The sequence below is a fragment of the Pseudonocardia sulfidoxydans NBRC 16205 genome (assembly GCF_007989085.1).
In the GTDB taxonomy this organism is placed as follows: Bacteria; Actinomycetota; Actinomycetes; order Mycobacteriales; family Pseudonocardiaceae; genus Pseudonocardia; species Pseudonocardia sulfidoxydans.
The window spans coordinates 1-57,671 of the sequence record NZ_BJVJ01000011.1 but is presented as its reverse complement, the minus strand read 5'-3'; the positions used below and the strand labels follow the sequence as shown (position 1 = coordinate 57,671).

The 57,671-nt window shown below is 72.2% G+C and carries 52 protein-coding genes (1 of these 52 running past the window's edge); 31 read left to right on the top strand and 21 right to left on the bottom strand.

Translation table 11 applies throughout. From position 1 onward, the window contains the following. On the bottom strand, positions 1–4,445 hold the 5' portion of the coding sequence (gene gltB, locus PSU4_RS08160) for a glutamate synthase large subunit (protein ID WP_147104396.1). It extends 124 nt beyond the left edge of the window; only the first 4,445 of its 4,569 coding nucleotides appear in the window; it begins with the start codon at positions 4,443–4,445; its stop codon lies off the left edge, out of view. A 499-nt stretch (positions 4,446–4,944) separates the two neighbouring features. On the opposite strand from gltB, the gene PSU4_RS08155 reads away from it, so the two are divergent. After that, positions 4,945–5,691: a (2Fe-2S)-binding protein gene (locus tag PSU4_RS08155; protein ID WP_147104540.1), complete on the top strand. Its 747-nt coding sequence runs from the start codon at positions 4,945–4,947 to the stop codon at positions 5,689–5,691. On the opposite strand, the gene PSU4_RS08150 is transcribed toward PSU4_RS08155, so the two are convergent. The 3 genes from PSU4_RS08150 to PSU4_RS08140 are packed head-to-tail and all read right to left on the bottom strand — an operon-like array spanning position 5,678 to position 7,397. Next, on the bottom strand, positions 5,678–6,067 hold the full coding sequence (locus PSU4_RS08150) for an Asp23/Gls24 family envelope stress response protein (RefSeq protein ID WP_147104393.1): 390 nt from the start codon (positions 6,065–6,067) through the stop codon (positions 5,678–5,680). The two genes, PSU4_RS08155 and PSU4_RS08150, sit on opposite strands and share 14 nt — an antisense overlap. Then, positions 6,064–6,732, bottom strand: a complete 669-nt coding sequence (locus PSU4_RS08145; RefSeq protein WP_246115000.1) for an Asp23/Gls24 family envelope stress response protein — start codon at positions 6,730–6,732, stop codon at positions 6,064–6,066. The genes PSU4_RS08150 and PSU4_RS08145 overlap by 4 nt, the downstream gene beginning before the upstream one ends. Further along, positions 6,723–7,397: an RNA polymerase sigma factor gene (locus PSU4_RS08140; protein WP_246114999.1), complete on the bottom strand. Its 675-nt coding sequence runs from the start codon at positions 7,395–7,397 to the stop codon at positions 6,723–6,725. The genes PSU4_RS08145 and PSU4_RS08140 overlap by 10 nt, the downstream gene beginning before the upstream one ends. A 215-nt stretch (positions 7,398–7,612) precedes the next feature. On the opposite strand from PSU4_RS08140, the gene PSU4_RS08135 reads away from it, so the two are divergent. The 6 genes from PSU4_RS08135 (at position 7,613) to clpX (ending at position 12,992) form a co-directional block, all read left to right on the top strand. After that, positions 7,613–7,786 carry a CsbD family protein gene (locus PSU4_RS08135; RefSeq protein WP_147104390.1) on the top strand — a complete coding sequence of 58 codons (174 nt, stop codon included), beginning with the start codon at positions 7,613–7,615 and terminating at the stop codon, positions 7,784–7,786. A 154-nt stretch (positions 7,787–7,940) separates the two neighbouring features. Then, positions 7,941–8,285: a hypothetical protein gene (locus tag PSU4_RS08130; protein WP_246114998.1), complete on the top strand. Its 345-nt coding sequence runs from the start codon at positions 7,941–7,943 to the stop codon at positions 8,283–8,285. A gap of 271 nt (positions 8,286–8,556) precedes the next feature. Next, positions 8,557–10,041 (top strand): trigger factor, encoded by a 1,485-nt coding sequence (tig, locus tag PSU4_RS08125; protein WP_147104387.1) that lies wholly within the window; start codon positions 8,557–8,559, stop codon positions 10,039–10,041. Between the two features lie 255 nt (positions 10,042–10,296). Then, a complete protein-coding gene (locus tag PSU4_RS08120) occupies positions 10,297–10,908 on the top strand; it encodes an ATP-dependent Clp protease proteolytic subunit (protein ID WP_147104530.1) in 612 nt (203 codons plus the stop codon). Between the two features lie 11 nt (positions 10,909–10,919). Then, positions 10,920–11,534, top strand: coding sequence for an ATP-dependent Clp protease proteolytic subunit (locus PSU4_RS08115; RefSeq protein ID WP_186816815.1), 615 nt, complete (start codon positions 10,920–10,922; stop codon positions 11,532–11,534). 177 nt (positions 11,535–11,711) lie between these two features. After that, a complete protein-coding gene (gene clpX, locus PSU4_RS08110) occupies positions 11,712–12,992 on the top strand; it encodes an ATP-dependent Clp protease ATP-binding subunit ClpX (protein ID WP_147104382.1) in 1,281 nt (426 codons plus the stop codon). A gap of 269 nt (positions 12,993–13,261) precedes the next feature. Here the strand turns inward: clpX and PSU4_RS08105 are convergent, their stop codons facing one another. After that, positions 13,262–14,431: a CaiB/BaiF CoA transferase family protein gene (locus tag PSU4_RS08105; RefSeq protein ID WP_147104379.1), complete on the bottom strand. Its 1,170-nt coding sequence runs from the start codon at positions 14,429–14,431 to the stop codon at positions 13,262–13,264. Between the two features lie 122 nt (positions 14,432–14,553). On the opposite strand from PSU4_RS08105, the gene PSU4_RS08100 reads away from it, so the two are divergent. The 3 genes from PSU4_RS08100 to PSU4_RS08095 all read left to right on the top strand — a co-directional run bounded on the left by PSU4_RS08100 (position 14,554) and on the right by PSU4_RS08095 (position 16,600). Next, positions 14,554–16,041 (top strand): OFA family MFS transporter, encoded by a 1,488-nt coding sequence (locus tag PSU4_RS08100; protein ID WP_246114997.1) that lies wholly within the window; start codon positions 14,554–14,556, stop codon positions 16,039–16,041. After that, positions 16,038–16,172: an MFS transporter small subunit gene (locus tag PSU4_RS32740; RefSeq protein ID WP_281290664.1), complete on the top strand. Its 135-nt coding sequence runs from the start codon at positions 16,038–16,040 to the stop codon at positions 16,170–16,172. The genes PSU4_RS08100 and PSU4_RS32740 overlap by 4 nt, the downstream gene beginning before the upstream one ends. A gap of 119 nt (positions 16,173–16,291) precedes the next feature. After that, positions 16,292–16,600 (top strand): DUF6457 domain-containing protein, encoded by a 309-nt coding sequence (locus tag PSU4_RS08095; RefSeq protein ID WP_147104374.1) that lies wholly within the window; start codon positions 16,292–16,294, stop codon positions 16,598–16,600. Positions 16,601–16,610: 10 nt separating this feature from the next. On the opposite strand, the gene PSU4_RS08090 is transcribed toward PSU4_RS08095, so the two are convergent. After that, positions 16,611–17,036 (bottom strand): PPOX class F420-dependent oxidoreductase, encoded by a 426-nt coding sequence (locus PSU4_RS08090; protein ID WP_147104371.1) that lies wholly within the window; start codon positions 17,034–17,036, stop codon positions 16,611–16,613. Positions 17,037–17,075: 39 nt separating this feature from the next. Between PSU4_RS08090 and PSU4_RS08085 the strand changes: the two genes are divergently transcribed. Genes PSU4_RS08085 through PSU4_RS08070 form a run of 4 tightly spaced genes read left to right on the top strand, consistent with a single transcriptional unit; the run spans position 17,076 to position 22,323 of the window. Further along, a complete protein-coding gene (locus PSU4_RS08085; RefSeq protein ID WP_147104368.1) occupies positions 17,076–17,774 on the top strand; it encodes a hypothetical protein in 699 nt (232 codons plus the stop codon). A 42-nt stretch (positions 17,775–17,816) separates the two neighbouring features. Further along, on the top strand, positions 17,817–20,441 hold the full coding sequence (locus PSU4_RS08080; protein WP_147104365.1) for a valine--tRNA ligase: 2,625 nt from the start codon (positions 17,817–17,819) through the stop codon (positions 20,439–20,441). Then, positions 20,438–21,937, top strand: a complete 1,500-nt coding sequence (locus tag PSU4_RS08075) for a bifunctional folylpolyglutamate synthase/dihydrofolate synthase (RefSeq protein WP_147104362.1) — start codon at positions 20,438–20,440, stop codon at positions 21,935–21,937. The genes PSU4_RS08080 and PSU4_RS08075 overlap by 4 nt, the downstream gene beginning before the upstream one ends. Beyond that, positions 21,934–22,323 carry a DUF4233 domain-containing protein gene (locus tag PSU4_RS08070; protein WP_147104360.1) on the top strand — a complete coding sequence of 130 codons (390 nt, stop codon included), beginning with the start codon at positions 21,934–21,936 and terminating at the stop codon, positions 22,321–22,323. Before PSU4_RS08075 ends, PSU4_RS08070 begins: the two co-directional genes overlap by 4 nt. Before the next feature lie 7 nt (positions 22,324–22,330). Here the strand turns inward: PSU4_RS08070 and PSU4_RS08065 are convergent, their stop codons facing one another. Beyond that, on the bottom strand, positions 22,331–23,284 hold the full coding sequence (locus PSU4_RS08065; RefSeq protein ID WP_147104357.1) for a lysyl oxidase family protein: 954 nt from the start codon (positions 23,282–23,284) through the stop codon (positions 22,331–22,333). A 114-nt stretch (positions 23,285–23,398) separates the two neighbouring features. Here PSU4_RS08065 and ndk point away from each other — a divergent pair, with 114 nt between their 5' ends. From ndk to PSU4_RS08040, 5 genes are all read left to right on the top strand, one after another. Beyond that, positions 23,399–23,809, top strand: coding sequence for a nucleoside-diphosphate kinase (gene ndk / locus PSU4_RS08060; RefSeq protein ID WP_147104355.1), 411 nt, complete (start codon positions 23,399–23,401; stop codon positions 23,807–23,809). Beyond that, positions 23,791–24,321, top strand: coding sequence for a GNAT family N-acetyltransferase (locus PSU4_RS08055; RefSeq protein WP_147104351.1), 531 nt, complete (start codon positions 23,791–23,793; stop codon positions 24,319–24,321). The genes ndk and PSU4_RS08055 overlap by 19 nt, the downstream gene beginning before the upstream one ends. A gap of 649 nt (positions 24,322–24,970) precedes the next feature. Further along, positions 24,971–25,894, top strand: coding sequence for an ABC transporter ATP-binding protein (locus PSU4_RS08050; RefSeq protein WP_147104347.1), 924 nt, complete (start codon positions 24,971–24,973; stop codon positions 25,892–25,894). A gap of 14 nt (positions 25,895–25,908) precedes the next feature. Next, a complete protein-coding gene (locus PSU4_RS08045; protein WP_147104344.1) occupies positions 25,909–26,727 on the top strand; it encodes an ABC transporter permease in 819 nt (272 codons plus the stop codon). After that, the gene (locus PSU4_RS08040; RefSeq protein WP_147104341.1) at positions 26,724–27,539 is read left to right on the top strand and encodes an ABC transporter permease; all 816 of its coding nucleotides are present in this window, start codon (positions 26,724–26,726) and stop codon (positions 27,537–27,539) included. Before PSU4_RS08045 ends, PSU4_RS08040 begins: the two co-directional genes overlap by 4 nt. Before the next feature lie 130 nt (positions 27,540–27,669). On the opposite strand, the gene PSU4_RS08035 is transcribed toward PSU4_RS08040, so the two are convergent. From PSU4_RS08035 to PSU4_RS08000, 8 genes are all read right to left on the bottom strand, one after another. Further along, positions 27,670–28,320, bottom strand: coding sequence for a TetR/AcrR family transcriptional regulator (locus PSU4_RS08035; RefSeq protein WP_147104339.1), 651 nt, complete (start codon positions 28,318–28,320; stop codon positions 27,670–27,672). A 128-nt stretch (positions 28,321–28,448) separates the two neighbouring features. Continuing rightward, positions 28,449–29,282 carry a mycofactocin-coupled SDR family oxidoreductase gene (locus PSU4_RS08030; RefSeq protein ID WP_147104336.1) on the bottom strand — a complete coding sequence of 278 codons (834 nt, stop codon included), beginning with the start codon at positions 29,280–29,282 and terminating at the stop codon, positions 28,449–28,451. Then, positions 29,282–30,853, bottom strand: coding sequence for a class I adenylate-forming enzyme family protein (locus PSU4_RS08025; RefSeq protein WP_147104331.1), 1,572 nt, complete (start codon positions 30,851–30,853; stop codon positions 29,282–29,284). The genes PSU4_RS08030 and PSU4_RS08025 overlap by 1 nt, the downstream gene beginning before the upstream one ends. A gap of 1 nt (position 30,854) precedes the next feature. Then, positions 30,855–31,265, bottom strand: a complete 411-nt coding sequence (locus PSU4_RS08020) for a nuclear transport factor 2 family protein (RefSeq protein ID WP_147104328.1) — start codon at positions 31,263–31,265, stop codon at positions 30,855–30,857. 11 nt (positions 31,266–31,276) lie between these two features. Further along, positions 31,277–32,491, bottom strand: a complete 1,215-nt coding sequence (locus tag PSU4_RS08015; protein WP_222596200.1) for a cytochrome P450 — start codon at positions 32,489–32,491, stop codon at positions 31,277–31,279. Between the two features lie 97 nt (positions 32,492–32,588). Continuing rightward, entirely contained in the window at positions 32,589–32,960 is a 372-nt protein-coding gene (locus PSU4_RS08010) for a nuclear transport factor 2 family protein (RefSeq protein ID WP_147104325.1), read from the bottom strand. 40 nt (positions 32,961–33,000) lie between these two features. Beyond that, positions 33,001–34,113 carry an LLM class flavin-dependent oxidoreductase gene (locus PSU4_RS08005; protein ID WP_147104322.1) on the bottom strand — a complete coding sequence of 371 codons (1,113 nt, stop codon included), beginning with the start codon at positions 34,111–34,113 and terminating at the stop codon, positions 33,001–33,003. Next, positions 34,113–35,498: a phytoene desaturase family protein gene (locus tag PSU4_RS08000; protein WP_186816805.1), complete on the bottom strand. Its 1,386-nt coding sequence runs from the start codon at positions 35,496–35,498 to the stop codon at positions 34,113–34,115. The genes PSU4_RS08005 and PSU4_RS08000 overlap by 1 nt, the downstream gene beginning before the upstream one ends. An 80-nt stretch (positions 35,499–35,578) precedes the next feature. Between PSU4_RS08000 and PSU4_RS07995 the strand changes: the two genes are divergently transcribed. After that, positions 35,579–36,679, top strand: coding sequence for an NAD-dependent epimerase/dehydratase family protein (locus PSU4_RS07995; protein WP_147104315.1), 1,101 nt, complete (start codon positions 35,579–35,581; stop codon positions 36,677–36,679). A 250-nt stretch (positions 36,680–36,929) separates the two neighbouring features. On the opposite strand, the gene PSU4_RS07990 is transcribed toward PSU4_RS07995, so the two are convergent. From PSU4_RS07990 to PSU4_RS07965, 6 genes are read right to left on the bottom strand one after another with little or no spacing between them, the layout of a single operon-like run. Beyond that, positions 36,930–38,819: an oxidoreductase gene (locus PSU4_RS07990; RefSeq protein WP_186816804.1), complete on the bottom strand. Its 1,890-nt coding sequence runs from the start codon at positions 38,817–38,819 to the stop codon at positions 36,930–36,932. Beyond that, positions 38,816–39,010, bottom strand: coding sequence for a ferredoxin (locus PSU4_RS07985; RefSeq protein ID WP_147104309.1), 195 nt, complete (start codon positions 39,008–39,010; stop codon positions 38,816–38,818). Before PSU4_RS07985 ends, PSU4_RS07990 begins: the two co-directional genes overlap by 4 nt. Further along, positions 39,007–40,206 carry a cytochrome P450 gene (locus PSU4_RS07980; protein WP_147104307.1) on the bottom strand — a complete coding sequence of 400 codons (1,200 nt, stop codon included), beginning with the start codon at positions 40,204–40,206 and terminating at the stop codon, positions 39,007–39,009. The genes PSU4_RS07985 and PSU4_RS07980 overlap by 4 nt, the downstream gene beginning before the upstream one ends. Next, complete coding sequence (locus PSU4_RS07975; RefSeq protein WP_147104304.1) at positions 40,203–40,973, bottom strand: ester cyclase; 771 nt, start codon at positions 40,971–40,973, stop codon at positions 40,203–40,205. The genes PSU4_RS07980 and PSU4_RS07975 overlap by 4 nt, the downstream gene beginning before the upstream one ends. Further along, positions 40,973–41,737: an enoyl-CoA hydratase/isomerase family protein gene (locus PSU4_RS07970; RefSeq protein WP_186816803.1), complete on the bottom strand. Its 765-nt coding sequence runs from the start codon at positions 41,735–41,737 to the stop codon at positions 40,973–40,975. The genes PSU4_RS07975 and PSU4_RS07970 overlap by 1 nt, the downstream gene beginning before the upstream one ends. Further along, complete coding sequence (locus PSU4_RS07965; RefSeq protein ID WP_147104298.1) at positions 41,734–43,269, bottom strand: acyl-CoA carboxylase subunit beta; 1,536 nt, start codon at positions 43,267–43,269, stop codon at positions 41,734–41,736. Before PSU4_RS07965 ends, PSU4_RS07970 begins: the two co-directional genes overlap by 4 nt. 101 nt (positions 43,270–43,370) lie before the next feature. Between PSU4_RS07965 and PSU4_RS07960 the strand changes: the two genes are divergently transcribed. The 11 genes from PSU4_RS07960 to proB all read left to right on the top strand — a co-directional run bounded on the left by PSU4_RS07960 (position 43,371) and on the right by proB (position 57,468). Beyond that, positions 43,371–45,092: an acetyl/propionyl/methylcrotonyl-CoA carboxylase subunit alpha gene (locus PSU4_RS07960; protein WP_147104295.1), complete on the top strand. Its 1,722-nt coding sequence runs from the start codon at positions 43,371–43,373 to the stop codon at positions 45,090–45,092. A 74-nt stretch (positions 45,093–45,166) separates the two neighbouring features. Continuing rightward, positions 45,167–45,958 (top strand): TspO/MBR family protein, encoded by a 792-nt coding sequence (locus PSU4_RS07955; RefSeq protein WP_147104292.1) that lies wholly within the window; start codon positions 45,167–45,169, stop codon positions 45,956–45,958. 105 nt (positions 45,959–46,063) lie between these two features. Further along, a complete protein-coding gene (gene dapA / locus PSU4_RS07950; RefSeq protein ID WP_147104289.1) occupies positions 46,064–46,942 on the top strand; it encodes a 4-hydroxy-tetrahydrodipicolinate synthase in 879 nt (292 codons plus the stop codon). A 92-nt stretch (positions 46,943–47,034) separates the two neighbouring features. Beyond that, positions 47,035–48,990 carry a TIGR03960 family B12-binding radical SAM protein gene (locus PSU4_RS07945; protein WP_147104286.1) on the top strand — a complete coding sequence of 652 codons (1,956 nt, stop codon included), beginning with the start codon at positions 47,035–47,037 and terminating at the stop codon, positions 48,988–48,990. Further along, a complete protein-coding gene (locus PSU4_RS07940; RefSeq protein ID WP_147104283.1) occupies positions 48,983–49,534 on the top strand; it encodes a GNAT family N-acetyltransferase in 552 nt (183 codons plus the stop codon). Before PSU4_RS07945 ends, PSU4_RS07940 begins: the two co-directional genes overlap by 8 nt. Before the next feature lie 28 nt (positions 49,535–49,562). After that, complete coding sequence (locus PSU4_RS07935; RefSeq protein WP_186816802.1) at positions 49,563–50,348, top strand: TIGR03936 family radical SAM-associated protein; 786 nt, start codon at positions 49,563–49,565, stop codon at positions 50,346–50,348. Positions 50,349–50,514: 166 nt separating this feature from the next. Next, a complete protein-coding gene (locus PSU4_RS07930) occupies positions 50,515–53,937 on the top strand; it encodes a translation initiation factor IF-2 N-terminal domain-containing protein (RefSeq protein ID WP_147104281.1) in 3,423 nt (1,140 codons plus the stop codon). A 153-nt stretch (positions 53,938–54,090) separates the two neighbouring features. Continuing rightward, a complete protein-coding gene (gene rplU, locus PSU4_RS07925) occupies positions 54,091–54,399 on the top strand; it encodes a 50S ribosomal protein L21 (protein ID WP_147104278.1) in 309 nt (102 codons plus the stop codon). A 12-nt stretch (positions 54,400–54,411) separates the two neighbouring features. Beyond that, complete coding sequence (gene rpmA / locus PSU4_RS07920) at positions 54,412–54,669, top strand: 50S ribosomal protein L27 (RefSeq protein WP_147104275.1); 258 nt, start codon at positions 54,412–54,414, stop codon at positions 54,667–54,669. 85 nt (positions 54,670–54,754) lie between these two features. Next, entirely contained in the window at positions 54,755–56,335 is a 1,581-nt protein-coding gene (gene obgE / locus PSU4_RS07915) for a GTPase ObgE (protein ID WP_147104272.1), read from the top strand. Then, positions 56,332–57,468 (top strand): glutamate 5-kinase, encoded by a 1,137-nt coding sequence (gene proB, locus PSU4_RS07910; RefSeq protein ID WP_147104269.1) that lies wholly within the window; start codon positions 56,332–56,334, stop codon positions 57,466–57,468. The genes obgE and proB overlap by 4 nt, the downstream gene beginning before the upstream one ends. The last annotated feature ends 203 nt before the right edge of the window (positions 57,469–57,671 follow it).

The window sequence follows — 57,671 nt, the reverse complement described above, 5'->3', positions numbered from 1 at the left end:
ACGTCCCAGTCGGTGAGCAGGGCGCGCGCCACGGCCGAGTCGGTCTCGGCGTGGTGGCGCTCGACGATGTCGCGCAGGAACTCGCGGTCGGCCTCGTCGAGCGGGTCGATGTCGACCATCTCCGGGTTGACCCGGTGCTGCGGCAGGTCGAGCACGTAGGCGACACCGCCCGACATGCCGGCCGCGAAGTTGCGGCCGACCCGGCCGAGTACGACGGCCTTGCCGCCCGTCATGTACTCGCAGCCGTGGTCGCCCACGCCCTCGACGACGGCCGTCGCGCCCGAGTTCCGGACACAGAACCGCTCGCCGACGATGCCGCGCACGAAGATCTCACCCGACGTCGCCCCGTAGAGGATGACGTTGCCCGCGATCACGTTCTCCTCGGCGGTGAACGGCGCCGTCGGGTCGGGACGCAGCGTGAGCCGGCCGCCCGAGAGGCCCTTGCCGAAGAAGTCGTTCGTGTCGCCGACGAGGCGCATCGTGATGCCCCGGGGCACGAACGCGCCGAACGACTGCCCGGCTGACCCCGTGAACGTGATGTCGATGGTGTCGTCGGGCAGGCCCTCGCCGCCCCACCGCTTGGTGAGCTCGTAGCCGAGCATGGTGCCGACGGTGCGGTTGACGTTGCGGACCGGCAGGTCGAGCCGGACCTTGTCGCCGGAGGCGAGCGCGCCCTCGGCGAGCTGGATCACCGTGTTGTCGAGCGCCTTCTCCAGGCCGTGGTCCTGGCCGCGGGTGCGGTGGCGCGAGCTGCCGGCCGGGGGCTTGGGCATGTAGAAGATCGGCCGCAGGTCGAGGCCCTGGGTCTTCCAGTGCCGCACCGCGTCGTCGGTGTCGAGCATCTCCGCGTGCCCGACGGCCTCCTCCAGGGTCCGGAAGCCGAGCGCGGCCAGGTACTCCCGCACCTCCTCGGCGATGAACCGCATGAAGTTGACGACGTACTCGGCCTTGCCGTCGAAGCGCTCCCGCAGGACGGGGTTCTGCGTCGCGACGCCGACCGGACACGTGTCGAGGTGACAGACGCGCATCATGATGCAGCCCGACACCACCAGCGGGGCCGTCGCGAAGCCGAACTCCTCGGCGCCCAGCAGGGCGGCGATGACGACGTCACGACCGGTCTTCATCTGACCGTCGGCCTGCACGACGATGCGGTCGCGCAGGTTGTTGGCGATCAGCGTCTGCTGGGTCTCGGCGAGGCCGAGCTCCCAGGGGCCACCCGCGTGCTTGATCGACGACAGCGGCGACGCACCCGTACCGCCGTCGTGGCCCGAGATGAGCACGACGTCGGAGTGCGCCTTGGCCACGCCCGCCGCGACCGTGCCGACACCGACCTGGCTGACCAGCTTCACGTGGATGCGGGCCCTGGGGTTGGCGTTCTTCAGGTCGTGGATGAGCTGCTTGATGTCCTCGATCGAGTAGATGTCGTGGTGCGGCGGCGGCGAGATCAGGCCGACGCCAGGCGTCGAGTACCGCGTCTTCGCGATCCACGGGTAGACCTTGCTGCCGGGCAGCTGGCCACCCTCGCCGGGCTTGGCGCCCTGCGCGATCTTGATCTGGATGTCGTCGGAGTTGACCAGGTACTCGCTGGTCACGCCGAAGCGGCCGGAGGCCACCTGCTTCACCGCGCTGCGCCGGCTGTCGCCGTTGGCGTCGGGGGTGAAGCGGTCGGTGTCCTCGCCGCCCTCGCCGGTGTTCGACTTGCCGCCGAGGCGGTTCATCGCGATGGCGAGCGTCTGGTGCATCTCCTGGGAGATGGAGCCGTAGGAGATCGCGCCGGTGGCGAACCGCGTGACGATCGACTCGACCGGCTCGACCTCGTCGATCGGCACCGGCGGGCGGACGCCCTCCTTGAGCTTGAACAGCCCGCGCAGCGTCATGAGACGACCTGCCTGGTCGTCGACCGCGCGGGTGTACTCCTTGAAGACGTCGTAGCGGCCCTGCCGGGTCGAGTGCTGCAGCTTGAACACGGTCTGCGGGTTGAACAGGTGCAGCTCGCCCTCGCGGCGCCACTGGTACTCGCCGCCGGACTCCAGGGTGCGGTGGGTGGCCCGCACGTCGTCGCGCGGGAAGGCCTTGCGGTGCATCCGCAGTACCTCTTCGGCGAGGACGTCGAACCCGACGCCGCCCAGCCGCGACGTGGTCCCCGTGAAGCACGAGTCGATGACCTCGTGGCCCAGCCCGATCGACTCGAAGATCTGCGCGCCCGTGTACGACGCCACCGTCGAGACACCGATCTTGGACATCGTCTTGCGGACGCCCTTGCCCAGCGCCTTGACCAGGTTCTTCGCCGCGGTCTTGGCGTCGACGCCCGGGATGTCGCCCCGGTCGGCCAGGTCCTCGACCGTGGCCATCGCCAGGTACGGGTTGACCGCGGCGGCGCCGTAGCCGATGAGCAGCGCGATGTGGTGGACCTCGCGGGCGTCGGCCGCCTCCACGACCAGGCCGACGCGGGTACGGGTGCGCTCGCGGACCAGGTGGTGGTGCACCGCGCCGGTGAGCAGCAGCGACGGGATCGGCGCGTGCGTGGCGTCGACACCGCGCTGGGACAGCACGATGAGGTGCGCGCCGTCGGCGATGGCCTGCGAGACCTCGGCCTTGATCTCCTCGAGACGTTCGACGAGACCGTCGCCGCCCTTGGCCGCCTCGAACAGGCCGCGCACGGTGTGCGAGGCGAAGCCCGGGTACTCGCCGTCGTCGTTGATGTGGACGATGCGGGCCAGGTCGTCGTTGCCCAGCACGGGGAACGGCAGCACGATCGTGCGGCAGCTCGCCGGGCCGGCCTGCAGCAGGTTCTGCTCGGGACCGAGCTGGCTCTGCAGCGAGGTGACGAGCTCCTCGCGGATCGCGTCGAGCGGCGGGTTGGTGACCTGCGCGAACAGCTGGATGAAGTAGTCGTACAGCTGGCGCGGGCGCTCCGAGATGCCGGCGATGGGCGCGTCGTTGCCCATGGAGCCGATCGGCTCCGCACCGGTCATGGCCATCGGCCGGAGCAGGACCGTGAGCTCCTCCTCGGTGTAGCCGAAGGTCTGCTGACGGTGCTGCAGCGCCGAGTGCGCGATCTGCTCGCGCTCGCGGTCGGGCAGCTCCTCGAGCCGGATCAGGCCCGAGTGCAGCCACTCCTCGTACGGGTGCTCGGCGGCCAGCTCGCCCTTGATCTCGTCGTCGTCGACGATCTTGCCCGCGGCCGTGTCGACCAGGAACATGCGGCCCGGCTCGAGCCGGCCCTTGCGCACGACCTGCGACGCCGGCACGTCGAGCACGCCGACCTCCGAGGCCAGCACGACGAGCCCGTCCTCGGTGACCCAGTAGCGCGCGGGGCGCAGACCGTTGCGGTCGAGCACGGCGCCGATGACGGTGCCGTCGGTGAACGCGACGAGCGCCGGGCCGTCCCACGGCTCCATCAGCGTCGAGTGGTACTCGTAGAACGCCCGCCGTGCCGGATCCATCTCGGTGTGGTTCTCCCACGCCTCGGGGATCATCATCAGCACGGCGTGCGGCAGGCTGCGCCCGCCGAGGTGCAGCAGTTCCAGCACCTCGTCGAACGTCGCGGAGTCCGACGCGTCCGGGGTGACGACGGGCGTCAGCCGCTCCATGTCGCCGGGCAGCACGTCGGAGGCCAGCAGCGCCTCGCGCGCGGCCATCCAGTTGCGGTTGCCGCGCAGCGTGTTGATCTCGCCGTTGTGGGCGACGTAGCGGTACGGGTGCGCCAGCGGCCACGCGGGGAACGTGTTCGTGGAGAACCGCGAGTGCACGACGGCCAGGGCCGAGGTGACCCGCTCGTCGGACAGGTCGGGGTAGAACGCCTCGACCTGCGGCTCGGCCAGCATGCCCTTGTAGACGATGGTGCGCGGCGACAGGCTGGGGAAGTAGACACCCACGGTGTGCTCGACGCGCTTGCGCAGGCAGAACGTGCGGCGCTCCAGCTCGATGCCGGTGGGCGCCTCGGCCGCGGCGGGCTCGGAGCCGGCCACGAACAGCTGGCGGAAGCCCGGCATCGACGCGCGCGCGGACGGGCCGATGTCGGCGCCGTCGGGGTCGGTCGGCAGCTCGCGCCAGCCCAGGACCCGCAGGTTCTCCTCGGCGGCGAGCGCGTCGATGCGCGCGACGGCCTCGTCGGCCTTCGCCGGGTCGGCCGGCAGGAACGCGGTGCCGACGGCGTAGGCGCCGGGCTGCGGCAGGTCGAAGTCCACGACGGCCCGGAAGAACTCGTCAGGGACCTGGATCAGGATGCCCGCACCGTCACCGGTGTTCGTCTCCGCGCCACGTGCGCCACGGTGCTCCAACCGCAGGAGGGCCGTGAGACCCTTGCGGACGATGCCGTGGTCACGGCGGCCCTTGAGATCGGCGACGAGTGCGACACCGCACGCGTCGTGCTCGTGGTCGGGGGAGTAGAGCCCTCCCGACCTGCCCTCAGGGCCTCCGGTCTGCTCGCTGATCGCAGCCAACAGCTCCTCCTGTCGTCTCGGTGCACCCCGACGTTCGCATCGGGACGACGTGGACCTAATGGTTCCGAACAGAGTATCCGACACGCCCGCCTGGACGCGGGTGCTCGTCCGTTCAGGTGCACCAATCGGGAACTCGAATGCCAAACCCGTCGTTACACGGACGCGCGGCGGCAGGACGACCTCTCACGAACCGGGGTCGTCTGCGCACCACGAACGCGACCGCGCACAACTCCGGGTGCGGTCATCCGCGCAAAGCGTCGCACGCGGCCCCCGGATTCCGCTACTCACGCGGTGAGTGAGCAGGATGACTCCCGGCCCGACCTGCGAGAACCGCCCTGTTCCGAGGCCTGCCCGCCCGCGCGGAACCCAGTCGCGACCTGCGGAACACCGTGCCGAGAACAAGATCGTCACTCGTTCGGCCCAGTGGTGGTGACGGTCCGCGAACACGCCGGGTGGGCCGCCCGCCCCGGGGCCCACGGCCGTGCGTGACACTGTCGCCATGGGAGAGCGCGTCGACGTCCGGGCGGCACTCGCCGACGTCGCGGGGTTCAACGACTTCTTCCTCGTCGACACCAACCCGGCGGAGGCGGTCGACCCCACCTGGCGCCCGCTGGCCGAGCTCTGGACCGACCCCGCACCGATGGGTGCGCGGATCGCGCACGTCGGACGCGTCCTCGGCGGCGACGCCGGGCCCGTCGACGACCGCATCGCCGCCTCGATCACCATGCAGGGGATGGCTGCCCGGGTCCTGTCCGCACCGCTGGCCGTCGCGATCCTGCACGACGTCGTTCCCGCCCTGACCGCCGCCGACGTGCACTGGCGCGTCTCCGCCACCGGGCCGTGGCCGCTGTGGGTCGACGACCCGGGGGTGTTCGCGGGCCCCGGCCCGGACGTCGCCACCCTGGGGGCCCGGCTCGCCGGGTTCCTCGTCGACGAGCACCTCGCCCCGCTCGTCGACGCCGTCTGCGCCCACGTCCGCGTCTCACCGCGCACCCTGTGGGGAAACGCCGCCTCGTCGGTCGCCGCGGGGAAACGGCTGGTCGCGACCGGTCGCCCGCACGCCGCGCAGCGGGCCGCGGACATCGCCGCGGCGGTACTCGACCACCCCGCCCTCGCCGCCGCGGGGGAGCGGCTCGCGCCCGTCCGCCCCGACACGGGCTGGACCTTCCGGCGACGGTCCTGCTGCCTCTACTACAAGGCACCCGGCGGTGGGACCTGCGGCGACTGCGTCCTCACCGCGCGCTGACGTCGGCGTCGGTCGACGTGCTCGCGGGCCGGTCGATCAGCACGTCGACGACCGTCACCCGCACCAGCGTGTCGAGCCCGGTGTAGGCGCGGACCGCGTCCGCGACCTCCCGCTGCACCGCCACCACGAGGTCACGGCAGTTGAACCCCAGCCGCGTCACGACCGACAGCGACACCTCCGCCTGCCCGCCGTCGACGCGCGCAGCCACCACCGGTGCCCGTCGCGTCCCCAGCACCTGGCCGGCCAGCCCGAGCAGGGTCCCGGCGAGGTCGGTGCGCAGCGCGACGACGCCCGGCACCGCCGCGGCCGTCTCCGCCGCGACCCGCGCGACCAGCGCGTCCCCGGCGCGGAACGTCGTCTCCGGGTGGTCGCTCACCGTGCCGGGCCCGGTTCGTCGAGAAACACGTCGACCACCTCGATGTCCACCCGCGCCACGGGCACCCCCAGCGCCTGCTCGCCCGCCGCCAGCACCATCTGCCGCACCCGCGCGGTCGTCGAGGACAGGTCGACCCCGAACCGGGCCGTCACCGTCATCGCCACCTCGGCCGGACCGGGCCTGCCGTCGGACGACGACGGTCGCGCGATCCGGCAGCTGCGCGCCCGCATCCCGGCCATGGCGTCGACGACACCGCGCAGCACCGCGGCCGCCGCCGCCGCGTCGAGCGCCGCCGGGCCGTGGGGGGAGTCGAGCGGGATCAGGTCCCGCGGCCGCAGCTCCGCCAGCACCGCGCCGACGACCCTGTCGACGACCGTCGCCGGCGGCACCAGCGGCTCCTGCGCGAGCCTGCCAACCATCGCCTCCAGCCCGCGCGCGTCGGCCGCCGCAGCACCGCAGTGCGGGCAGTCGCGCTCGTGCTCGTCGAGCGTCCCGGCCTCGGTGTGGTCCCAGACCTCGGCGGCGTCGCGCCCACAGGCGAGGGGCTCGACCGGAACGTGAGCCTCGACCGCGCCGGGCGTGCGGGTGTAAGGGGTCCTGGTGTCAGGGGTCCCGGTGTCGGGGGTCCCGGTGTCGGGGGTCCCGGTGTCGGGGGTCAGCGCCACGGCCGCATCACCTCCGCCAGGGCCTTGCGTGCGCGGTGGATGCGCCCGCGCACCGTCGTCTCACGCGCACCCGTGATCTCGGCGATCTCCGCGTAGCCGAGGCCCTCCAGCTCACGCAGGACGAAGCACACCCGCTGGTCGTGGGGCAGACCCGTCAGCGCCGCGGCCAGCGCCGTCATCCCCGCGTCGAGCTCGGCCTGTCGTTCCGGCGACGCCGACCTCGCGCCGACGACGTCGCCCGCCTCGGTCGGGTCGGCGACCGGCACCGCGGGCCTCGTCCGGCGCAGCAGGCCCAGACAGCGGTTGGTCACGATGCGGTACAGCCACGTCGAGAACGACGCCTCCCCCCGGAACGACCCGATCCGGCGCCACGCGTCGAGCAGCCCGTCCTGCAGCGCGTCCTCCGCGTCGGCACGGTTGCCCAGCACCCGCACCGCCAGCCGGTACAACGCCACCTGATGGCGACGGGCCAGCGTCTCGAACGCGCGCACGTCGCCCTCCTGGGCGCGCACGACCAGGGTCTGCTCGTCGAGGTCGTCCGGGGTGGCGACGACAGGTCGCGCGGGCTCCGCCGCCGAGTCGGGCTGCGGCGCCGCGCGCGTGGGGTTCCGCCGAGCCGCTCCCGGCGCGGGGTGCAGCTCTCCGGCATCGTGCAACGCCGTCACCGCTCCCCCCGGATCTCGAACTGGTGGGCCGTACCCCGACGTGCTCCCCGTCGACCCACATCGTGCCTGCTGTGACCGGGCTCACCATACTGTGGCCGGAAATGCGGCGCGCCATCCACCGTGTAGCGCGAGGGGCCGTCGGGTATCCGGTCGTCGAGGGAACCGCAGCCGCCGGGACGACCCCCGGCGCCGGGACCCACCGCGAGGAGGTCGAGATGGGTCTGGACGACAAGATCGACAACAAGGCGCAGGAGATGGCCGGCAAGGCCAAGGAGGGCGCCGGCAAGGCGACCGACGACAGGAGCCTCGAGGCCGAGGGCAAGAAGGACCAGGTCGCCGGCAGCCTCAAGCAGGCCGGCGAGAAGGTCAAGGACGCCTTCAAGAAGTAGGTTGCAACACCTGCGCGGGGCCCCGGACGGCGACGTCCGGGGCCCCGGCGTTTGCCTGGCGGGCCCAGAACCCTGTGAGCGGCGATAGTCGCTAGAGCGACTATCGCCGCTCACGAGTCGTGCCACGACCCGGCGCGGCGCTACCGTTGTGGACGTGACCACGCCCGACGGCCCTCCGCAGCAGTCCGGCACGTCGGCGCCGCGGGGGACCGCGGAGGCCGTCGCCTCCGCCGTGCTCGCCCACCCCGAGGTCGACCGGCTCGACGGCGGTCCGTTCGGCGCGGTCGCGTCGTACCTGCCCGGCCGGCGGCTGCTGGGCGTCCGCGTCGGCGGACCGGGGGAGCCCACCCGGGTCGCGGTCGTCGTCCGGTTCGGCACGCCGTTGCCCGCCCTCGCCGGGGCCCTCGCCGAGCGCGTCCGCACGGTGCTCGGGCCCGTCGCCGTCGACGTCACGTTCGCCGACGTGGTACTGCCCGTCGGTGCCGCGGGACCCGGCTGAACGCCCACCGGGCACCGGCTCGACGCGCCGTCACGGTGACGTACGGCGCACCTCGCGGCGGTCCGGCATCAGGGTCTGTGACGGCTCGCCTAGACTCGGCCGGACCAATGACGCCGTCGCGCCGGCGTCACGACCGCCTCAGCGCGGTCGGAACCACTCCGCGCATCGTGTGACCAGCCCGGACGCCGCCAGCTCGGCAGGGGCCGGACGGTCCGCACGGCGCGGCGCGCGAACCGCCACATCGCCGGCCGCCAGTCCGAGGAGTACCACCGTGAAGAGCACCGTCGAGCACCTCAGCCCGACGCGCGTCCGTATCAATGTCGAGGTGCCGTTCGACGAGCTCAAGCCCGACTTCGACCGCGCGTACAAGAAGATCGCCCAGCAGGTCCGCATCCCCGGCTTTCGCCAGGGCAAGGCGCCGGCCCGCATCCTCGAGGCCCGCCTGGGCCGCGGTGTCGTCCTCGACGAGGTCGTCAACGGCGCGATCCCCGGCAAGTACAGCGAGGCCGTGACGGCGTCGGAGAAGGTCACCCCGATCGGGCAGCCCGAGATCGAGGTCACCGAGATCGCCGACGGCGAGAAGCTGACATTCACCGCCGAGGTCGACGTGCGGCCCGAGATCACGCTGCCCGACCTCGACGGCGTCACCGTCGCGGTCGACGACGTGTCGGTCACCGACGAGCAGGTCACCGAGCAGCTCGACTCGCTGCGCGCCCGCTTCGGCACCCTCACCGGTGTCGAGCGCGCCGCCGCGAACGACGACTTCGTCCAGATCGACCTCGCCGCGTCGGTCGACGGCAAGGAGATCGAGGAGGCCGCGACCACTGGGTTCTCCTACCAGGTCGGCCAGGGCGGCCTGATCGACGGCATCGACGAGGCCATCACCGGCCTGTCCGCCGGCGAGTCGAAGACCTTCACCTCGACGCTCGTCGCCGGCGAGTACGCCGACAAGGACGCCGAGGTCACCGTCACCGTCACCGCCGTCAAGGAGCGCAGCCTCCCCGACGCCGACGACGAGTTCGCCCAGCTCGCCAGCGAGTTCGACACGCTCGACGAGCTGACCACCGACCTCAAGGAGCGGCTGGGCCGCGTCCGGCGCATGGAGCAGGTCACGCAGGCCCGCGACAAGGTGCTCGACGCGATCGTCGACGCCACCGAGGTGCCGCTGCCGGAGTCGGTCGTCAACGCCGAGGTCGAGTCGACCCTGCACGACGCCGTCCACGCGTTCGACCACGACGAGGACAAGTTCGCGGAGTTCCTGAAGACGCAGGACAAGACCCGCGAGGAGTTCGACGCGGAGGCCCGTGCCGAAGCCGAGAAGTCGGTCAAGGTCCGGCTGATCCTCGACGCGCTGGCCGACGCGGAGGAGGTCTCGGTCAGCGACCAGGAGCTCACCGAGCGGATCGTCTACCAGGCCCAGCAGTACGGGATGTCGCCCGACGAGTTCGTCCAGCGCATCCAGCAGTCGGGCCAGCTCGGCGCGATCTACTCCGACGTGCGGCGCAGCAAGGCGCTGATCGTCGCCGTGCGGGCCGCCACCGTCACCGACGAGGCGGGCGCCGCGGTCGACCTCTCCGATCTCCTCGGCCCGGCCGACGACGAGGCCCCCGAGGTCGTCGAGGGCGACGTGGTCTCCGACGAGGCCGCGTCCGCCGACGCCGACGCCGCCTCCGACGAAGCTGCCTCCGACGAGGCCGGCGACGCGCCGGGCTCCGACGACGCCGACGCCGCCAAGGGTGCGTCCACCAGCGCCTGACCGTCCCGCTGTGGGCGCCGGGTGCGCCCACAGCGAACAACCCGTCCGAACGCGGACGCCGGTCCCGGCGTCCGCGTAGGGTCGGCGACACGGATCACCCCGGACGCCACGGGGCGGGCCGGGTACGCGAGCCGGGTACGGACAGAAGGCAGGAATGACGTGAGTGAGCCAGCAGGCTCAACATCGGACTACCGTCGAGGAGGGCTCGTGAGCCAGCAGGACAGCGGCCCGCGTTCCGCGGGCCTGCCGCCGGAGATGCGCCGCGGCGCGCCGACGTCGATGACGTTGTCGGACTCCGTGTACGAGCGGCTTCTCCAGCAGCGGATCATCGTCCTCGGCCAGCAGGTCGACGACGACATCGCCAACCGGATCGCGGCACAGATGCTGTTGCTGTCGGCGGAGGACCCCACCGCCGACATCGCGCTGTACATCAACTCGCCCGGCGGTTCGGTGACCGCGGGCATGGCCATCTTCGACACGATGGAGTTCATCGAGTGCGACGTGGCCACCTATGCGATGGGGCTGGCTGCCTCGATGGGCCAGTTCCTCCTGTCGGCGGGCACGCGCGGCAAGCGCTTCGCCCTGCCGCACTGCCAGATCCTCATGCACCAGCCGTCGGCGGGTGTCGGTGGTACCGAGTCCGACATCGCGATCCAGGCGGAGCTGTTCCGCCGGCACAAGCGTGAGATGGCGGAGCTGATCGCGGGCCACACCGGCCAGACGGTCGAGAAGATCACGGCCGACTTCGACCGCGACCGTTGGTTCTCCGCGCAGGAGGCGCTCGAGTACGGGTTCGTCGACCACGTGATCTCGCGTGCCGGGCAGCTGCCCGACGCAGCGTCGAACGGGAACGGGAGTGCCCAGTGAGCAACTTCCAGATGCCGCAGTCGCGGTACGTGCTGCCCTCGTTCGTCGAGCGCACGAGCTACGGGGTCAAGGAGTCCAACCCGTACAACAAGCTGTTCGAGGAGCGCATCATCTTCCTCGGCGTGCAGATCGACGACGCGTCGGCCAACGACGTCATGGCGCAGCTGCTGTGCCTGGAGTCCGCGGACCCCGACCGTGAGATCAGCATGTACATCAACTCGCCCGGCGGCTCGTTCACGTCGCTCATGGCGATCTACGACACGATGCAGTTCATCCGGCCCGACATCCAGACCGTCTGCCTCGGGCAGGCGGCGTCGGCCGCCGCGGTGCTGCTCGCCGCCGGGACCCCGGGCCGGCGCCTCGCGGTGCAGAACGCCCGGATCCTGATCCACCAGCCGGCCACCGAGGGCTTCTACGGCCAGGTGTCCGACCTGGAGATCCAGGCCGCGGAGATCACCCGGATGCGGCGGCTGCTCGAGACCACCCTCGCCAAGCACAGCGGCCGCACGGCCGAGCAGGTGCACGAGGACATCGAGCGCGACCGCATCCTCACCGCCGACGAGGCCAAGGACTACGGCATCGTCGACGAGATCATCCAGAGCCGGAAGCTGTCGGCCGTCGGCTGACGTGGTCGTCCGGTCCGGCGGGCCGGCGGCAGGGGCCTCGGGGCCTCGGATTCGACCGTCTGCCGAGCCGTTTCCCGAACAGGGCGTTTCGACGCTCCCCGGGAAGCGTGCTCGGCAGGTACCGTCACGAGCGGGCGCACCGCGTCGGTGTGCCGGATGGGACTGGGGTCTGCACTCATGGCACGCATCGGTGACGGCGGTGACCTCCTCAAGTGCTCTTTCTGCGGGAAGAGTCAGAAGCAGGTCAAGAAGCTGATCGCGGGTCCTGGCGTCTACATCTGCGACGAGTGCATCGATCTCTGCAACGAGATCATCGAGGAGGAGCTGGCCGAGGCCGGTGAGGTCAAGCTCGACGAGCTGCCCAAGCCCGCCGAGATCCACGACTTCCTCGACCAGTACGTCGTGGGCCAGTCCGCCACCAAGCGGACGTTGTCCGTCGCGGTCTACAACCACTACAAGCGCATCCAGGCGGGCGACAAGGCACGCGGAGCCGACGGCGACGGCGTCGAGCTCGCGAAGTCGAACATCCTGATGCTCGGTCCCACGGGCTGCGGCAAGACCTACCTCGCGCAGACGTTGGCCAAGCTGCTCAACGTCCCCTTCGCCATCGCCGACGCCACCGCGCTGACCGAGGCCGGCTATGTCGGCGAGGACGTCGAGAACATCCTGCTGAAGCTCATCCAGGCGGCGGACTACGACGTCAAGCGCGCCGAGACGGGCATCATCTACATCGACGAGGTCGACAAGATCGCCCGCAAGTCGGAGAACCCGTCGATCACGCGCGACGTCTCCGGCGAGGGTGTGCAGCAGGCGCTGCTGAAGATCCTCGAGGGCACCACCGCGAGCGTCCCGCCGCAGGGTGGCCGCAAGCACCCGCACCAGGAGTTCATCCAGATCGACACGACGAACGTGCTGTTCATCGTGGCCGGTGCCTTCGCGGGCCTGGAGAAGATCATCGGTGACCGGGTGGGTCGTCGCGGGCTGGGCTTCGGCGCGGAGATCCGCTCCAAGTCCGACCTCGAGTCGTCGGAGAGCTTCGCCGACACGATGCCCGAGGACCTCATCAAGTTCGGGCTGATCCCGGAGTTCATCGGCCGGCTCCCGGTCGTGGCGTCGGTGACCTCGCTCGACAAGGACGCCCTGGTCAAGATCCTGACCGAGCCCCGCAACGCGTTGGTGAAGCAGTACCGCAAGCTGTTCGAGATGGACGGCGTGGAACTGGAGTTCACCGACGACGCGCTCGAGGCCGTCGCCGACCAGGCGATCCTGCGCGGGACCGGTGCCCGCGGCCTGCGCGCGATCATGGAGGAGGTGCTGCAGTCGGTCATGTACGACATCCCGAGCCGCGACGACGTCGCGAAGGTCGTGGTGACGGAGGAGACCGTCCGCAGCAACGTCAACCCGACGATCGTGCCCCGGCAGCCTCCGCGCCGGGAGCGCCGCGACCGCTCGGCCTGACACTCAGCGCTTCACGCAACGCCGGTCCCCGGGTCAGGGGGCCGGCGTTCTGCGTTGCCGGGGCGAGCAACCCCCGCGCAACCTCACTGCTGATTTCCGGGCCGCGGACAGCAGTGCGGTTGCGCGCGAATGATCGGCGGCAACCTCACTGCTGATTTCCGGGCCGCGGACAGCAGTGCGGTTGCGCGCGAACGATCGGCCGCAACCTCACTGTTGTCGACGGGCCGTTTCGTGGCAGTGCGGTTGCGCGCGGTCGTCCCGCGCGCGGGTCAGGGAAGCAGCGTGGCGAGGTCGTCGCCGGTGTAGCCGAGCTCGGTGAGGACCTCGCGGGTGTGGGCGCCGAGGGCGGGGACGGCGCCGTCGGGGGCGGGCCAGGCCGAGGAGTCGACGGGCGGCACCGCCATCGGCACCGTCGGCCCGCCCGGCACGGCGACGTCACGCCAGCGGTTGCGGGCGATGAGCTGGGGGTGGTCGGGCAGGTCCGCGACCAGCCCGACCCGGGTCCAGGCGATGTCGGCTTCGTCGAGCAGCTCGCCTGCACGCTCGGCGCTGATCGTCGCCAGCCTGCGGTCGATCTCGTGGTGCAGCGCGTCCCTGTTGGCGACGCGGTCGCGCACCGCCGTGAAGCGGGCGTCGGTGGCCAGGGTGGCGTCGCCGAGGACGACGGCGCACAGCCGCGCCCACTCGCGTTCGTTCTGGACGGCGAGGTGGACGGAGACGCCGTCGCCGCAGGGGAAGGGCCCGTAGGGCGCGATCGAGGGGTGGTGGCCGCCGGTGCGCGGGGGCGGGGTGCCGGTGCCGAGCGCGTAGAGCATCGGCTGGTGCATCCACTCGGTGAGCGCCTCGAGCAGCGAGATGCGCAGGGTGGCGCCCTCGCCGGTGCGCATCCGGTGCAGGAGCGCGGCGAGGACGGCGGCGTGGACCTGCACACCGGCCGCGATGTCGGCCACGGAGATGCCGGCGCGGGCGGTGACGGGTCCGTCGCCGGTGAGCTCCAGCAGCCCGGCCTCGGACTGCATGAGGGCGTCGTAGGCCTTGCGGCCCGCGGCGGGCCCACCGTCGCCGTAGCCGGTGAGCTCGCAGGTGACGAGCCGGGGGAGCCGGGCGCGCAGGGTGTCGCCGTCGAGCCCGAGCCGGGCGGTCGCGCCGGGGCCGAGGTTGGCGAGGACGACGTCGGCGGTGTCGACGAGCCGGTGCGCGGCGGCGAGCCCGGCTGGGGACTTGAGGTCGAGCACGACGGAGCGTTTGCCGCGGTTGATCCACGCGAAGTAGGAGGAGACGTCGCCGCAGGCGGTGTCGTAGAAGCGGGCGAAGTCGCCGCCGGGACGCTCGACCTTGACGACGTCGGCGCCGAGGTCGGCGAGCAGTCGTCCGGCGTAGGGGACCGAGACGGCGTGGTCGAAGGTGACGACGCGGATGCCGTCGAGGGGGAGCGTCATACCCCGAGCCAAGCACGGCGCCGCCGGAACCGGACCTTTCGGTGAGCGCGACCTCCCGCACTGCGACGCGCGTCACGCTCACTTGTCTTCGGCCGGTTCAGTCCGTTCGAGGGGATGTGTCCATGACCGTGACCGATGGCCACCGCGCCGGTTTCCTCACCCGTGAGCGGATCATCGCGCGGCCCGGCTGGAGCCGATGGCTCGTCCCCCCGGCGGCGCTCGCGGTGCATCTCGCGATCGGGCAGGCCTACGCGTGGAGCGTGTTCAAGACGCCTCTGGAGAAGGGCCTGAACATCTCCGGTGTCGCGAGTTCGCTGCCGTTCCAGCTGGGCATCGTGATGCTGGGGCTGTCGGCGGCGGTGTTCGGCACGCGCGTCGACCGCAACGGGCCGCGCTGGGCGATGCTCGTGTCGTCGATCTGCTTCGTGGCGGGCTTCCTGATCTCGGCGCTGGGCGTGTGGACGCGGCAGTACTGGCTGGTGGTGCTGGGCTACGGCGCCGTCGGCGGGATCGGGCTGGGCATCGGCTACATCTCGCCGGTGTCGACCCTGATCAAGTGGTTCCCCGACCGGCCGGGCATGGCGACCGGCATCGCGATCATGGGCTTCGGTGGTGGCGCGCTGATCGCGTCGCCGTGGTCGGCGTCGATGCTGGCGGCGTTCGGGGCCACCGGGAACCCGCCGGACCCCGACGGGATCGCGCTGACGTTCCTGATCATGGGCCTGGCGTACGCGGTGTTCATGTCGATGGGCTGGCTGCTGATCCGCGTCCCCGCCGACGACTGGCGTCCGGCGGGCTGGAACCCGGCGGCGCAGAAGACGGGCAAGCTGATCACCACGAGCGGGGTGTCGGCGGCCAACGCGATCAAGACGCCACAGTTCTGGCTCCTGTGGATCGTGTTGTGCTTCAACGTCACCGCGGGCATCGGAATCCTGGAGAAGGCGGCGCCGATCTTCATGGACTTCTTCGGCGGGTCGAACCCTGCGGCGTCGTTCGCGGCCGCCGCGGCGGGCTTCGCGGCCCTGTTGTCGCTGGCGAACATGTTCGGGCGCTTCGTGTGGTCCACGACGTCGGACCTCATCGGGCGCAAGAACATCTACCGGATGTACCTGTATGTCGGCGCGATCCTCTACCTCGTCATCGAGCTCACGACGAACTCGAACAAGGTGCTGTTCCTGATCTGCGCGATGCTGATCCTGTCGTTCTACGGTGCCGGCTTCGCGACGGCCCCGGCGTACCTGCGTGACCTGTTCGGTACCTACCAGGTGGGCGCGATCCACGGCCGGCTGCTCACGGCATGGTCGGTCGCGGGGGTGCTCGGCCCGATGATCGTCAACGCGATCGCCGACGCGCACCAGGGCGAGGCGGGCCCGGCGCGTTACACGACGTCGTTCATCATCATGATCGTCCTGCTGGTGATCGGTTTCGTCGCCAACGAGCTGATCAGGCCGGTCGACCCGAAGTGGCACGAGACGGACGACGGGACGACCGGGAGCCGCTCCGGTGTCCGTACCGGCGAAGGTGCCCGTACCGACGAAGGTGCCCGTACCGGTGAAGGTGCCCGTACCGATGACGGTGCCCGTACCGGCGAACAGGAGGCCACGCGATGAGCGCGCGTGAGGGGCAGGAGCGCCGGGTCCCGCCGGTGCTGATCGTGTTGGCCTGGCTGTGGGTGGGCGTGCCGTTCGCCTACGGGCTGTGGCAGTTGCTGCTCAAGCTGCCGGCGCTGTTCGGGGGCTGACGCCGCGGCGGCAGCTCCGGTTCGGACCTGCCGGTGCGCGACACCCGCAGCGCCGATCTCGCCGAGGACCCGTCGGCGTTCCGGGCGTGATCGCCCGCGGCGGTGGGTAGGTTGCCGGGGTGAGCGACGATTCGAGAGCCATGACCGAGTGGGTCACCGCCGTCCGCCGGGAGCTGGGGCTGGAGGACACCGTCGACACCGACGCGCTGGTGGACACGGTCCTCGACCTGACCGCCGACGTCGCGCACGGGGTCAGCCGTCCGGCCGCGCCGGTGACCGCCTATCTGCTGGGCCTGGCCGCGGGCCGGGCCGGCGACCTGACCGTCGCGACCAACGACTTCGCGGGTGTCGTCTCACGGCTCGCCGCGGGTTGGGACGCCGACTCCGAACGCGGCGCGCCCGCGAACGACCAGGCGCAGCGGGGCTGACCGGGGCCGGTCAGTCGGCGACGGCCAGGTTCGCGACGACCTTCGTCGGGCGCAGCCGCACCACGAGCTCGCCGGGGACGGCGTTGCGGCGGCCGTACTCCTCGGCGCGGTCGGCGCCCATGTAGCGGGCACCCAGCGCGGTCGCGGTGCGGACCAGCTCGCCGGGGTCTTCGCTGGTCTCGGCCACGCCCTGGACCTGCACGAACGCGTACGGCGGCTCGGCGATGTCGACGACGAGCGCAACCCGGGGGTCGCGCGCCAGGGCGCGGCCTTTCGCGGTGGTGGCGCCGGTGTTGAAGACGAGCGCGCCGTCCTCGACCACGAACCACACCGGCGCTGCGAGCGGGCGGCCGTCGGCGGCGGTGAAGGCGAGCAGGCCGGTACGGGTGCCGGCGGAGAGGAAGTCGACGACCTCGGGGGTCAGTTCGGCGCTCATGCCCCGCGAAACCCCGCCGGTGCGGGATAGATTCCCCTCGTGCGGACGGTCTGCGGGTTCGGGCGCGCGGTGCAGGCACTCGTCGGGCGGCGCCCGCTCGCCGTGGACGGGGTCCGTCCCCTGGTGGCGCGGGGTCTGCCGTTGCTCTCCACCGGGCCGGGCGACCAGGTCCGCGACGGTGTGCGGCTCGACCAGGTCGACGCGACGACGTGCGGCAGCGCGGTGCTCGTCGCGCTGTCGGCGTGGGCGTCGGCCGCGGAGCTCGAGCGGCTGGATCCGGGCGGCGCCGACCCGGTCGTCGGCGGTGTCCGGCAGGGCTTCGGCGCGCGCTACGACGCCCGCCAGAAGCAGGTCCACCGCGAGACGAACCGGCTGTGGCCGCAGGCGCTGGGGACGACACCGTGGGGAATGGTCGGATGGCTCACGCGCAACGTCCCCGCCGCCGGCAGGTACCGCGTGCGCCTGGTCGACGACAGCTCGGCGCAGGATCTGCGTCCGCTCGTCGCTGAGGTCGTCGCCGCGCTGACCGCCGGCAGGCCCGTCCCGGTGCTCGTCGGCACCGTGGTGCCCCGCCACTGGTGCCTCGCCCTGACCGTCGGCGACGGCGGTCACTGGAACGTCTACGAGCCCACATCGGGCCAGGTCAGAGCCGTGGACCCGGAGCTGGTCGGGCGCCGTGCACTGGCCCCGGTGCTGGGGTTCGACCGCCTCCATGCCGTGTTGTCGCCCCGGGGTTGAGCCGCCGGAAACCGAATGCGTGGGGCTCGTAGACTTGACAGCGTGACCGAGACCCTCCCACCGCGTACGTCCGAGCTGCCCGCCAAGTGGATCCCCGGCGAGGTAGAGGGCGGCATGTACCAGCGGTGGGTGGAGCGCGGGTACTTCCAGGCCGATCCGTCGTCGGACCGGCCGCCGTACTGCATCGCGATCCCGCCGCCCAACGTGACGGGCAGTCTGCACCTGGGTCACGCGATGGACCACACCCTCATCGACATCCTCACCCGGCGTCGCCGCATGCAGGGCTACGACACCCTGTGGCTGCCCGGTATGGACCACGCGGGCATCGCGACGCAGAGCGTCGTCGAGCGCCGGCTCGCCGAGGCGGGGGCGCCCACTCGTCGTGAGCTGGGGCGCGAGGAGTTCGTCCGGCGCGTCTGGGAGTGGAAGGCCGAGTCGGGCGGCGCGATCCTGGGCCAGATGAGGCGCCTGGGCGACGGCGTCGACTGGTCGCGCGAGCGCTTCACCCTCGACGAGGGGCTGTCGCGCTCGGTCCAGACCGTCTTCAAGCGGATGTTCGACGACGGCCTGATCTACCGGGCCGAGCGGCTGGTCAACTGGTCGCCCGCGCTGCAGAGCGCGATCAGCGACATCGAGGTCGACCACAAGGAGGTCGAGGGCGAGCTCGTCTCCATCCGCTACGGGGAAGGCGACGACGCGGTCGTCGTCGCCACCACGCGCGTCGAGACGATGCTGGGCGACACCGCGGTCGCGGTCCACCCCGACGACGAGCGCTACGCCCACCTCGTCGGGCGCAGCATCCGCATGCCCATCACGGGGCGTGACATCCCGGTCATCGCCGACCCCTACGTCGACCCGTCGTTCGGCACCGGCGCCCTGAAGATCACCCCGGCGCACGACCCCAACGACTTCGAGATGGGTCGCCGCCACGACCTCCCGATGCCGACGATCATGGACGAGTCCGGCCGCATCGCGGGCTCGGGCACCCGGTTCGACGGCATGGACCGGTTCGAGGCGCGCGAGGCCGTCCGCGAGGAGCTGCGCGCCCACGGCCGCATCGTCGCCGAGAAGCGCCCGTACCTGCACAGCGTCGGGCACGACTCGCGCACCGGCGTCGTCATCGAGCCGCGGCTGTCGCTGCAGTGGTTCGTCCGTGTCGAGGCCATCGCCAAGGCGGCGGGCGACGCCGTCCGCAGCGGCGAGACCACGATCCACCCCGCCGACATGTCGGCCCGGTTCTTCGACTGGGTCGACAACATGCACGACTGGTGCATCTCCCGGCAGCTGTGGTGGGGCCACCGCATCCCGGTCTGGTACGGCCCCGACGGCGAGACCGTCTGCGTCGGCCCCGACGAGGAGCCCCCCACCGGTGAGGGCTGGCGCCGCGACGAGGACGTCCTCGACACCTGGTTCTCCTCGGGCCTGTGGCCGTTCTCCACGCTCGGCTGGCCCGACCAGACCGAGGACCTCGAACGCTACTACCCGACGTCCGCGCTGGTCACCGGCTACGACATCCTGTTCTTCTGGGTCGTCCGGATGATGATGTTCGGCACCTACGCCATGGGTGCCAGCCCGTTCCGCCACGTCTACCTGCACGGCCTGATCCGCGACGAGCACGGCCGCAAGATGTCGAAGTCCAAGGGCAACGTCATCGACCCGCTGGAGCTGATCGACGCCTACGGCGCCGACGCCCTGCGCTTCACCATCGCCCGCGGCTCCAACCCGGGCACCGACATGTCGCTGTCCGACGAGTGGGTCGCCGCGTCGCGCAACTTCACCACGAAGCTGTGGAACGCCACCCGGTTCGCGATCGCCAACGGTGCCGACGCCTCGGCCGCCCTGCCCGCGCCCGACGCGCTGACCGACGCCGACCGCTGGATCCTGGGCCGGCTGCGCCAGGTCCAGCAGCAGACCGACGCGCTGCTGGAGGACTTCCAGTTCGCGAAGGCCACCGAGGGGCTCTTCCACTTCACGTGGGACGAGCTGTGCGACTGGTACCTGGAGCTGGCCAAGCCGCAGCTCGCCGACTCCGCCGGCACCGAGGCCGCGCACACGCGCGCGGTGCTCGGGCACGTCCTCGACGCGCTGCTGCGCCTGCTGCACCCGATCGCGCCGTTCGTCACCGAGGCGCTGTGGACGGGGCTGACCGGCGGCGAGTCCGTCGTCGTCGCCGCGTGGCCCACCGACGCCGGCCTCGAGCCCGACGCCGCCGCCACCGAGCGGGTCCTCGCCGCGCAGCGGCTCATCACCGAGGTCCGCCGGTTCCGCACCGAGCAGGGCCTGCCCGACCGGCGCTCCGTCGCCGCGACGCTCGGCGGCCTCGACGCCGCCGGTCTCGGCGGCCACGAACGCGCCGTCCGGTTCCTCACCCGCCTCGACGAGCCGGGCGACGACTTCTCGCCGACCGCGACCGTCGAGATCGGCAACACCCACGTCGAGCTCGACACGTCCGGCGCGATCGACGTCGCCGCCGAACGGGCCCGGCTCGGTCGCGACCTCGCGGCCGCGCAGAAGGAGCTCGACGCCGCCGACAAGAAGCTCGGCAACCCCAAGTTCACCGAGAAGGCGCCGGCCGACATCGTCGACGGCATCCGGGCCCGCCGCGAGACGGCCGCGGCCGACATCGCGCGGGTCACCGCGCGGCTCGAGGCGCTGCCCGCATCGTGAGCGACCACGACCCGGACCTCCCGGAGGGCGAGGGCTCCGTGCCCTCGCCCGAGGAGTCCGCCCAGGACGCCGTGATCTCCCACGTCCTCGACGCGATCCGCGGCGGCGACACCCCCGACGTCGTGCCCGCGGGCTCGACCGTCGCCGGGTTCGCCGAGTTCCTCGCCGTCGAGGCGGTGCTCGACCAGCGCTGGCCCGAGACGGTCATGGAGCCCTCGCTCGACCGCATCACCGCGCTCGTCGACGCGCTGGGCAACCCGCAGCGCACCTACCCGGTCGTCCACATCACCGGCACCAACGGCAAGACGTCGGTCGCGCGGATGGTCGACGCGATCCTCACCGAGGTCGGGCTGCGCACCGGCCGCTACACCAGCCCGCACCTGCAGCGCGCCACCGAACGGATCAACCTCGACAACCGGCCCGTCACGGCCGAGGGCTACGTCGCCGCCTACAACGAGGTCGCCCCGTTCGTCGAGCTCGTCGACGGCAAACGCGCCGCGGGCGAACCGGCGCTGTCCAAGTTCGAGGTGCTCACCGCGATGGCGTTCGCCGCGTTCGCCGACGCCCCCGTCGAGGCCGCCGTCGTCGAGGTCGGCCTCGGGGGGCGCTGGGACGCCACCAACGTCGCCGACGGCACGGTCGCCGTGATCACCCCCATCGGGCTCGACCACGCCGAGTACCTCGGCAGCGACGTCCTCGGCATCGCCCGCGAGAAGGCCGGGATCATCAAGCCCGGCTCCGTCGCCGTCCTCGCGACGCAGGACCGCGAGGTCGCGACGATCCTGGTCGAACGGGCCGTCGAGGTCGGGGCGCAGGTCGCGCGCGAGGGCGCCGAGTTCGGTGTGCGCGAGCGCGAGATCGCCGTCGGCGGCCAGCGTCTCGCGCTGCAGGGCCTGTCCGGCACCTACGACGACGTCTTCCTGCCGCTGCACGGCGAGCACCAGGCGTCCAACGCCGCCATCGCGCTCGCCGCCGCCGAGGCACTCATCGGGGCCGGCCCGTCGCAACCCCTCGACGCCGACGCCGTGCGCGCCGCCTTCGCGTCCGTGCGCACCCCGGGCCGGCTCGAACGGATGCGCAACGAGCCCGGCACCCCCACGGTCCTCATCGACGCCGCGCACAACCCGCACGGCGCCGGCGCCCTCGCGGCCTCGTTGACCTCCGAGTTCCGGTTCACCCGGCTCGTCGGCGTCGTCGGCGTCATGCGCGACAAGGACGCCCGCGGGCTGCTGCAGGAGCTCGAACCGGCGCTGCACGAGGTCGTCGTGACCGCGGCCGACAGCCCGCGCGCCATGAACCCCGACGAGCTCGCCGCGGTCGCCGTCGAGATCTTCGGCGCCGAACGGGTCAGCGTCGAACCCGACCTCGCACAGGCCATCGAGCAGGGCGTCGAGCTCGCGGAGGAGGGCGGCGACTCCGGGGTCGGGGTCGTCGTCACCGGCTCCGTGGTCACCGCCGGGCAGGCCCGCGCGATCTTCGGACGGGAACCCGAATGAGTGCCCCCGCCGTCCCGCCGCCCGCGACCGACCCCATGAAGGGCATCCGCGGGGTCTTCGCCATGACCCTGATCCTCGAAGCCATCGTCGTGCTGCTCGCGATGCTGGTGCTCGGCAAGTTCGGCGAGGGCGCCACCACCGCGGGCGTCGTCTCCATCACCGCGCTCGCCGTCGCGATGATCGTCGGCTCCGGGCTGCAGCGCCGCCCGTGGGGGCTCGCCTACGCGCTCGTCCTGCAGCTCGGGGTGTTCGCGTGCATCGCCTTCGTGCCCGCCATGTGGATCATCGGGATCATCTTCGTGATGGTGTGGGGCGGGCTGCTGCTGCTGCGCCGCGACGTCGCCCGCAAGATGGCCCGCGGCGAGCTGCCTTCCCAGCGGCAGTAGCGCCTTCTCACCAGGCGTCGGCCTCGCTGCACGTCTCGTGGCCCGGGCAGCTGCGCAGCAGGTGCACCTCCGGCGGCGCCGTGACCGTCCGCGGCGCCGCACCGCCACCCGGCCACTCGATCGACACCACGATCGACGACGAGTTGTTCTCGTAGTCCTTCTCCAGGATCCGACGGTCCGGGTTCACCGTGTTGACCAGCGTGTACGTCCCCGACGGCACCGCGGTCACGTCGAGCCACTGGTAGTCGACGGTGTAGTCGTAGTTGTCGCCCGAGCCCACCGAGATGCCCTCGGCCACGTCGAGTGCCTCCGGATGGTGCATCCGGCAGTCGTTGGCGGCCAACTCGTCCGCGAGCACCGTCTGCGGCGACCCGTCGTCGGCGGGGATGTGCGCCAACGTGTCGGTGGTGTCGATGTCGTACCGGTCGCCCAGGCAGAACCCGTTCTTGCGGTCCGACACCACCGTACGGCCGTCGTCGGCCACCAGCTGGAACCGGTCGAACGCCAGCAGGTGCCAGTGCATGTGCATCGTCGCCGGCTCGTAGTACATCGACGCCCCCGCGATCGGGCGCTGCGCCTGCGCGAACGACGCCGGCAACGGCTCGTCCTCACCCGGCTGCAACGCCTGGCGCACCGCCATCGTCGGCGTCGCCGTCGAGTCCCGGTGCCCGTAGAGCAGCAGCGGGCCGTCGCCCACGTTCTCCTCCGACGACGTGAACCGCAGCCGCACCTGTCGCATCGGCCCCGACGACACACACGTCGCGTGCGGGTTCTGCGGATTCGCGACCGGGCACACGTCCCATGCCGTGCAGCTGCCCGGCGCCACGTCCGTGGCCGGGGCGCACCCCACCGCGGCCTGCGTCAGATCGGGCAGCAGCGGTGGATCGAGGTCCTGGCAGGCGGCGAGGAACGTCGTGGCCAGGCCGATCGCGAGCGCCGCCGCCACGGCCCGTCCCGGCATCGGTCGCCTGCTGCTCACAACCACCTCCAACGAGCGGATGCCCGCGCGGTGGTGGGGCCGATCAGGTGACGGGCCCGTACCGGGAGTGCGCGGGCCCGTCGATACCCTGACGCGGTGACTGAACGCACCCTGGTCCTCGTCAAGCCCGACGGCGTCGAGCGCCGCCTCATCGGCGAGGTCGTCTCGCGCATCGAGCGCAAGGGCCTCACGCTCGTGGCGCTCGACCTGCGCACGGTCGACCGTGAGCTCGCCTCCCAGCACTACGCCGAGCACGACGGCAAGCCCTTCTTCGAGTCGCTGCTGGAGTTCATCACCTCCGGCCCGGTCCTCGCGGCCGTCGCGGAGGGCCCCCGCGCCATCTCGGCGTGGCGCCAGCTCGCCGGCGGTACCGACCCCGTCGACAAGGCCGCCCCCGGCAGCATCCGCGGCGACTTCGGCCTCGAGGTGCAGTACAACCTCGTCCACGGCTCCGACTCGCCCGAGTCCGCCGCCCGCGAGATCAAGCTGTGGTTCCCGAACCTCTGAGCCTGACCGCGCACGTCGTCGCCGACCCGGGCACCGACCTCGCCGAGGCCTTCGCCTCACTGTGGGTCACGGTCACCCGGGCCGGCGGCGCCGTCGGCTTCCCCGCCGACGCCCCCGAGGCCGACATCCGCGCCCTCGCCGCCCGCATGATCGACGACGTGCGCGCCGGCACCCTGAGGATGGTCGTGGCGGGGGAGCCCGCACAGCCGCTCGGGGTCGTCTTCCTGCGGCCCGGAGCCGGCCCCGTCGTCGCGCACCGGGCCGAGATGATCAGGCTGATGGTGCGTCCCGACGCGCAAGGCTCCGGCCTCGGCACGATGCTGATCGACGCCGCCATCCGCCTCGCCGGTGACCTGGGGCTCGACCAGCTCCTCGCCTCCGCCCGCGGCGGCACCGGGTTGCCAGGCTTCTACGTCGCCCGGGGCTGGACCGAGGTCGGCTGCTTCCCCGCCGCGCTGCGCGTCGGCGACGAGCTGCGCGACGAGCACTGGCTGCAGTTCCGCATCCGCTGAGTCCGTGCGGTCTGCGCGCGAGCGCGGTCCGCGCGCAACCTCACTGCTGCCCCGGGCTCCGAGGACAACCGTGAGGTTGCGCGCGACGGAACAGGGTCCGGGCCTGCGGGGCGATGACTGCGGCGCGCGGTGAGTCGGCGCGCAACCTCTTTGCTGGTTGTCGCCGGATCGGCAGCAGGGAGGTTGCGCGCCGGAGTCCGCGCGCAACCTCCTTGCTGGTTGTCGCCGGAGCGGTAGCACTGAGGTTGCCCGCCGGAGTCCGCGCGCAACCTCACTGCTGTGTTCGGCGGCTCTGGCGACAGTGAGGTTGCGATCGGGTCGGGGCAGTCCATGCGCAGCGGGACCGAAGCCCCGCCATCGCCCGGGTTCCCGGTCGGCGCGTCCGTTCTGGGGGCGGCGCGCGGGTTGCAGCTCACGTGCTGACCGTGGACGACGCACGTCGTTCGAAGAACTCGCGCGGTCGGCGAGGGCGTCGCACCGGTTCCGCGGGCGTCGCACCCGTTGCAGGGAGTGCATCGGCCACGCAAGGAGTGCGGCCGCCGCGCGGCACCCCGCGCCGGGGTTCGGCACCCGTTGCCCGCCGGTCCGGAGTCGTCGGCGGAAGGGAATCGCTGCGTGTCCTGTCGGTGCGCCGGGTTACGGTCTGATCGTGTCCGACGCGCTCGTCCAGGCCCGAGGCCTGCGCAAGAGTTTCGGGGCGGTCGAGGCGGTCCGGGGGATCGACGTCGACGTCGCGCCCGGTGAGGTCTTCGGCTTCCTCGGCCCCAACGGGGCGGGCAAGTCGTCGACGATGCGGATGATCGCGTGCGTGTCGCCGCGGTCGGCGGGGACGTTGTCGGTCCTGGGCATGGACCCGGGTGTCGACGGGCCACGCATCCGGGCCCGCATCGGCGTCGTCCCGCAGCTCGACAATCTCGACGCCGAGCTGTCGGTGCGGGAGAACCTGGAGATCTACGGCCGCTACTTCGGCCTGCCGCGTCGCCACGTGAAGGAGAAGGCGGCGGAGCTGCTGGAGTTCGCGCAGCTCACCGAGCGGGCGGGCGACACGGTCGAGGAGCTGTCGGGCGGGATGAAGCGCCGGCTCACGATCGCGCGGTCGCTGGTGAACGACCCGGAGTTGCTGCTGCTCGACGAGCCGACCACGGGGCTCGACCCGCAGGCACGGCACCTGTTGTGGGACAGGCTGTACCGGCTCAAGCGTGAGGGCGTCACACAGATCGTCACCACCCACTACATGGACGAGGCGGAGCAGCTGTGCGACCGGCTCGTCGTCATGGACGGCGGGGTGATCGCGGCGGAGGGCTCGCCGGCGGAGCTGATCGGCCGGTACTCGACGCGTGAGGTGCTGGAGCTGCGGTTCGACCCGGAGCACCGGCCCACGGCGGAGGCCCTGGAACGTCATGCCGAGCGGGTGGAGGAGCTGCCCGACCGGTTCCTGCTCTATACGGTCGACGGCGAACGCACCCACGGTGACGTCGTCGGGGCGGGGTTCGTGCCGTTGTCGTCGCTGGTGCGGCGCTCGTCGCTGGAGGACGTGTTCCTGCGGCTCACCGGCCGGACGTTGGTCGACTGATGGCGGCTCCCACGGTGAGCGTCGCACGCTCGACGGGCCGAGCCCCGACCGCGCTGGGCGGGGTCGGGCGGGTCGTCGAGCACCATTGGCGGTGGTACCGGCGCAACTGGCGGGCCACGGCGGTGTCGTCGATCCTGCAGCCGCTGCTGTTCCTGCTGGCCTTCGGTGTGGGGTTCGGCGCGCTGGTGGGCAGCGGCCCGCAGGCGGCGGCCGCGACGGGCGGGACGCCGTACCTGGTGTGGCTGGCGCCGGCGCTGCTGGCGATGTCGGCGGCGCAGAGCGCGGCGTTCGACTCGACGTACCCGATCCTGTCGGGCTTCAAGTGGCAGCGCATCTACCTGGCGATGTCGGCGGGCCCGATCACGGGCGCGCAGGTCGGGCTCGGCGTGCTGACGTGGACCGGAGTCAAGATGTTCGGCTCCGGCGCGGTGTACGTCGTGGTGATCGCGATCTTCGGTGGGGTGCAGGGGCCGGGGATCGTGGTGTCGTTGCTGGCGGCGCTGCTCACGGGCCTGGCGGTGGCGTCGTTGATCACGGCGTTCGCGGCGACGGTGGAGAACGAGGGCAACGCGTTCAGCGCGCTGTTCCGGTTCGTCGTCATCCCGATGACGTTGTTCTCGGGCACGTTCTTCCCGGTCGACCGGCTGCCGGAGTGGGTGCAGCCCGTCGTGTGGGTCTCGCCGTTGTGGCACGGCACGGAGGTGGCGCGCGGCGCGGCACTCGGTACGTGGCGGCTGCTGCCGACGCTGGGCCATCTCGCGGTGCTGGTGGGACTGCTGGTGGTCGGCAGTGTGCTGGTGGCACGGCTGTTCACCAGAAGACTGGCCCGATGAGCGCGCCTGCTGCGCCCGCGCTGTGGCGGCTGCTGCCGGCCGGCAGCTACGCCGGCCGCGCCCGGATGATGATGGTGCGCTCGGCCACGGCGTCACGGCGGACGTGGCTCGCGTTCGTGTCGGGCTTCTTCGAGCCGCTGTTCTACCTGCTGGCGATGGGCACGGGGCTGGGCTCGCTGGTCGGCGACCTGCCGGGCCCCGACGGGCAGCCGATCTCGTACGCGGCGTTCATCGCGCCGGGGCTGCTGGCGGCGTCGGCGATGAACGGCGCGGTGTTCGACTCGACGTACAACGTGTTCTTCAAGCTGCACTACGCGCGGCTCTACGACTCGATGCTCGCCACCCCGCTCGGCCCGGTCGACGTCGCGCTGGGGGAGATCGGCTGGGCCCTGCTGCGCGGCGGGCTCTACGCGACGGCGTTCCTGTCGGTGATGGCGGGCTTCGGGCTGATCGAGTCGCCGTGGGCGTTGCTGGCGCTGCCCGCGGCGTTGCTGGTGGCGTTCGCGTTCGCGGCGATCGGGATGGCGGCCACGTCGTTCATGCGGTCGTGGCAGGACTTCGACCTGGTCACCCTCGCGGTGCTGCCGATGTTCCTGTTCTCGACGACGTTCTACCCGCTCTCGGTCTATCCGCGATGGCTGCAGATCGTCGTCGAGTGCCTGCCGCTGTACCACGCGGTCGAGCTGATGCGGGGGCTGACGACGGGCGTCGTCGGTGCGGGGCTGCTGGGGCACCTGGCGTACTTCGTGGTGATGGTCGTCGTCGGGGTCGTGATCGCGGCGCGGCGTCTCGACAGGCTGCTCCTGCGCTGAAAGCCCGATTGCCGGGGCGCGAGGTGTGCCGGCCGACGCCGGGCCCGGCCGGGCCGACAGACGTCGCGCGCAACCTCACGGTCGTCGGAACCCGCCGGCGTAACCGTGAGGTTGCGCGCGGGTGTGGGGGTCAGGCGGTGCGGGCCTTCAGCACGTCCTCGGTGGCGATGCCGCGGATGGCCATCTCGGCCATCTCGGCGCCGATCTGCTCGGGGGTGAAGGTGCCGCCGGGCCGGAACCAGCGGTAGACCCAGTTCGTCGAGCCGAGGATCGAGAGGGCGGCGAGGCGGGGGTCGAGGTCGGCTCGGACCTGCCCGGCCGCCTGGCCCTGTTCGACGAGGTCGCGGAAGACGCCCTGGTAGGCGTGTTCGCTGCCGAGGATCTCCTCGCGTCGTTCGACGGGCAGCGCCGACAGCTCGTGCAGGAACACCGCGGTGGGGACGAGGTTGCGGCAGGTGTGCTCGACGTGCCCGACGATCACGCTCTCCAGCTTGTCGAGCGGCCCGCCGGGCACGTCGGCGCGGCCGCGGACGACCTCCAGGCCCTGCTTGTGCACGGCGCTGATCACGTCGAAGAGCAGGTCCTCCTTGGACTGGATGTAGTAGTAGAGGCTGCCCTTGAGCATGCCGAGGCGGTCGGCGATGTCCTGCAGTGAGGCGCCGTCGTAGCCTTTCTCGTAGAAGACCTGGGTGGCGACCTCGATGAGCTCGGCCCAGCGCTCCTCACGAGGCTTGCGCTCACCCCCGGAGCGCCGCGCGCTCCGCCCTGCCGGCTGTCGCACCCGGATCCCCCTTCACGACGTGAGTTCCTCCCACTCTACCGTTTGGTAGGTACAACGCCGATCACGGCCGGGTGGCCGCGTCGGGCGGTCCAGCTCGCGGCACGCAGCCCGATCCGTGCCCGGTGCTCCTATCGGATGTTCGCGCCGGCGTCGACCGGCAGCGTCACGCCCGTGATGTAGCGAGCCTCGTCGCTGACCAGAAACAGCACCGCGTTGCTGATGTCGATCGGCTCCACCCAGGGCACGTCCATCGCGTTGAGCGAGGTGAACCCGGCCATCGCCTTCTCCCGCGTCGGCTCCGGGTCGCCGGGCGCGAACATGCCCCACGTCCCGGGGTTCTGGATCATGTGGGTGTCGACGTTCGTCGGGTGCACGGTGTTGACGCGGATGCGCTCCCCGGCCAGCTCGTTGGCCATCGTGCGCATCAGGCCGACCATGCCGTGCTTGGCCGCGACGTAGTGCGCGACCTGCATGATTCCCTTGAGCCCACCGATCGAGCTGGTGAAGACCATCGACCCGCCGCCGCGGGCGCGCAGGTGCGGCAGCGCCGCGGTGGCGGTGTGCCAGACGCCGGTGAGGTTGACGTCCAGCATCTGCTGCCACATCTCCTCGGTGATCTCCCACGACATCCCGTAGGTGGCGATCCCGGCATTGGCGACGACGATGTCGATCCCGCCCAGCTCGGCCGCACCGTCGTCGATCGCGGCCTTCAGGTCCTGGCCGGAGCGCACGTCGGCGATGCGGGCGACCGCCCGTCGGCCGGTCTTCTCGACCGCCGCCACCGTCTCGTCGAGGTCCTCCGGCGTGGCCAGGGGATACATGTCGACGGTCGAGAGCGGCGCGCAGGCGTCGACGAGAACGACGTCGGCGCCCTCTTCGGCGAGGCGCACCGCGTGGCTGCGGCCCTGCCCTCGCGCGGCGCCGGTGATGAGGGCGACCTTGTCCTGGACACGTCCTGTCATCAGACCGACCGATCCCGCTCGGCCCAGAACGGCCGGCGTAGCTCGCGTTTGAGGATTTTCCCGGTGGGGGCTTTGGGCAGGGCGTCGACGAACTCCACCGACCGCGGTTTCTGGTAGGACGCCAGGTGGTTGCGGGCGGTGGCGATGATCTCGGCCTCGGTCGCGGAGGTCTCGGGCTTGAGTACGACGAACGCCTTGACCGACTCGCCCCACTCGTCGTCGGGCACGCCGATGACCGCGCACTCCAGCACCGCGGGGTGCTGGTTGACGGCCTCCTCGACCTGGATCGAGTAGATGTTCTCGCCGCCCGAGATGATCATGTCTTTGGCGCGGTCGACGATGAAGACGTAGGACTCGGAGTCCCAGGTCGCGACGTCCCCGGTCCACATCCAGCCGTTGCGCAATGTGTTCGCGGTGAGGTCGGGCCGGTTGAGGTAGCCGAGCATGTTCGCCTCGGACCGGATGACGATCTCGCCGGCGGTCCGACCGTCGCGCGGGACCTCGTTGCCGTCGGGGTCGACGACCCGGACCTCGGTGACGAACCCTTCCCGGCCGCACGACATCAGCCGTTCCGGGTGCACGCCGCGGACCGCATCGAGGTGGTCCTCCTGGGAGAGGAAGCACATCGTCGTGCCCTCGGTCTGGCCGTAGCCCTGGATCAGGGTGCACGGGAAGTTGTCCAGCGCGGCCTTGACCACCGACGACGGCATCGGCCCGCCGCCGTACTGGATGTTGCGCAGCGACGAGATGTCGTAGTTCGAGAAGCCGGGGACGGCCATCATCCAGTTCAGCATCGTCGTGATGCCGAGGAAGGCCGAGACCTTCTCGTCCTGGATGAGCTCCAGCGCCGTCGTCGCGTCGAAGTTCATGAGCACCAGCGGGCAGCCGTGGCGCATGTAGTTCATCGAGAGCACGACCGGGATGTGGTACATCTGCCCGGTCAGCATGTAGACGTCGGTGGCGACGATCCGTTCCGCGACGGTCTGGTTGAGCATCCCGAACGACGCGCTGGTGTGCGAGTGCAGCGCGCCCTTCGACTCACCTGTGGTGCCACCGGTGTAGAGGATGAAGAACGGGTCGGCGTCGCCGGTCGTCGAGGAGCGCTCGGGCTCGTCGTCGGACGAGCGGGCGATCAGGTCCTCGTAGCTCCCGTCGCCGCCGGCACCGTACTGCAGCCACGTCGGGACGTCGACGGCGCTCTGCAGCTCCTTGGCGGTGTCGAGCCATTCGTCGGAGACGACGACGGCCTTCGGCGACGCATCGGCGATGATCTTCGTGAGCTCGCCGGCGCCGAGCCGCCAGCTCAGTGGCTGCGCGACGAGGCCCGCGCGCCCCGCGGCGTAGTACAGCTCCTGGTACTCGATGGAGTTCTTGGCCAGGATCGCGACGCGGTCGCCCTTGCCCAGGCCGAGCCCGCCGTCACCGGTGCCGGCCAGGCCGTTGGCGAGCCGGCGGACCCGCTCGTCGAGGGTCTTCCAGTCCGCCCGGCGCCCGCTGGGGGCGTCGACGATCGCGTCGCGCCCGGGGGTGAGTGCCGCCCACTTCTGCGGGATCCGTCCGATGTTGACCATGTCAGTAGGGGAGGTCGAGGTAGATGTGGCGCGAGGCGATCAACCACACGTCCCCGGAACGCACCAGGTCGTCGCGGTACCAGCCGCTCGACAGCACCCGCACGGCACCGTTCTCGATCGAGAGCAGGGTGAGGTTCGCGGTGGTCGACGCGCTGTCCGTGGTCTCGGCGGTGATGACCAGGTTGGAGAGGTTGTGGCGGCGCTGGTCGGTCTGGGCGACGAGCGAGTCGGCGTGCAGCTTCCGGATCGCCTCGCGGCCCTCGAACGGTCCGATCGTGTCGCCGTCGCGGCCGATCTGCATCGTCATCGACGCGCTCTCGGTGAACTGCGCCGCGATCAGGTCCACGTCGTCCTCGTCGTAGCCCCAGGAGGCGCGACCCAGGGTGTTCTCGATCTCCGCACGTGCGGTCATGGCGGTCCCTCTCAGGCCGTGGGGGTGAACGTCAGGCGCAGCGACTGTGGCGCCCGCGTGAAGACGCCGTGCTCCGGCGGTGGGGAGCCGTCGGTGAACCGGATGTCGTCCATCGCGTCGAGCAGCTGGGCGATGCCGATCTCGAGCTCGGTGCGGGCCAGCAGTGCACCGACGCAGAAGTGCCGGCCCAGCGCGAAGGCGGTGTGGTTCGCGCCCGCGGTGTAGGCCCGGGACAGGTCGAGGTCGGGCCGGTGGATGTCGAAGGTGTCCGGGTCGGTGTACTGCTCGGGATCTCGGTTCGCAGCCCCGATCAGACACGTGACGGTCCTGCCCGCCTCGACCGTCCCGCCGGAGAGCTCGACGTCCTCCGCGGGCTGCCGCATGATCATGTGCACGGGGGGTGTGAGCCGGAGGGTCTCGGCGAAGGCGGCAGGGATCAGGCTGTGGTCCTCGCGGACGGCGCGCAGCTGGTCGGGGTGGGCGACGAGGTTGCGCATCACACTGGTGATCGCCTTGTCGGTGGTCTCCCCGCCGGCGACGAGCAGCAGGCTGCAGAACGCCTTGATCTCCTGGTCCGTCATCCGCACGCCGTCGATCTCCGCGGTGCACATGATCGAGAGCAGGTTGCCGCCGGGGTTCGCCTGGCGCTCGGCGATGATCGGCAGCAGGTACGCCTCGAGCTCGGCCTTGGTGCGCAGGCCGGCCTGGGTGACCTCCTCGTCGCCCGCCAGGTTCGCGAGGAAGGCCATGATCGCGGTGTACCAACGATGGAACAGAGCGTGGTCGCTCGTGGGCAGCCCGAGCATGTCGACGATGACGTTGATCGGGAACTTCGTCGCGTAGTCGGCGACGAGGTCGACGCTGCCCGACGCGCGGAAGCCGTCGATGAGGCTCGCCGAGTTGCGCGCGATGACGGGGACGAACTTCTCGGCGAGGTCCTTGCCGCGGAACGCGGACGCGACGAGGTTGCGTTTCGTCGAGTGCTCGCGGCCCTCCATCTGCAGGATCGTGCGGCCGTGCACGGGCTCGAGCTGCCACTCGTAGTTGCGGCTGGTGAAGACCGGCTCCTTGAACGCACGGGCGACGTCGCGGTAGCGGCTGATGACGTAGGAGCTGGTCGGCTCGTGCCAGATCAGCGGATGGGATTCGCGCATCACCTGGTAGGCGGAGTAGGGGTCTCGCGCGAACTCGGCGGACAGGATGTCCGGCGCGGTGGCTGTGGTCAAAGCGGACTCCCCAGACCTGGAGCGACGTTGTCTACCGGTCGTTTGGTGGAGACGACGCTAGCACCGTGATCCGACTGTGACAACTCCCACATCAGCGCTACCGGCCCCGGACCTGACGGTGGACGTCGCGCGTGTCGAACCAGGTGCGGACACGCACGATCAGGCCGTCGACGACGTCGAACACGTCGAGGGCGTCGAAGGCCACCACGCGCCCGTCGGCGAGCCGGCCGCGGAACGTGATCTCGCAGACGGCCACCCCCGGGGCCTCGATCCAGCGGGTGACGCGGTCCTCGTGCTCCGGGTAGCTCGCCAGCACCGCCGGGAAGTGCGCCAGGGCCGCGTCCCTGCCGTGGACCGGGGCTGCCCCGACCGTGAGGATCTCGACGTCGGGGGCGAACACGTCGGCCAGCGCCACGAACCGGCCGGAGTTCAACGCGGCGAAGTACCGCTCGACGACGACCCTGCTCACGACGCGCGCACTCGTGCCGCTGCGACGGCCGACGGTGAGCTCACGAGTCCAGCAGCTTCTTCAGCTCCGCCATCGCCGTGAACGACCAGCGCGCCAGCGACGGATCGCCGAACGCGGTGATGTTCCACATGACGAGATGCTCCAGACCGGCCTCGCGGTACTCGTACAACTGCTCGGCGACCTCGGCCGGGGTGCCGCAGAAGGCGTAGTGGCGCACCACCTCCGGCGGGATGGCGTCGATGACCCGCAACGACTCGGCGCGAGGGACCGTCGTCGGGATGAAGTCGTGGAAGCCCGAGCCGCCCGCCAGCGGGGGCTCGACGCCGAGGTCGCGGAACACCTGCGACGGCAGCAGCACACACAGCGCCCGAACCAGGGGAGCCTCCGTGAGGCGGCGGACCGCCTCGGTGTCCGGGCCCATCAGGACGTAGCCCAGCATCCCGGGCGTGATGCGCGCCGGGTCGCGGCCGGCGTCCTGCGCGGCGTGGCGGATCGTCGTCAACGACGTCGCGTAGTCCGGGGCGGTCATCTTGGTCGGCAGCCAGCCGTCGGCCTTCTCGCCGGTGAGCCGCAGCATCCGCGGGCCGTGGGCCGCGGTCCAGATCTCGGGGGGCGCGTCGCCGTAGGGGGACAGGCCCAGGACCGCCTGGTTCAACGTGTGGAACGTGCCCTCATAGTCGACCGGGCCGTCGGAGGACCAGAGCAGCCGCATGACGTCGATGCCCTCGGAGAGCTTCGCGACCGGCTTCTCGAACGACATCCCGTACGGCGTGACGTTGAGCTTCTCGCCGGTGCCGAGCCCGATGATCGCCCGGCCCTTCGTCACGTGGTCGAGCGTCAGCGCCGTCGCGGCCGCCATCGACGGGTCGCGCCGGATCAGGTCCGTGACGGCCACACCCACCTTGATCCGCTCGGTCTGCGCGCCGACGACGCCCATCATGATCATCGGGTCGAAATAGGTGTGCGGGTTGGCCTGTACCGCCGCCAGCGGCGTCAGGTCTGGAGTCCACATCGTGTCCGGGTGCCAGCCCATCAGGTGGTCGGGCCACCACACCGCGTCGTACCCGTCGGCCTCGCTGCGCTGCGCGAACCGCACCGCGGCGTCGGCGGGCGGCATGATCTGACCCGGTACGCCCAGCTGCAGGCGCTCCATCAGTAGCGCCACCCGTCGCCGAAGGCCGGGATCCGTCCGCCCAGGTAGTCCTCGACGCAGGTCAGCGCCGCGCGGGCCGCCCGGTCGGTGCCGATGCCGCGGCTGCGGAACGTCTCGCTCGCGAACCACAGCCCGTCGACGTTGGGTGCCCGCCAGTGCGGCCGGTACTTGCCGACGAGCCCCGGCATCTGGATCACCCCGAAGCTCGGCTCGAACACCAGGTGCCGACGACGCCAGATCGGGTTCGCCATCCCCGGCCACATGGTCTCGACGTCGTGCTCGAACGCGTCCATCGTCGCCCGGCACCACTCCCGGTCGCGGCCCTTCGAGCCGGGGATGATCGCGCCCATCACGTGCAGGTGCGTCCCGGGCGGGGAGCACGACGGGTCCATCGCGGACTGGTCGAACATGAAGCCGGACGAGCTCGTCGACGGCGTCGCGGTCCACGTCGCCAGCTCGCGCGGGTCGAACTGCGTGACCGGCTCCTCCGTCGCGATGTAGAGACCCAGCCATGCGATCCGGAACTTGTCCTGCGCCAGGAACTCGATCTGGGAGGCGTACCACTCCGGCAAGGCGTTGCGCGGCACCACGTTCAGCACGTTCCACACCGGCAACGTCGAGATGACGGCCGGCGCCTCGAGGATCTCCTCCTCGTAGAACTCGTTCGGCAGGATGCGCGGCTCGCGCCCGACCGCGACCCCCTTCACCGCGCCGTTCTCGATGACGACGCGCTCGACGTTCGTCCCCAGTCGCAGCTCGCCGCCGTGCTCGGTGATCGCGTCGGCGAGGTCGCGCCAGATGCCGTCCCAGCCCTGGCCGGGCCAGCACGAGTAGGCGGCGGTGTTGCGCTCCTCGAAGTGCATCTTGCGGACGTAGAGGTTGTCGCTCGCGGAGTGGTCGTACCAGTTCTCCGTCATGCATTCGAGCACCGAGATGAACTCGAAGAGGTCGACGACGCCCTGGTCGTCGGTGTACTGGTGGATCCACTCGCGCAGCGACCGGTCGTCCCAGTCGTCGAGGGCCTCGTACGGCGTCTCGACCAGGGCTTTGATGACCTTCTTCAGCTCCGTGCGGTCGGTGTAGCGGTCGCGGATCGAGCCCCAGCCCTTGCCGTTCTCCCAGATCGGCATGTCGTTGCTGACCTCACCGTGGATCAGCTCCTTGCCGACATGCTCGAAGACCTTCGTGATGCCCGATCCGCCGTCCTCGATGAGGTGCCCGCCGAGGTTGACGGTGAAGCCCTCGTCGGGGACGGCCATCGCGCGGCCGCCGAGGTAGGGGCTGCGGTCGAGGACGACGACGCGCTTGCCCTCCTTCGCCAGCAGCGCCCCCGCGGAGAGGCCGGCGGCCCCGGCTCCGATGACCACGACGTCGTAGCTCGGCATGACACCTCTCTCTACCAACCGACCGTTTGACGGTCTCATGGCGGGGCGGTTAGCGTCAATTCTCTACGGAGGGGGCGGGCGTGGGGACAGTTCTCGTGGTGGGCGGCACCGGGCCGACGGGGCCGCCGATCGTCTCCGGGCTGGTCGCCCGCGGGCACGACGTCACCGTCTTCCACACCGGGCGGCACGAGGTCGACCTACCGGATGTCCCGCACCTGCACGGCAGCCCCTTCTCCGCCGACGGAATCGCCTCGACCCTCCACGAGCGGACGTTCGACACCGTCGTCGCCACCTACGGACGCGTGCGGCTGCTCGCCTCACACCTCGCCGGGCGCTGCGGACATTTCGTCGCCGTCGGCGGGGTGCCGGTCTACGCGGGATACGTCGACCCCTCGGCCGTCTTCCCTCACGGTGTCCCGCTGCCGGTCCCCGAGGACGCGGCACGGGTCGCCCCCGACGCCCCGCGCTCCGCCGGATACGACGTCGCCCCCATCCGCCGCACCGAGGACGCCGTCTTCGCGCTCGGTTCCGCAGGGGGCTTCGGGGCCACCTACCTGCGCTATCCGACGATCTACGGCCCCCGCAACCCCTACGCCTGGGAGTGGAACGTCGTCCGCCGCGTCCTCGACGGCCGCCGCACCGTGATCCTCGCCGACGGCGGCCACGGCATCCACTCCCGCATGGCCGTCCGCAACGCCGCCGAGGCGGTGCTGCTCGCCGTCGACCGCCCCGACGTGGCGAGCGGCAAGGCCTACAACGTCGCCGACGACTGCTTGTTGACCTTCCGGCAGTGGGTGCAGCTGGTCGCGCGGGAGGCGGGGGCGGACCTGGTGATCCGGTCGCTGCCGCGGGAGCTGCCCAGCCCGGGGTGGGCGATGTCGGCGTTCGGCGGCGCGGAGGCCGCGTGCTGCATCCTCGACACCTCCCGGCTGCGCGACGACCTGGGCTACCGCGATGTCGTCACGGTGCGCGAGGGGCTGGCCGAGACGGTGCGCTGGATGCTCGACAACGAGGACCTGTTGCGCCGCACCGGGACCACCGATCCGTTCGACTATGCCGCCGAGGACGCCCTGCTGTCGGCCTACGACGCCGCCCTGGCGGGCCTGTCCACCGTGGCGGCCCCCTTCCGCACCGGCATCGGCCGCATGAAGGTCCCCCAAACGGCCAAGGGCTCCCTGTGAGCGGCGATAGTCGCTGGGGCGACTATCGCCGCTCACGAGGCCTGGAGCCGGCCCGCCGGCAGGGCAGCCTGCCCCCGCGCTGGAGCCAAACCCTGTGATCACCAGAAGTGGCGCTTCGGCGACGGATACGTCGCTCAGGTGCCACAACTGCTGATCAAGGAGCTTCAGGATCAGTTGCCCCGGCAGTCTGGCCTGGTCAGGGGTCGTGAGCGGCAATAGTCGCCCCAGCGACTATTGCCGCTCACAGGGGTTAGAGGGTGAGGGCTGCGTCGGCGCCTGAGTTGATGGCGCGGACGAAGTCGGCGGGGGTGTCGGCGTCGCCCAGGACGTGGACCTCGATGTCGTCCAGGGCCAGGTCGGCTGTGCCGGTCGGGCGCCAGCCGATGGCCAGCGCGACGACGTCGGCGGGCAGCTCGTGCCGCGCGCCGTCCGGGTCCTCCCAGGTCACCGTCTCGGGGGAGATGCTGACGACGGTCGCCCTCGTCAGGACCTCCACGCCGTCGCGTTTCAGAGCACGGACCAATTGCCGGCGGGTGATGGCCTCGATGCCTCGGCCGATGCTGCCGCGCATCTCGACGATCGCCACCTCGGCGCCCTGGGCCCGGACCAGCTCGGCGGTCTCGCAGCCGGTGGCGCTGCCGCCCACGACCACCAGCCGCGTCCCCGGCCCGACGGGCACCTCGCCGCGCAGCAGTGCCTGCGCGTCGTGGACGGTCGGGCCGTCGATGCCGGGGATCGGGGGGACGAGAGGATCGGCGCCGGTCGCGATCACCACGACGTCGGGGCGCTCGGCGCGGATCGTCGCCGCCGACACCGGTGACGAGGTGTGGACCTCCACGCCCAGCGCGGCCAGCCGGGCGGCCTGGAAATCCTTGAACCGCAACACCTCGTGCTTGCTCGGCGCCAACCCGGCGACCTCGAGCTTTCCGCCCAACGCGGGGTCGCGTTCCCAGATCGAGACGTCGTGGCCGCGCAGCCTGGCGATCCGGGCCGTCTCCAGCCCGGCGGGTCCGGACCCGACGACCAGCACCCGCCGCGGATGCGCAGCAGGCGTGACCGACCACGTCAGCTCCCGGCCGACCTCCGGGTTCACCGAGCAGCGGGCCCGCTCGCCGCGGCCCACCAGATCGACACAGGCGTTGCAGGCGATGCAGGGGCGGATTTCGTCGACACGGCCGGTCCGCACCAGAACCGGCCAGTCCGGTTCGGCGATCAGCCCGCGCCCCAACAGGATCAGGTCGGCCTCGCCGTTCTCGACCAGCTCCGCCGCGAGCACCGGATCGTCGAGGCGCCCGACCGCCATCACCGGCACGTCGACGGCCTCACGGACGGCGGCGGCCAGCTCCCGCATGTGCCCGCGCGGCACCGACATCGGGGCGAGCGTCTCCTGCAGCGTCAGCCAGGTCCCGGACGTCACGCTGATCGACGCGACCCCGGCGTCGGCCAGCATGCGCGCGACGGCGACCGCGTCGTCGATCATGAGTCCGCCCGGTTCGGCGTCGGTACCGTTGAGCCGCCACACCAGCGGGAGATCCACGGCCGCGACGATCGCCCGGGCCACCTCCACGGCGAACCGGGCCCTGTTCTGCAGGCAGCCGCCGTAGCCGTCCGTGCGGTGGTTGTGCTGCGGCGACAGGAAGTTCGACGGCAGGTAGCCGTGGGCGCCGTGAACCTCCAGGAAGTCGAAGCCGGCCTCACACGCGAAGACCGCGGCGCGCGCGTAGTCGGCGACGATCACCTCGATCTCGGGGACGGTCAGCTCATGGGGGACGGGCGAGAACGAGTTGAGCGGTACCGGGGACGGCGCGACCGACGGGCCGTCGACGACCTGCCGGCCGGGGTGCATGAGCTGCACGCCGACGGTGACGTCGTGGGGGCGCAGGGCGTCGACGACGCGGCGCAGCCCGGGCAGGTACTCGGGCCCGCTGATCCGGGGCTCGGGCCCGACGGTGTCGGCCGAGACCAGGCAGCCCTCGACGGTGATCGCGCCGACGCCGCCGCGGGCACGTCGTTCGTAGTAGGCGACGGTGTCGTCGGTGATGTGTCCGCCGTTGTCGAGACAGGTGCCCATGGGGGCCATGACCAGGCGGTTCTTCAGCGTCAGTGAGCCCAGGCGCGCCGGCGAGAACAGCACGCTCACGGCAAGACCCGCAGCGCGCGCGCCGGACACGACGCGACACCGAGCTCCGCGGTTGCCTCCTCGCCCGCAGGCACCTCACGGGACGGCCCGACGGCGGAGAAGCCGTCGTCGTCGAGAGGAAAGAGGTCGTAGTCGACGACGCCGCACTGTCCGTGGGCCTCGCACAGCGAGTTGTCGACGGCGATCCTCACGAGTGCCGCACCACCAGCCGGTCCATCGCCCGGGAGGCGAGCACGTCCTTCCAGACGGGCTCCTCCGCGAGCGCCAGGCCGGGCATGCGCGAGACGATCCGCGAGACCGCGATCCGCGTCTCCATCCGCGCCAGCTGCGCCCCGATGCACGCGTGGATGCCCTTGCCGAACGCGATGTGCGGGTTGGGGTTGCGGCCCAGGTCGAGGGTGTCGGGGTCGTCGAAACGCATCGGGTCGCGGTTGGCCGACGCCAGGACCAGGTGGACGCGTTCGCCGGGGGAGATGCGTTTGCCGCGGACCTCGGTCTCGGCGACGACCCAGCGGTTGAGCACCTTGATCGGCCCGTCGAAGCGCAGCAGTTCCTCGACGGCGGGGCCGATGAGGTCGGGGTCGGCGCGGAGGCGGTCGAGCTGGTCGGGGTGGCGCAGCAGGGCGAGCGTCGCGTTGGCGATCGAGTTGGTCGTGGTCTCGTGGCCCGCGAACAGCAGCAACGCGCACATGGCGACGAGCTCGTCGTCGGAGAGCAGGTCGTCGCCGTCGCGCGCCATGAGGGCGGACAGCATGTCGTCGCCGAGGGCGCGGCGGCGGTGGTCGACGAGCGTGTGGAAGTAGGCGTCCATCTCGCGCAGCCCGCGCAGGGCCCGCTGGTGGCGGTCGGCCCGGGCGGCGCCGCCGGTGCCGAACGCGACGAGGGCCAGCTCGTCGGACCATTCGCGGAAGCGGTCGCGGTCGGCGGGGGGCGCGCCGAGCATCGTCGCGATCACGATGGCGGGCAACGGGTACGCGACCTCGGAGATGAGGTCCTGCGCGCCGTCGCCTTCCAGGAACGCCGACAACAACCTGTCGACGATCGCCGTGATCTGTTCGCCCATGACGGCGATGCGCTGGCCCTTGAACGCGCCCGCGGCGAGCCTGCGCAGCCGGGTGTGCTCGGGCGGGTCGGTGACGACCATCCAGCCCGCCAGCAGCCCCAGCACGTCGGAGGCCGCGCTCGGTTCTTTGCGCCGGGCCAGCACGGGCCGGACGCGGTCGTTGGAGAAGGCCTTGTTGCGGAAGGCATCGGAGACGTCGTCGTAGCGGGTGATGAGCCAGGCGCGGTGGGCCTCGCTCCAGTGCACCGGATCGGTGTCGCGAAGCGAGCGGAACACCGCGTAGGGGTCGGCGCTGGCGGCGGGGGCGGTGAGGTCGACGGTCACGACGCGCTCCTGATCGAGGAGAGCGACCGGGCGAGGCCGAGCCGGTCGCGCACGACGTGCCCGCCGACGACCCGGCCGTCCCCGACCCGGACGAGCCCGACCATGTGCAGGGTGGCGGGGCGGCCGATCATCGCCGGGTCGACGTCGAGCCCGCCGCTGTAGGTGCCGGTGCGCGTGGCCCGGAACGCCACGTCCGGGCCTGCGGAGAAGAGGTCGTCCGTCCGGGACGACGCGTCCGCGAGCAGCGCGGGGGAGTCGTCGACGATGACGCCGTCGCCGTCGCGACCGATCCACGCGCGCACGACGGCCTCGGCCTCAGGAGAAGGCGCCGCGGCAACTGTGTCCCACGGCGCTGTCGCCGGCGCCTCGACGACCGCCGTCGGTCCGCCGGCGAGCTGCCGTCGGCGGGACAGGTAGTCCTGTTCCACGAAGTTGTCGACGAGCTTGCGCCCGTTCCAGCGGTAGAGCCCGAGGCCCGTCCACACCGCGGCGGCGCCGTCGTGGCGGACCGAGCGGCCGTGCTCGGAGAACCGCATCGCGAGGCGCTCGCCGTTGGTGACGATCTCGTGGACCGTCAGGCACAGGCCCGGGAACTCGGTGAACTGCTTGCGCGCGGCAGGGATGTAGAGCTCGTCGCGGCCCGCGACCTCGTGCGGGCCCATCCGCAGCGTGTAGCCGGGTTCCATGATCTCGGCGCAGACGCTGGTGTCGTGGCGGTTGGTGTAGTCGTTGACGTAGCGGCGCATCAGCGCGACGAACGGCTCCATCAGCGCCCCTCGAACGTCGGCGCCCGCTTCCCGACGAACGCCGCGATGCCCTCGGCGGCGTCGTCGGTGGCGTGCAGTGCGGTGAGCGCGGCGGTGGAGTGGTCGAACTCGCCGCGGTCGACACCCCGGTTGACCAGGCCTTTCCCGGCGGCGATGGCGAGGGGTGCCTTGGCCGCGATCGCGGCGGCCAGCTCCCGCGCCGTGTCCATGAGCGACGCCGCAGGGACGACCTTCTGGGCCAGCCCGATCCGCAGCGCGGTGGCGGCGTCGACACGCTCGCCGGTGAACATCAGCAGCTTGGTCCAGTGCCGACCGATGGCCGACGGCGCGCGCAGCACCCCGAACCCGGGCACCAGCCCGACGGCGGTCTCGGGCATCCCGAAGGTCGCGGTGTCGGCGGCGATCACGATGTCGCAGGCCAGGGCCAGTTCGCAGCCGCCGCCCATCGCGTAGCCGTTGACCGCGGCGATCACGGGCAGCGGGGACTCCTCGACGGCGGCGAAGGTGCGCATGCAGTCGCGTTGGAACTCGCGCTTGGCGGCGGTGTCGGTCAGCGAGGCGAAGCTCGCGATGTCACCGCCCGCGGAGAACGCCTTCTCGCCGGCGCCGGTGACGATCAGGGCGCGGGTGCGGCCGTCGGACTCCAGGCGCGCCAAGGCTTCCCGCACCTCGGGCCAGAAGGTGCGGCCCATCGCGTTGAGCCGGGCGGGATCGTCGATGGTCAGAGTCGCGACGGCGTCGTCGCTCTCCACTCTGATGTTCACGGGCGGCCCCCGAGCGTGATGTCGATGCTCGTCGCGATCACGTGCCGGGTCGCGGCGGGCTCGATGACGTCGTCGAGGGACAGGTGCGCGGCGGCCTCCCACGGCTCGGCCTCGCTGACCCACTCCGCGGTCAGTTCCGCGACGAGCGCCGCGTGCGCCTCGGGCCCCTCCTCGGCGAGCACCCTCTCCAGCTTGCGACGGTGGATCGTGCGGATCCCGGTCTCCGGCGCCATGAACCCCAGCTCCGCCGACGGCCAGGCGTAGAGGAAGTCGGGCTTCGTCGGACGTCCGCCCATGGCGAAGTGTCCGCCGCCGTAGGCCTTGCGCAGCACCACCCCGACCTTCGGGACGGTCGCCTCGGCGATCGCGGAGACCAGCACCTCGTAGCCGCGCAGGATGCCGCCGCGCTCAGCCTGGGTGCCGATCATCAGGCCGGGGACGTCGTGCAGGAACACCAGCGGCACGCCGAACGTGTCGCACAGCCGCACGAACGCGGCCTCCTTGGCCAGCGCGGCGGGGTCGAGCGCGCCGGCGCGGACGATCGGCTGGTTCCCGATCAGTCCGACGACCCGGCCCTCGATCCGGGCCAGCGCGCACAGCAGCGACGAGCCCCAGCCGTCGGCCCACGGCAGGATGCTCGCGGCGTCGGCGATGCAGGCGAAGACGTCGCGCATGTCGTACCCGGCGCGGGCGCCGAGCGGGACGATGTCGGCCAGGTCGGCCGGATCCCGTTGCGGCGGAAGGGGTGGCGCGACCGGTGGGGGCAGCGTCGAGTTCTGCGGGAGGTAGGACAGGAAGGCGGCGACGGCGTCCATCGCGTCGGCCTCGGTGTCGACGACGAGGTGCGCGTTGCCGGCCTCGGTGGCCGCGGCGGGGCCGCCCAGAGCGTCGTCGCTGACCTTCTCGCCGATCGCGGGCTCCACGACCGACGGACCCGACAGCGCGATCGACCCGCTGCGCACCATGACGACGTAGTGCGCCGTCGACGCGTGCAGCGCCGAGTCGCCGTAGGACGGCCCGAGCACCGCCGCGACCCGGGGCACGACGGGCTCGCCGGGTGGGGGCTTGAGGAAGGTGGTGAAGTCCAGCGGCAGCCCGGAGAAGCGCCAGCCCGAGACGTCGGGCATGCGGCCGCCGTCGGCGTCGCAGAGCAGGACGAGGGGGAAGCCGTGCCGCTGCGCGTGCTCGATCAGCCGCCCCTGCTTGCGCATGCTGATCGGCGCGGTGGTGCCCGCGACGACGCTGGAGTCGATCCCGATGACGCCGACGCGGCGGCCGTCGAGCAGCCCGAAGCCGGTGACGACGGCGTCGCCGGGGATGGGCTTCTCGCGGCGCAGCTCGGGGAGGGCGAGGGCACCGATCTCGAACCAGCTGTCGGGGTCGACGAGCATGTCGATCCGCTCGCGGACGGGCAGCCGTCCGGACTCGCGGTGGCGTCGCAGGCCCTCGGGTCCGCCGCTGGCGTGGGCGGCCTCCTGCTTCTCGCGCAACGCGGCGACCCTGTCGGCCATCGTCTCGCTGGATGCGGTCACGGGACCTCCGATCGGTCGTGCAGGGTCCTCGGCGACCGACGCTAGACTACCAGACGGTCGATTGGTAGATAGAGTGCGACGACCCAAGCCCAGGAGGTCCCGTGCGGACAGTGCTCGTCGCCAACCGCGGTGAGATCGCGGTCAGGATCCTGCGCGCCTGCCGGGAGCTGGGGCTGCGCACGGTGGCCGTGTTCAGCGACGCCGACGCCGCCGCGCCGCACGTCGCGATGGCCGACGAGGCGGTCCGGATCGGCCCCGCACCGGCCCGGTCGTCCTACCTCGACGTCGACGCGATCCTCGACGCCGCGAAGAGCACCGGTGCCGACGCCGTGCACCCCGGGTACGGGCTGCTCAGCGAGGACGCCGCCTTCGCCGCGGCCGTCACCGCCGCGGGACTGATGTTCGTCGGCCCGGCCGCCGACGTCGTCGCGCGCATGGGGGACAAGGTCGCCGCCCGCGCGGTGGCCGTCGCGTGCGGGGTTCCGGTCCCGCCCGGCTCCGGCCCCGTGACCGCGGCCTCGGCACGAGCGGCAGCCGAGGGCATCGGGTTCCCGCTCGTCGTCAAGGCCACGCACGGCGGCGGCGGGCGGGGGATGCGCGTCGTCACGGGCGCGGAGGGGCTGGACGGCGCCGTCGCCGCCGCCGGGCGGGAGGCCGCCGCGTCGTTCGGCCGGTCCGAGGTCCACCTGGAGCGCTACCTGGAACGGCCGCGACACGTCGAGGTACAGGTCGTCGGCGACACCCACGCCACGATCGTCCACCTCGGCGACCGCGACTGCTCGGTGCAACGCCGCCACCAGAAGCTGATCGAGGAGGCCCCGGCGCCGGGCCTGGATCCCGGTCTCCGGACGGCGCTCGCCGACGCAGCGGTGCGCCTGGCCCGGACCGTCGGCTACGTCGGCGCGGGGACCGTGGAGTTCCTCGTCCTCCCGGGGACCGGCGAGTTCTTCTTCCTGGAGATGAACACCCGGCTGCAGGTCGAGCACGGGGTGACGGAGCTGGTCACGGGCCTGGACCTCGTCGCCACCCAGCTGCGCGTCGCGGCGGGGGAGCCGCTGGCGTTCAGCCAGGACGACGTCGTGATCCGCGGGCACGCGATCCAGGCCCGGATCGCCGCCGAGGACCCGTGGGAGGGCTTCCGGCCGGCGCCGGGCCGCGTCGACACCCTTGTCCTGCCGCAAGGGCCCGGGGTCCGCAACGACTTCGGCGTCTCACACGAGGGAACAGTCGCCCCCGAGTACGACTCGATGTTCGGCAAGGTCCTCGCCCACGGCGCCGACCGGGAGTCCGCGCGGCGCAGGCTCGTCGGAGCGCTCGACGAACTGCGCGTCGAGGGCATCCCGACGACCGCGCCGTACCTGCGCTCGGTGCTGGACTCGGCGTCGTTCATCGCGGCGACCCACGACACGGGGTCGGTCGGGCGGGAGTGGGCGCCGGACCCCGGTGCACGGCCGCACGCTCCGGTGCCGCAACGGGGCGAGAACAGCAGGCGTGTCCGCATCGCCACCGACCGCGGTGTCGTCGAGGTCGACGTGCACGGCGCCGTCCCGCGGGCCGTCCCGCGGGCCGCCCGCGCCTCCCACGTCCCGGCCGGCTCCATCGGGGCCACCGACGCGCCGGCCGTCGCCCCGATGGACGCCACCGTCGTCGAGGTGCGGGTCGCGGTCGGTCAGCAGGTCGCCGCGGGAGACGTCGTCGCAGTCCTCGAAGCCATGAAGATGGAGATGGAGGTCCGCGCCGGCGTCGCCGGGGAGGTCACCGCCGTGCTGGTCGAGGCGGGCGCCCCGGTCGCCGCGGGCGGCCCACTCATCAGTCTGACCTGAAGACTCACGAGCCGTGGGTCGACGGGCCGAGATCCCGACTGGCCGCAGCGGCCCAGCGGCGGGAGCATTGCGGCATGACCGTTACGGCGCCCCGCAGTACGCTCTCCGACCTCGTCCGCGGCGCAGTCGTGCTGGTGCTCGCGCTGGTGCAGACCGTCGTCGCCGGATTCGGCGGTTCCGGTGCGATCGGTGACGGGGTCGGCGTCGTCGCCAACGACAATCCCACGCCGGTGCTCGCCGCCGGCTGGGCGTTCTCCATCTGGGGGCTCATCTACCTGGGGTTCCTCGCCTACGCCGTGTTCGCGTTGCTGCCCTCCCAGCGGTCCCGGGCCGTCCACCGGCGCACCGGTTGGTGGCTGGCGGCCTCCGCCGTCCTGAACCCGCTGTGGATCCTCGCGTTCGGTTCCCGCCAGATCCTCGCGGCCGAGATCGTGATCATCGCCCTCCTCGTGTGCCTTGCGGTGGTGTTCGGCCGGCTCTCCCACGAGCCCGCGGCGAGCCCGGTCGAGCGTGCACTGTTCCGCGCACCGGTCGCGATCTACACGGGCTGGGTGTCGTTCGCGACAGTGCTCGGCACCGCCGCGACCGGCGTCGCGGAAGGGCTGCCCGGCGACGGTGCGCTCGCCCTCGCCGCCGCGATCACCGTGCTGCTGGTGACGGCCGGAATCGTGTGCTGGGTCGTCAACACCGGGACCGCGGTCGTCGGCTATGCCGCGGCGACCGTGTGGGCGCTCGTCGGGGTCGCGACGAACGACCGGCCCGTCGCCGTGACGATCACCGCCCTGTTCGCCGCGGCGCTGATCGTCTGGGTGACCGCCCGCCGCGTCGGCCGCTCGGTGCAGCCGACCCGCCTGGCCTGGGGCTGACCGCACCGCCGGGTGAGTGGCCCACGGCACTGGGACTCGGCCGAATCCACCCGGACGGGTAGCGTCGTCGCCCGGCATCCCGGTACGGCGCGAAGGACGAACACCATGATCACCGGCAGCATCGTCGCGATCGTCACCCCGATGCGGGTGGACGGCTCCGTCGACATGGACGCCCTCGCCAAGCTCGTCGACCGCACGATCGAGGCGGGGACCGCGGCCGTCGTGTCGGTGGGCACCACCGGCGAGTCGGCGACGCTGTCGGTCGAGGAGCACACCGACGTCATCCGGCACACCATCGACGTCTCCGCCGGCCGCGTCCCGGTCATCGCCGGCACCGGCGCGAACAGCACCAGCGAGGCCATCCACCTCACCCGGGCCGCGAAGAGCGCCGGTGCCGACGCCGCGCTGCTCGTCACGCCCTACTACAACAAGCCCCCGCAGGAGGGCTTGTACCGGCACTTCAAGGCCGTTGCCGAGGCCGTCGACCTGCCGCAGTACCTCTACAACGTCCCCGGCCGCACCGCGTGCGACATGCTGCCGTCGACGGTCGAGCGCCTCGCCGAGGTGCCCAACATCGTCGGGCTCAAGGAGGCCAAGGGCGACCTCGACCGGGTGCGCGACCTCGTCGCGCTCGGGCTGACCGACTTCGCCCTCTACTCCGGCGACGACGGCACCGCCCGCGCCTCGATGCTCGCCGGGTTCCACGGCGACATCTCGGTGACGGCCAACGTCGCGCCCGAGGCCATGGCGCGGATGTGCAACGCCGCCGTCGCCGGCGACGACGAGACCGCCTCGGAGATCGACGCGACGCTCGCCGGCCTGCACCGCGCCCTGTTCTCCGAGCCCAACCCGATCCCGGTGAAGTGGGCGCTGGCCGAGCTCGGCCTGATCGAGGCGGGCATCCGGCTGCCGCTGGTCCCGCTCGACGAGATGCACCACGAGGACGTCCGTGCCGCCCTGCGCTCGGCGGGCCTGCTGGAGTGAGGTCGTGAGTGGCAATAGTCGCTACAGCGACTATTGCCACTCACAGGGGCGCCGGCGTCGCCGCGGTGACGACGCGACTACCCTGACGCTGCGTGACCTCAGTGTTCCCCGACCTCGAACCGCTGCTGCCCCGCGTCTCCAAGCCGGTGCAGTACGTCGGCGGCGAGCTCAACGCCCAGGTGGCCGACGAGGACGAGTGGGACGCGACGCCGGTCCGCTGGGCGCTGATGTACCCCGACGCGTACGAGGTCGGGCTCCCCAACCAGGGCGTCATGATCCTCTACGAGGTGCTCAACGAGCGCCCCGATGCGCTGGCCGAGCGCTGCTACGCCGTGTGGCCCGACCTCGAGGCCCTGCTGCGTGAGCACCGGGTGCCGGCGTTCACCGTCGACGGGCACCGCCCCGTCGGCGACTTCGACGTCCTCGGCGTCAGCTTCTCCACCGAGCTCGGCTACACCAACCTGCTGACGACGCTCGACCTCGCCGGCATCCCGCTGCACACCGCCGACCGCGACGAGTCCCACCCCGTCGTCCTCATGGGTGGGCACGCCGCGTTCAACCCCGAACCGATGACGGACTTCGTCGACGTCGTCGCGCTGGGCGACGGCGAGGAGGTCGTCGGCGACATCACCGGCGTCATCCGCGACTGGAAGGCCAAGGGCCGCCCGGGCGGGCGCGCGGAGCTGCTCGACCGGCTCGCGGTCACCGACGGCTGCTACGTCCCCGCCCGCTACGACGTCACCTACGGCGACGACGGCGCGATCGCCGCGGTCGAGCCCGTCGGCGGGGCGCCCCGCAGCGTCCAGAAGCGCACCACCCGCGACCTCGACGACTGGCCCTACCCGAAGGCGCCGCTGGTCCCGCTGGCCGAGACCGTGCACGAGCGGGCGAGCGTCGAGATCTTCCGTGGGTGCACCCGCGGCTGCCGCTTCTGCCAGGCGGGCATGATCACCCGCCCGGTGCGGGAGCGGTCGCTGCAGGGGATCGGCGAGATGGTCGACACGGCCGTGCGCGCCAGCGGTTTCGACGAGGTCGGCCTGCTGTCGCTGTCGAGCGCCGACCACTCCGAGATCGCCGAGATCACCAAGGGCCTGGCCGACCGCTACGAGGGCTCCAACACCTCGCTGTCGCTCCCGTCGACCCGCGTCGACGCCTTCAACATCGACCTGGCCAACGAGATCTCGCGCAACGGCCGCCGGTCCGGGCTGACGTTCGCCCCCGAGGGCGGGTCGGAGCGGATCCGGCGCGTCATCAACAAGATGGTGTCCGAGGAGGACCTCATCCGGACGGTGTCGGAGGCGTTCGCGCAGGGCTGGCGGCAGGTCAAGCTCTACTTCATGTGCGGACTGCCCACCGAGGAGGACTCCGACGTCCTCGAGATCGCCGGGATGGCGCACCGCGTCATCAAGGCAGGGCGCGCGGCGTCGGGGCACAACGACGTCCGCTGCACCATCTCCATCGGCGGGTTCGTCCCCAAGCCGCACACCCCGTTCCAGTGGGCGCCGCAGGCGCACCCCGACGTGGTCGACGAGCGGCTGCGCAAGCTGCGCGAGGCCGTGAACTCCGACCGGCGGCTCGGCCGCAACGTCGGCATGCGCTACCACGACGGCAAGCCGTCGCTGATCGAAGGCCTGCTCGCGCGCGGCGACCGGCGCGTCGGCCGGGTCATCGAGCGGGTGTGGCGCGAGGGCGGCCGGTTCGACGGCTGGAGCGAGCACTTCTCCTTCGAGCGCTGGACCGAGGCGGCCGCGGCCGAGCTGGGCCCGCTCGGGGTCTCGCTCGACTGGTTCACCACGCGTGAGCGCGACCGCGACGAGGTCCTGCCCTGGGACCACCTGGACTCCGGCCTGGAGCGCGACTGGCTCTGGGACGACTGGCAGGAAGCCCTCGCGGGCGGCGAGCAGGACGACTGCCGCTGGACGCCGTGCTTCGACTGCGGCGTGTGCCCGTCGACGGGCCAGGACATCCAGGTCGGTCCCAGCGGGACACAGCTGATCCCGCTGACGGTCGCGAGCCCCGTCGGCGGGAACCGGTTCGGGAGTGCCTGAGCCCGCATCGGTGTCCGCGCCCGGCCCGCAGGGGCCGGGCTCGGCGGCGCGGCCCGAGTTCGTGGTGCGGGTCGCCGACGAGCGCGACGTCGAGTCGCTCGCCGCGCTGCGCCGGGCCTGGCTGGAGGAACGGGCCGGCGCGCCCGTCGAGGACCCCGGGTTCGAGGCCGCGTTCGCGCAGTGGTGGCGCACCGAGCAGCCGCGGCGCACGTTCTGGCTGGCCGAGGTGGGGTCCGACCGGGCGGGCTGGACGCCGATCGGGTCGATCAACGTCGTGGAGATCGTGTCGATGCCACGGCCGGGGTCGCGCGGGGGCAAGGTGGGGCAGGTCGGCAACGCGTTCGTGCTGGCCGGGTTCGCCGACCGCGGCGTCCCGCGCGCACTGCTCGAGGCGGCCGTCGACCACGCGGGGGAACGCCGCTACCGGCGGCTCATGCTCGCCCCGACGGCGGGCAGCGCGTCGTTCTACCGGCGTGCGGGGTTCGCGCCGGCGGGGGAGACGCTGCTGGTGCTCGACCCGTTCGCCGCCCCGGATCACGGCTGACGGCGCCCACCTCCGTACCCTTCGGTTCATGGCGCGCGTACGGCCCGGCGAGGCGGCGAACCCGGCACCCCCGACGGTGCAGCGGATTCGGGTGCGCTTCGCCAAGCGGGGCCGGCTGCGTTTCCTGTCGCACCGCGACATCGCCCGGGCGTTCGAACGTGCGGTGCGCCGCGCGGGGGTCCCGGTGTCGCACTCGCACGGGTTCAGCCCGCACCCGCGGCTGTCCTGGATCGGCGCCGCGCCCACCGGTGCGGCGAGCGAGGCCGAGTACCTGGAGATCGGGTTGACCCGCGAGGTCGATCCCGCGCAGCTGGTCGACGCGCTCGACCGGGCCCTGCCGTCGGGGCTCGACGTGCTCGAGGCCGCCGTCGCCACGCCGCCCGCGCTGGCCGACCGGATCGACGCCGTGCGCTGGGCCGTCGAGCTGCCCGGGGTGGCCGAGGGGGAGCTCCGCGCGGCCGTCGAGGCGCTGCTGGCGGAGGAGTCCGTCGTCATCGAGCGTGTCACGCCCTCGGGTCGCAAGCAGATCGACGTCCGGAAAGCCCTGGTGAAGGCCGCGGTCGTGACCGCGAGCAACGGTCCCGGGCTCGCGACCGGCACCGCAGCGGTTGCGGGCTGTGCGATACTGACCGCGGTCGTGCGGCAGACGACACCCGCCGTTCGACCCGACGATGTGTTGGGTGCACTCGACGTTGTCGCAGGCCTCACGCCGCCGGTACCCGCGAGGGCGACCCGGATGGCGCAGGGACTGCTCGACGACTCGGGTGAGCTCGCCGATCCGCTCGGCACTGACCGGGTCACCGCCCAGGTCTGAGCGGCTCGGTGCGACGGAGGCGCCCCCGCGCCGCGCCGCGGCCACCGTCGAGATACACCGCAGCCGAGGATTGCTCCCCACGCACCGCGCGGGGAGAGAACGAATGACGTAGGGCCCCTGCGCGGCCGCCCCCCCACCAGGAGGCGCCCGGGGGCGAAGGAGATGGATGTCGAACAACGATGCGCCCGCCGGTAGCACCGGCGGGCCGTCCGTGCTGGCCGACCTGCCCGCCAAGATGCGGGTGCACGCCCTGGCCAAGCTGATCGGACGCACCAGTCGCGAGGTGCTCGCGACCCTGTCGGAGCTGGGCGCCGAGGTGCGCAGCCCGCAGTCGAGCGTCGAGCGGGCGCTCGCCGAGCGGGTCGTCACGGCCCTGCTGCCCGACGCCGACGCCGAGGGCGAGACGGCCGTCGCCGACGACGCCTACGAGGACGCCACGACCACGGTCGCCGCGCCCGCGCTCCCCGAGATCCCGGCCGACGACGCGGCCGCCGCCGCGGCGGGTGAGGCCGCCGTCGCCGCCGATCCCGGCGCCGCCGAGGCCGACGAGGCCAGCGCGCCGCCCCCGCTGTTCGCCGCGCCGGTCTTCCAGGCCCCCGCCGCCGAGCGCCGCGCGACCCGCCGCGCCCGCGCCGCGTCGTCCGCCCCCGAGGCGGCCGACCCGTTCCGCGTCGTCGAGCCGGCCGCGCCCACCACGGGCCCCGCCGACGCCCCGGCCGACGCCGCCGACGACACCACGGACGAGACCGCCGACGACACCGAGACCGACGAGGCGACCGACGCCGACGACTCCGACGACGACGCCTCCGGCCGCCGGCGTCGCCGTCGCGGCCGCCGTGGCCGCGGGCGGGGCAAGGGCACCGACGCCGACAACGGCGACGCCGAGGCCGGCGACACCGACCCCGAGTCCGACGGGCCCGACGCCGCCACGTCCGACTCCGCCGACCCGGGCGCCGGCTCCGAGGAGCCCGACGCCGACCCCGACTCCGGTGACGACGACGGAGACGACGCCGACGCCTCCGACGACGCCTCCGACGAGACCGGCGGCTCCCGCCGCCGGCGCCGTCGGCGCCGCCGTCGCGGCAACGGGGACGAGACCGACTCCTCCGACGACCCGCCCGGCACCGTCACCCGCGTCCGCACCCCCCGCGACCGCAGCAGCGACGACGAGGCCTCCGACGGCGTGCAGAGCGTCCGCGGCTCGACCCGGCTCGAGGCCAAGCGCCAGCGCCGCCGCGACGGCCGCGACGCCGGCCGCCGCCGCGTCCCGATCCTCACCGAGGCCGAGTTCCTGGCCCGCCGCGAGTCCGTCGACCGCTCGATGGTCGTGCGCGAGCACGGCGACCGCGTCGAGATCGCCGTCCTCGAGGACGACGTGCTCGTCGAGCACTTCGTCGCGGGCGGCTCAAGCGACGGCAACGGCCCGTCGGGCTCGTCGATGGTGGGCAACATCCACCTCGGCCGCGTGCAGAACGTGCTGCCCAGCATGGAGGCCGCGTTCGTCGACATCGGGCGCGGCCGCAACGCCGTGCTCTACGCCGGCGAGGTCGACTGGGACGCCGCCGGCCTCAACGGCAAGGCCCGCCGCATCGAGCAGGCCCTGTCCACCGGCGACAGCGTCCTCGTCCAGGTCACCAAGGACCCCATCGGGCACAAGGGCGCCCGGCTGACCACCCAGATCAGCCTCGCCGGCCGCTTCCTCGTCTACGTCCCCTCGGGCGGCACCGCCGGGATCAGCCGCAAGCTGCCCGACACCGAGCGCAAGCGCCTCAAGGACATGCTCAAGGAGATCGTCCCGTCCGAGGCCGGGGTGATCATCCGGACCGCGTCCGAGGGCGTCACCCAGGAGGCCCTGGAGCGTGACGTGCGTCGCCTGCAGGCGCAGTGGGACGTCGTCAAGAGCAAGGCCGACGCCACCGGCCCGAACAAGGTGAAGGCCCCGGCGCTGCTCTACGAGGAGCCCGACCTGCTGGTCAAGGTCGTCCGCGACCAGTTCAACGAGGACTTCACCCGCCTCGTCGTCTCCGGCGACGACGCGTGGGAGACCGTCTCCAACTACATCGGTCACGTCGCCCCGGAGCTGTCGGAGCGGCTGCACCGCCACGTCGGCCCCGGCGACGTCTTCACCGAATACCGCATCGACGAGCAGCTGCTCAAGGCGCTCGACCGCAAGGTGTGGCTCCCCTCGGGCGGCACCCTGGTCATCGACCGCACCGAGGCGATGACGGTCGTCGACGTCAACACCGGCAAGTTCACCGGGTCCGGCGGCAACCTCGAGGAGACCGTCACCCGCAACAACCTCGAGGCGGCCGAGGAGATCGTCCGCCAGCTGCGGCTGCGCGACATCGGCGGCATCATCGTCGTCGACTTCATCGACATGGTGCTCGAGGCCAACCGCGACCTCGTGCTGCGCAGGCTCACCGAGTGCCTGGCCCGCGACCGGACCCGCCACCAGGTGGCCGAGGTGACCTCGCTCGGACTGGTGCAGATGACGCGCAAGCGCGTCGGCGGCGGCCTGCTGGAGCACTTCTCCACGCCGTGCGAGCACTGCCGTGGCCGTGGCGTCATCGTCTCGACCGACGGCGACACCAAGGGCGACAAGAGCGAGCACAAGCACGACAAGGGCGACCGGCAGAACGAGCGGGAGGGCCGCCGCGGCCGCAACCGCAACCGTCGCGACGACGCGCGTCCGGAGCAGACCGAGGAGCGCCACTCGGCGTCGGCCGACATCGCCGTCGTCGCGGCGTCGATCGCCTCGGAGAACAAGCCCGCCGAGACCAGGGCCGAGCCGCCCGTGCTGCGGCTCGCCGGTGCCGACGACCCCGACGGTGCCGCCTCGGAGGCCCCCGCGGCTGCGCCGGCTCGTGTGGCCGACGAAGCTCCTGTGGCCGACGAAGCTCCTGTGGCCGACGAAGCTCCTGCGACCGACGAAGCTCCTGCGGCCGACGACGCTCCCGTGGCCGACGCGGCTCCTGCGGCCGACGCGGCTCCCGGGCAGGACGACGCGCCGCGCGGCCGGGCCCGCAGGGTCCGGTCCCGCCGGGGGTCGACCACCTCCGACGAGGCCGTGGAATCCGTGGAGTCTGCGGAATCCGAGGGTTCGGCGGAGGCTGTGCCCACGCCGGCGCCCGTCGACGCGGCGATCACCGGTGCCACAGCGGCCGACGAGGCCCCTGCCGCCACGGCTCCCGCGACCACCGACGACACCCCCGCCGCTGTCGCCGGGCACGCCGAGAGCAACGGCGCCCCGACCAGCAACGGTGCCGCGGCGGCGCTCAACGGGCGCGACCCGGTGCCCGCCAACCGCGTCGCACCGCACGTCGACGGCGAGACCGCCGCCGTGGCCGAGGCGGCCGCCGCTGAGCGTCCGCGCCGCCGCCGTGGCCGCGTCACCCGCACCGCGGGATCCCCGAGCGGGGCGGCCGCGGCCGTCATCACCGCACCGCTGCCCGCGCCCGCGTCGGAGGAGGCCGCGGCCGCCCCCGTCACGGTCGCGCCGCAGCCCGAACCCGTCACCGAGGCACGTCCGCGCAGGCAGCGGCGTACCGCATCCCGCCCGGCGGGGCCCCCGTCGGGAACCGACGAGTAGGACGGGGATCAGACCGGGGACCCGGTTTGACCCTGTAGAAATCAGTTCCGTACCCTGGGACATCGGAGCCGCGCCCGCGAAGATCGACGGGATGTGGCGGCGTGCACGCAGCGCGCCTCGTGTCCCCCGATATTCAGGAGTCGTGCGTCAACGATGTACGCGATCGTCAAGACCGGCGGCAAGCAGTACAAGGTGGCCGTGGACGACGTGCTGACCGTCGAGAAGATCGACGGTGAGCCCGGCGCCGAGATCAGCCTGCCGGCCCTGCTGCTCGTCGACGGCGACCAGCTCACCACCGACGCGGACGCGTTGGCCAAGGCCTCGGTGACCGCCACGGTCGTCGAGCACACCAAGGGCCCGAAGATCCGCATCCACAAGTTCAAGAACAAGACCGGGTACCACAAGCGTCAGGGCCACCGTCAGCCTCTGACCAAGGTCCAGGTCACCGCGATCAGCAAGTAAGGAGACCTGGACATGGCTCACAAGAAGGGTGCGTCCAGCTCGCGTAACGGGCGGGACTCCAACGCCCAGCGGCTCGGCGTCAAGCGTTTCGGCGGCCAGGCCGTCAACGCGGGCGAGATCCTCGTCCGCCAGCGCGGCACCAAGTTCCACCCGGGCGACGGTGTCGGCCGCGGTGGCGACGACACGCTGTTCGCGCTGGTCGAGGGCTCGGTCGAGTTCGGCTTCAAGCGCGGTCGCAAGACCGTGAACGTGGTCCCGGTCCAGGTCTGAGGCCTGCACCACCGCGATCTTCAGCAACGGCGGGCTCCCCTCCCAGGGTGGCCCGCCGTTTGCGTGTTCATGACGTAGGAGAAACCTGATGTCTCGGTTCGTCGACCGGGTCGTTGTCCACGCGACCGCGGGCAGCGGTGGCAACGGCTGCGCGTCGGTCCACCGGGAGAAGTTCAAACCCCTCGGCGGGCCCGACGGGGGCAACGGCGGCCGTGGCGGCTCGATCGTCCTGGTCGTCGACCCCGGGGTGCACACCCTGCTCGACTTCCACCACCGCCCGCACGCCAAGGCCCGCAACGGCAAGGAGGGGCAGGGCAGCTTCCGCGCCGGCGCCAACGCCGAGGACATGGAACTGGCGGTCCCCGACGGCACCGTCGTCTTCGACGAGGACGGCGAGATCGTCGCCGACCTCGTCGGTGCCGGCACCCGCTTCGTCGCCGCCGAGGGCGGGCGCGGCGGGCTCGGCAACGCGGCACTGTCGTCGGCCGCGCGCAAGGCCCCCGGGTTCGCACTCCTGGGCGAGGAGGGTGAGACCCGCGAGCTGGTCCTCGAACTGCGGTCCATGGCCGACGTCGGCCTCGTCGGGTTCCCGTCGGCGGGTAAGTCGTCGCTGGTCGCGGCGCTGTCGCAGGCCCGCCCGAAGATCGCCGACTACCCCTTCACCACCCTCGTGCCGCAGCTCGGCGTCGTCAGCGCGGGCGACTCGGTGTTCACCGTCGCCGACGTCCCCGGCCTCATCCCCGGCGCCTCCGAGGGCCGCGGCCTCGGCCTCGACTTCCTGCGCCACATCGAACGCTGCTCCGTGCTGGTCCACGTCGTCGACTGCGCGACCTTCGAACCCGGCCGCGACCCGGTCGCCGACGTCCGCGCCCTCGAGGAGGAGCTCGCCCGCTACACCCCCGCCCTCGGCGGGGACCTCGCGGAGCGGCCCCGGCTCATCGCCCTCAACAAGATCGACGTCCCCGACGCGGCCGACCTCGTCGACATCGTCACCGCCGACCTGACCGCCGAGTTCGGCTGGCCCATCTTCGCGATCTCCACCGCCAGCCACGCCGGGCTGCGCGAGCTCACGTTCGCCATGGCCGAGCAGGTCGCCGCGTACCGGGCGGCGCAGCCCGTCCCCGAGGCGACCCGCGTCGTCATCCGGCCCCAGGCCGTCGACGACGCCGGCTTCACCGTCGAACGCGACCCGGAGGAGGAGGGCGGGTTCGTCGTGCGCGGGCCGCGGCCCGAACGCTGGATCCGCCAGACCAACTTCGCCAACGACGAGGCCGTCGGCTACCTCGCCGACCGGCTCGCCCGCCTCGGCGTCGAGGAGGCGCTGGCCAAGGCCGGTGCCGTGCCCGGGTGCCCGGTCACGATCGGCGACTACGTGTTCGAGTGGGAGCCCACCACACCCGCCGGGGTGGCGACGCTCATGTCGGGCCGCGGCACCGACCGGCGCCTCGAGCAGAACGACCGCGTCAGCGCCTCGGTCCGCAAGGCCGCCCGCGCCGACCGGCGCCGCCACCGCACCGACGCGGAGCTCGCCGCGGAGGCCGAGGCCGACCTCGGCGACGACCCCGACGACGTGCCCGACGTCGCCGCAGACGAGGACCCCTGGAACGAGGACGTCTGGGCCGACGAGCCCGGCCCCGAGGACGCAGAGCAGACGAGCCGGCGATGACCCCACGCGCCGTCCCCACGCCGCGCGAGCAGCTCGCCGCGGCGCGGCGGATCGTCGTCAAGGTGGGGTCGTCGTCGCTGACGAGCCTCGACGGCGGCATCGACCCCACCCGGCTCGACCGGCTCGTGGACGCTCTCGCCGGGCGGCGCGCCGCAGGCACCCAGGTCGTGCTCGTCTCCTCCGGTGCCATCGCCGCCGGGCTCGCCCCGCTGCGGCTGCACCGCCGGCCCCGCGACCTCGCCACCCAGCAGGCCGCGGCGTCCGTCGGGCAGCTGCTGCTCGCGCACGCCTACTCGGCGTCGTTCGCGCGGTTCGACCTCGCCATCGGCCAGGTCCTGCTCACCGCCGACGACATGATCCGCCGCTCGCACTACCGCAACGCCCAGCGCACCCTCGAACGCCTCCTCGGGCTCGACGTGCTGCCCGTCGTCAACGAGAACGACACCGTCGCCACCGACGAGATCCGCGTCGGCGACAACGACCGGCTCGCCGCGCTCGTCGCCCACATCGTCGGCGCCGACGGGCTCGTCCTGCTCTCCGACGTCGACGGCCTCTACGACGGCGACCCCCGCAAACCCGGGTCGTCGCTGGTCGCGGAGGTCGACGACCCCGCCGACCTGCAGGCCGTCCAGATCGCGAAGCCCGGCCAGGCCAGCCTCGGCCGTGGCGGGATGGCCACCAAGATCACCGCGGCGGCGATGGCCTCGGCCGCCGGCATCCCCGTGCTGCTGACCTCCGCCGAGGAGGTCACCGCCGCCCTCGACACCGCCGCCGACGGCCCCAAGACCGGCACCGCGTTCCGGCCGTCGGGGCGACGGATGTCGGCGCGCCGGTTCTGGCTGCGCCACGCCGCCGACGTCCACGGCCGCCTCGACCTCGACGCGGGCGCCGTTGCCGCTGTCATCGGCCGCCGACGATCGCTGCTGGCCGCGGGCATCCACGGTCTCTCCGGCGACTTCGTCTCCGGTGACGTCGTCGACCTCGTCGGCCCCGACGGGGTCGTCGTCGCGCGGGGCGTCGTGGGGTACGACGCGAGCGAGCTCCCCGGGATCATCGGGCGCCGCACTTCGCAGCTGCCCCCCGAGCAGCGCCGCGAGGTCGTCCACGCCGACGACCTCGTCCCCCTGACCTGACCCCCCGCATCCGCCGGGCGCGGGCGGTGCCGGAAGGGGCAAGAACCGCGCGCAACCTCACTGTCGTGGATCCGCTCTGGGACGACCGTGAGGTTGCGGGCGGTTGTGAGGTTGGTCGGGGGTGGGCCGGGGTCGGGCGCAACCTGAGCGTCGTGGATCCGCTCTGGGAGGACTGTGAGGTTGCGGGCGGTTGTGAGGTCGGG

What these genes read in the sequence shown, in the direction of transcription:
- PSU4_RS07930 (WP_147104281.1), top strand. Translation starts at nt 50,515, where the DNA reads ATGTCGAACAACGATGCGCCCGCCGGTAGCACCGGCGGGCCGTCCGTG.
- PSU4_RS08005 (WP_147104322.1), bottom strand. Translation starts at nt 34,113, where the DNA reads ATGGAGCGCCTGCAGCTGGGCGTACCGGGTCAGATCATGCCGCCCGCC.
- PSU4_RS08135 (WP_147104390.1), top strand. Translation starts at nt 7,613, where the DNA reads ATGGGTCTGGACGACAAGATCGACAACAAGGCGCAGGAGATGGCCGGC.
- PSU4_RS08025 (WP_147104331.1), bottom strand. Translation starts at nt 30,853, where the DNA reads ATGGTCAACATCGGACGGATCCCGCAGAAGTGGGCGGCACTCACCCCC.
- PSU4_RS07975 (WP_147104304.1), bottom strand. Translation starts at nt 40,973, where the DNA reads ATGGAGCCGTTCGTCGCGCTGATGCGCCGCTACGTCAACGACTACACC.
- PSU4_RS08065 (WP_147104357.1), bottom strand. Translation starts at nt 23,284, where the DNA reads ATGCCGGGACGGGCCGTGGCGGCGGCGCTCGCGATCGGCCTGGCCACG.
- rplU (WP_147104278.1), top strand. Translation starts at nt 54,091, where the DNA reads ATGTACGCGATCGTCAAGACCGGCGGCAAGCAGTACAAGGTGGCCGTG.
- PSU4_RS08115 (WP_186816815.1), top strand. Translation starts at nt 10,920, where the DNA reads ATGCCGCAGTCGCGGTACGTGCTGCCCTCGTTCGTCGAGCGCACGAGC.
- PSU4_RS08070 (WP_147104360.1), top strand. Translation starts at nt 21,934, where the DNA reads ATGAGTGCCCCCGCCGTCCCGCCGCCCGCGACCGACCCCATGAAGGGC.
- PSU4_RS07955 (WP_147104292.1), top strand. Translation starts at nt 45,167, where the DNA reads ATGACCGTTACGGCGCCCCGCAGTACGCTCTCCGACCTCGTCCGCGGC.
- PSU4_RS08020 (WP_147104328.1), bottom strand. Translation starts at nt 31,265, where the DNA reads ATGACCGCACGTGCGGAGATCGAGAACACCCTGGGTCGCGCCTCCTGG.
- PSU4_RS08120 (WP_147104530.1), top strand. Translation starts at nt 10,297, where the DNA reads ATGCGCCGCGGCGCGCCGACGTCGATGACGTTGTCGGACTCCGTGTAC.
- PSU4_RS07935 (WP_186816802.1), top strand. Translation starts at nt 49,563, where the DNA reads ATGGCGCGCGTACGGCCCGGCGAGGCGGCGAACCCGGCACCCCCGACG.
- rpmA (WP_147104275.1), top strand. Translation starts at nt 54,412, where the DNA reads ATGGCTCACAAGAAGGGTGCGTCCAGCTCGCGTAACGGGCGGGACTCC.
- PSU4_RS08090 (WP_147104371.1), bottom strand. Translation starts at nt 17,036, where the DNA reads ATGAGCGCCGAACTGACCCCCGAGGTCGTCGACTTCCTCTCCGCCGGC.
- PSU4_RS08100 (WP_246114997.1), top strand. Translation starts at nt 14,554, where the DNA reads ATGACCGTGACCGATGGCCACCGCGCCGGTTTCCTCACCCGTGAGCGG.
- PSU4_RS08040 (WP_147104341.1), top strand. Translation starts at nt 26,724, where the DNA reads ATGAGCGCGCCTGCTGCGCCCGCGCTGTGGCGGCTGCTGCCGGCCGGC.
- PSU4_RS08105 (WP_147104379.1), bottom strand. Translation starts at nt 14,431, where the DNA reads ATGACGCTCCCCCTCGACGGCATCCGCGTCGTCACCTTCGACCACGCC.
- PSU4_RS08000 (WP_186816805.1), bottom strand. Translation starts at nt 35,498, where the DNA reads ATGCCGAGCTACGACGTCGTGGTCATCGGAGCCGGGGCCGCCGGCCTC.
- PSU4_RS32740 (WP_281290664.1), top strand. Translation starts at nt 16,038, where the DNA reads ATGAGCGCGCGTGAGGGGCAGGAGCGCCGGGTCCCGCCGGTGCTGATC.
- clpX (WP_147104382.1), top strand. Translation starts at nt 11,712, where the DNA reads ATGGCACGCATCGGTGACGGCGGTGACCTCCTCAAGTGCTCTTTCTGC.
- PSU4_RS08155 (WP_147104540.1), top strand. Translation starts at nt 4,945, where the DNA reads ATGGGAGAGCGCGTCGACGTCCGGGCGGCACTCGCCGACGTCGCGGGG.
- dapA (WP_147104289.1), top strand. Translation starts at nt 46,064, where the DNA reads ATGATCACCGGCAGCATCGTCGCGATCGTCACCCCGATGCGGGTGGAC.
- proB (WP_147104269.1), top strand. Translation starts at nt 56,332, where the DNA reads ATGACCCCACGCGCCGTCCCCACGCCGCGCGAGCAGCTCGCCGCGGCG.
- PSU4_RS08030 (WP_147104336.1), bottom strand. Translation starts at nt 29,282, where the DNA reads ATGACAGGACGTGTCCAGGACAAGGTCGCCCTCATCACCGGCGCCGCG.